The organism is Alkalibacterium kapii (genome assembly GCF_007988865.1).
In the GTDB taxonomy this organism is placed as follows: Bacteria; Bacillota; Bacilli; order Lactobacillales; family Carnobacteriaceae_A; genus Alkalibacterium; species Alkalibacterium kapii.
Genome location: NZ_BJUY01000014.1, coordinates 1 through 46386 on the forward strand (window position 1 = coordinate 1; position 46386 = coordinate 46386).

Sequence of the window (46386 nt, forward strand, 5' to 3'; positions counted from 1 at the left end):
ATATTGGGCTATAGCCAAGCGGTAAGGCAGCGGGTTTTGATCCCGTCATTCCTAGGTTCGAATCCTAGTAGCCCAGTTATTTATGAACTCAGTGCAGTTGCATTGAGTTTTCTTTTTATTTTAGTTCAGAAGAAAGAGTGAGTGTTGTGACTGAAAAACACGGAAAATTCTTCATTATAATGGGGATTTTGATTTTTCTCCTTTCAATTTATATCGTTTTTAAAGATCCAATTATTGGAGGCGTTGGAATTCTTATCGGCTTATGGAATATACTGATGGGCTATAGAACGCATAAGGGGAAATCGTTTTTTGAGTCAAAAGACGAATGAATCCTGTCAATACCAAGTGCCACCTTATAAACGGAATGGACTTTTCTGAAATGATGAGGACAAAAAGTTAAACTGAATAACCAAAAAACCGATCTTATTTTTATTGCAAATAAGATCGGTTTTTTAACAGTTTGTACTTAAGAGTAATAAAAAAACGCAAGAATTTCCCAGTAAACAATTGTCGATTTACTAGGAAATACTGCGCTTTTTTTATATGCTAGTTATTGTTATTCTCTTCTGATGTTTCATTAGCATCGTCGGGCTTTTTATTGTTGTTATTATTATCGTTATTTTCGTTATTCGAACTTTGCTCATTATCTTCGGAATTTTCGTCCTTATTAGTTTCTGAATCTGAAGAAGAAGGGGAATCTTCTTTTGAGTTATTTTCTTTTTCATCAGTATTCTGATCATTATTTGAGTTAGGTTCATTTTCATTGGAATCCTGATTTTCTCCTGATTCATTTTCGCTGTTATCTTCTGACTCTTCGCCTGAATCGTCTTTTGGTTTGTCTTCAGTATCCTCATCATTTTCTGGCCCTGAAATTTCAACGGTCACTGAGGTTTCAGGCCCTGTTGTATTATAGGCCGATACAGACAATGTAATTGCCACATTTCCTCTTGGTGGTTCTGACATCCGGTACTCAGTATTATTTAGTGTAGTGACCGAGTTGTTGATAGACAGATTATACGAGACGTTTTCATCGTCATTTTCTAAAGTATATTCATCCCAAGACACTATCAGCTCGTCGTTATTTTTATCGTATTCAGCACTAAGACCTGTTGGAGTATTAAGCTCTCTTCCATAATTAAGGGACTTTTCAGTAGGGATATTTCCTTCGACAAATAATTCTGTAATCAACTGACTTTCAGGTGTGTTCGGACCAGGTAACTTGGCAGGGTCTGTGCCTTTTTCAACTGTAACGGTTTTTACAGAAGCAGGTTTTTGCCAGTCTTTGTTTTCTTTATTCCTTGAAACGTACTGCATAATCTCTTGGTAGATACGCCGTGGAATTAGACGGGACTGGTCCTCAAATGAAAGGTAGCCATCTTTTTTACTATCAAAACCTGTCCAGACAGCTAAAGAGTAGTTAGTTGTATAACCTGTATACCAGGAATCTGGAACGGCTCCAGATGGGTACCCCAATTCGTTAAGCTCGTCAGTGGTAAAGTTAGTCGTTCCAGTCTTTCCAGCTTGGGGAATATTTCCCAGGCCTACATAGTTGGAGTAGTTATCAGCCACGTCTTTCAGCATGTCTGTAATCATATAAGCGGTATAATCAGACATTGCCTGATTTGTTTCAGGAGTCAAGTCGATTTCCTGTCCGTCTTGTGTAATGACTTTCGACACCGCATAGGGCTCAGTATACTGACCACCATTGGCAAAAGCAGCGTAAGAAGAGGCCATTTGGAGCGTGCTCATTTCACCATTATAAGCGTTCTGTGGAACCAGTACTCCTTCATTTGACATTTGATCGATAGGAATGCCCAGATTCGTCATGAACGCTTCGATCTGATTCATTTCGAGATCTTCATTAAATAATTTTGCGGTCGGTACATTTCGAGAATCGACCAGCGATTCGCGCATGCTTATTTGACCTTTGTATTGTCTGTCATAGTTGCGCGGTGAAAAATCAGTTCCGGGAATAGTGTACTCTTCATCAACGATTTGATGATACGTTGAGTATTTTAAATATTCAATTGCCGGACCGTATGTCGACAAGGGTTTTATTGTTGAACCTGTTTGTTTGATCTGAGTTGCCCGGTTTTGACCTAAGAGAATTTGTGTGTTCCGGCCACCACCTAATGCAGCTATTTTACCTGTATCTGCTTCTACAAGAGAGAGGCCAGCTTCGACACCATCTTTGATGTAATCGACGTATTCATCTGAATTCAAAACATCAAAAACATGTTTTTGTGCGTCCATATCAATATTAGTATGAATGGTTAATCCAGCTGTATTAGGATTTAAATTAGTTTTTTCTCCGACTTCGTCCAAGACCCTCATTAGATAAGCATCAATGACTAAAGCATTGCTATCAGATTCCGTCTGTTCAACGAGACCTTCGTCTATAGGCGTATCATAAGCTTTTTGAGCCTCTTCATCTGTGATATGACCTTCTTCAAGCATTACGCTGATAACTGTATCGCGTCTTTCTTTTGCCAATTCAGGATTAGCGTATGGACTATATCGGTTAGGTGCCTTAGCCATACCTGCAAAGAGGGCGGCCTCATGTATTTCAAGTTCGCTGACCGGTTTATCATAATATTCTTCAGCTGCTGTTGCGACTCCATAGACATTTCCAGCCATATGGATTTTATTTAAATACAAGGTCATGATTTGTTCTTTGGATTTTTCTCTTTCGAGTTGCAGAGCGAGCCAGGCTTCCTGAGCTTTTCTCTCCAACGTCTGATCGGCTCGTTCTGTAGAGAAAACAGATAATTTTACTAATTGCTGGGTTATAGTACTTCCGCCGCCGACGATCTGTCCTTGATTCGTGACATAGCCCAAAGCTGCGCGCGCAATACCAATGGGGTCGATTCCTATATGGTCATGAAAGCGCTGATCTTCAATGGCCGTCATAGCATCGATCATCACTTCAGGGTATTCGTTCGCTTCTGCATATTCACGGTTCTCTCCGCCAAGCGTATAGAAAATGTCACCATCTCGGTCAACTAATTCAGTTGAGAATGTTCCCACTAAATCTTCTTCTGTTAGTTCGGGCGCATTGGAAGCATAGTAGGTGAATAGCGCTCCGCCAGCAATAATGACTAGTAAAAAGACAGTAATGAGAGCAAGTATGATACGTTTCAACCACGTCTTAGGTTTTGTTGCATTATTTTTTTTTGATGATTTTTTATAATCTTTTCTAGATATACCTTTTTTTTCTGACATAATAAGCTCCTTTAATATTAAATGCAAGATTTGATATAGTAAAAAATGATGAGTCATTTCTTTAGAGAATGACTTTACACTATTATATGAAGATAGTCAACAAGCGTAAGAGTATTATGATCGTTACTGCTTTTATTTGGTGAGCATACGGTCAAGGACGTCCAGGTAGGGCAGGCGCGGAGAAAAGCCGTAATGAATTTCAGCCCCTTCACTTATGATGTTCTCCAAAGGGATCGATTTCCGACTGTCGTTTTCAAACTGCTGACGCCACCATTTATAAATAGTTGAAAAATCCATTAGAAAGACACGGTTGAGTGTGCTGAATCTTATAATAACGAAACATATCCCCCCATGTTCATAACATTTTTGCATATGTTCCAGCTGGTGTTCATGAAAGTTTTTTAAAGGAAAGGAGGTTTTGTTCCGCGTTTCCTTGGCCTCAAAATCGATATAACGCCCTTTATATATGCCGTTATAATCTGTTGTCGATGCGCGGCGGTAGTATGCTTCAGTGATTTTTGCGGCACTTCTTCTTGGATAGTCAACGTTGACGACTTGAATAGGAATCGGTTTTTTATGAATGACTGCCTGATTGCTCTGTAGATAATACTCATTGGTCACATTTAAATCCTCTTCCAGTGTCATCCCCCTTTTGCTGAAGGATACCTTCTTTTTCTTTAGTTGATTTCTGTTATGCTTTTTGTCATTATTAGTACGATAAGGTTTTCCGTTTGGATACCGAATAGTCATTGTGTTCACAGCCTTAAAATGATATATACCCAGTTTACCAAACAAAGACACAAGAATGTAGAAAGGAGATCGATTTTATCAAAAACTTATATGTTAGCGGCTATCGTTCTTATGAGTTATCCATTTTCAAAGCCGACGATCCTAAAGTGGATTATATTAAAAAATTTTTCAAAAGAAAACTCATTGAATACATCGAACAAGGGTTGGAATGGGTCATCATTTCAGGGAATTTAGGAACAGAATTATGGGCGGGAGACGCTGCTCTGAAATTAAAAATGGATTATCCAGAGTTGAAGCTTGCCGTCTTACTTCCTTATACAAACTTTTCAAGTAAGTGGAACGAAATCAATCAAGGGTACTATAATTCAATCATCGAGCGTGCCGATTACGTGAATTATACGTCAAATGAAGATTATGCTAATCCGGGACAACTAAAGAATAATCAGACGTTTATTATCCGAAATACAGATGGATGTTTGCTTTTTTATGACTCAGAGCATGAAGGCAAGTCACTTTACTTTTATGAACAAGCCTTGAAATACCAAGAAAGACATGAGTATCGAATAGAAACAATATCATTTGATGAATTGCAGTGGTTTGTAAATGATTTAGTGGAAGAAGAACATTTTGAAGAGGAACAGTATTAAAGTTATATGATAGTATACAGAGTCATATGATAATGATACACCTCGAAATGAACAGCCATTAGAGACTGGAAAGTTGACAGTATTTACTTTTATAATAATAAATAAGAAATATGGTTAGTAACGTTTATCTATCCTGGATTATATCAAAAATAAAAAATTAAAGGAATCCTCGAAAAATGACAAGTTTAATAGGCAATATTGTAAGAATAGAAGAAATAAAACAAGTTTAGTAGACCAAATCTTCACTTTTAGTCTTATATTTGCTATAATACTTACAGTAGTAGATTCAGATGATGCAATTGATTTCAACTATTTCTTTATAATATTATTGAGAGTATAAGATGGGGTGTAAGTATGGACAGAGAATTGACCCAAAAAGAGATTCTGGAAAAAGATTTTAAAACTAAAATGCGTGGGTATGATCCAGCAGAAGTGGACGAATTTCTTGATGTTGTCATCAGAGATTATGATAATTTTCAAAAAGAAATCGAACAACTGAAAATTGAGAATGACCGGCTTCTTGATAAAGTTGATGAGCAGGCTAAACAGATGAGCACTCAGAGTTCAGGTTCTGGCCAGACGAGTTCAGCAGTATCAAATTTTGATATACTCAAACGTCTATCTAATTTGGAGCGACATGTTTTCGGATCTAAATTAGATAATGAATAAGAAAAAATATAAGCGGAAAACTTAACAAGCTTACTTTCACATAAATAATAGGCTTGAGTCCTGACTGGATTGTTTCTTTTGAAGGATGAATACTCTATTTCTGTAAAGGTAATTGCGGTTTGTTACGCTTATAATAGTACATCACGGATGATCGCGCAGTTTTTAAACTGTGAGGAAAGTCCATGCTCACACAAGCTGCGATGCTTGTAGTGTTCGTGCGCAGCGAAAAAATAAGCTGCGGCTCCCAGGAATGGGATGACGGCAGGAAAAAGAGCTAAGGGGAGAACCTATGCTTGAGTACCCTTGAAAGTGCCACAGTGACGAAGCAGACCTGGAAACGTGTCTGGTGGAACGCGGTAAACCCCTCGAGTGAGCAACCCAAACTTTGGTCGGGGCACTTTTCTCCTGGAAATGAACAGAGAGAAGAGGCAGAGCATTTATGCTCGTGCAGACAGATGATCATCTCGGATGAGGCTTACCGCCTTGTCTAGACAGAACATGGCTTACAGTGATGTACATAGTGGCGAAATCCTCTCTTTAAAGGGAGGATTTCTTTACGTAAACATAAAGATAAGACATACTAGAAAGTAGAAATTAAGAGAGGTGGCAGATAGATGACGTATAAATTGCTCGCTACAGCCGCAAGTGGATTAGAGGCCCTTGTTGGAGATGAACTAAAAAAGTTAGGCTATACCGTTCAAGTAGAAAACGGACGTGCACGATTTGAAGGTGGTAAAGAAGATATTGCCAAAGCCAATTTATGGCTCCGGACAGCTGATCGCGTGAAAATCATTGTAGGGGAGTTTGAAGCTAATACATTCGATGATCTGTTTGAACAGACGAAGGCACTGCCCTGGGATGATTATTTGTCTATGGATGCGGCATTTCCTGTCAGTGGAAAATCGATCAAGTCGACGCTCTACAGTGTTCCAGACGTGCAGCGTATCGTGAATAAAGCGATCGCTGAAAAAATCAAAGATGTTTATCATAGAAGAGGGATGCTGCCGGAAACGGGTGCAAAATTCCCGATCGAAGTAGCGATCAGAAAAGACAAAGTCCTGCTTACAATCGACACAACAGGCCCGAGTTTATTTAAGCGCGGTTACCGTATCGATAAAGGCGGCGCTCCTATCAAAGAGAATATGGCCGCAGCCTTGATCATGCTGACGACCTGGCGTAAAGACCGCCCATTCGTCGACCCAACGTGTGGTTCAGGCACCATCCCGATCGAAGCAGCACTCATCGGACATAATATCGCTCCGGGATTCAATCGGTCATTCTTATGTGAAGACTGGGAATGGATGTCTAAAGACTTATGGCAGAAGGTGCGCCGTGAAGCAGATGAACAGGCAGATTATGATGTAGAACTGGATATTCTTGGTACAGATATCGATGGTCGCATGATCGAGATCGCTAAAGAAAATGCTTTGGAGGTAGGTCTTTCGCACAGCATCCAGTTCAAGCAGATGCAGGTCTCCGATTTTACCACCGACAAGAAGTTCGGAATCATCGTTTCCAATCCACCATATGGTGAGCGGTTGGGGGATCCTGAAGAAGCGTATCAAATTTACCGTGACATGGGTAAAGCCTTCAAACCCCTTGAGACATGGAGTAAATACATTATAACGAGTGACTTGGACTTTGAAGAACATTACGGGAAAAAAGCAACCAAGAAACGTAAACTCTATAATGGTTACCTGCGTACAGATTACTTCCAATACTGGGGAAAACGTAAATAGAACTGCTATAAGCACAATGAGACTGATTATTCTTAGTCGCTTTGTGCTTTTTTACTTATAAAGCTCTGAGACCGATCGCTTGAAACTTGTGGAAATAATTGAATCAGAAGCATATTGAGTAAAGTGTGCTCACTTAGAAGATGAAAAGTAGCTACTATTTGACCTTTATAACAACTTAAATCTCACATTTTCAAAAAACTTATTGTAAAAGCGATATAGGAACAAGTTATTCGATGAAACGCACAAAAACGTGTCACTATCACCTGCAACACAAACAGTAAAGCTAGTATCTTTACGAAAATAAAGAGCTATCTAGTTTATCTCTTATAAAATATTTATCGAGAAGCAGAAGTTCATTAATTTGAAGTTGGTCGGCGATTATTATACGATATGAGTAAATAAACAGGAGGCCAACGAATGATTACAAAAGAAGATCGACCGTTTTTAAAGCGAAGTGATGAATTAGCTGAAGAAGGCCTGAATAAAGGTGATGCGCCTTTTGGATCGGTTCTTGTATCTTCAGATGGAAAAATCTTATTCGAAAATCATAATCATATAGGCGGAGGCGATGCGACACGTCACCCAGAATTTGCCATCGCTCGCTGGGCAGCTGAAAATCTTTCACCCGAAGAACGAGCTGAGGCCGTTGTCTATACGTCTGGTGAACATTGTTCCATGTGCTCATCTGCTCATGGATTGGTAGGCCTTGGACGAAACGTATACGTGAGTTCAACTGAACAATTGAAAGCCTGGAAGAAAGAATGGGGCGTCGACAAAGGACGACTAAAAGGCTTAGCTATCGAAGAGGTTATAAAAGATACGCAAGTTGATGGACCAGATGAAGAATTGTCAGAAAAAGTGAAACAGTTGCAAGCGAGATACTATAACCTTGGATAAGATGAAAATAAAAAAGGCAGTGCGTCAGATCTTAGACGCACTGCTTTTTTTTCTGTATAAAGAATGACTTGCTTAAATTTCTTCTTGAAGAACAAGATTTTTATCATTCATCATTGACTCATCAAACTGTTTGATGGTCTTAGATGAAATAACACCTGCGACGATGCTGTCGTTGACATTTAACATTGTTCTAGCCATATCTATAATTGGCTCAACAGAAATAACGAGACCGACGATTGAAATAGGTAAACCCAGAGATCCTAAAACAATCAGTGCCGCAAAGGTTGCACCGCCCCCAACACCGGCAACACCAAAGGAACTAATTGCGACAACTGCCATAATAGTCAGGATATAGGTAGGATCTGTAATGTCTATACCCACAGTCGGTGCAATAATAGCAACCAGTGTAGCGGGATAGATACCGGCACACCCGTTTTGTCCAATCGATAAACCAAAAGTACCTGCAAAGTTTGCCGAAGCATAATCAACACCCAGGACCTTTGTCTGTGTTTCAATATTCAATGGCAATGTTCCTGCACTTGATCGTGAAGTAAAAGCGAAAGTGAGGACTGGCCATACTTTTTTCACATAAGTGATCGGATTCACCTTGAAGCCAGCTAATATCGCCAAATGAATGAGAAACATCACCGCAATGGCTGTATAGGACGCTGCTACAAAAAGGCCTAAATTGATTAATGCCTGGAAATTACTGGTAGCTATTGCTTTCGTCATCAAAGCAAAGATACCATAAGGAGACAAGCGCAGCACTAACGTGACGATGCGCATGACGATAGCATACAAACTGTCAATTATTTTTTTGAAAAATTCTGCTTGTTCAGGATCTTTTCTTTTGATGCCCAAATAAGCTGTACCTACGAACGCTGAAAAGACTACGACCGCGATCGTACTCGTACTTCTCGAATTAGATAAATCTGCAAAAACGTTACGGGGAACGAAACTTGTGATCTGTTCAGGAATAGTCAAATCGTCAACGGCTGTCTGACTTTCCCTTAATTGTTCAATACGTGCATTTTCCTGGTCGCCTTGAACGAATTCAGCACCATCTAAGTTGAAAGCCATCACACTCAATACACCGATCAATGCTGCAACGGCAGTGGTGGCAATCAAAGTGACAAGGACGGATGAACTGATTTTACCAAGGTCTTTACTTCCCTGAATTTTCGTGAAGGCACCGATAATCGAAACAAAGATCAAAGGCATGATCAGCATCTGTAAGAAGCCGACATAACCATTGCCTACAATGTTTATCCATTCCATTGCACCATTTGTAATCGTGTTTTCTGCTCCGAAGATGAGCTGTAGAGCTCCGCCGAACAGAATACCTGCGCCTAGACCGATAAATACGCGTGTTGAAAACTTGACATGTTTTTGTTGAAGTTTCCATAATCCGAACAGTATCAGAACAAAAACGATCAGCACACTAATTATTCCAAAGATTGTCATAAAATATCTCTCCTTTAATTTCTTTTCTATAGAAAAGGTATGTCATAGGGTTAAAGGCCCCAGATATCGTTTTTTCCGAAACTCTATCCGTTTTATTCTTTTGAAGTCAAACGAGACCATCCTATAATAACTTGTGCACAACCGAAATGCAAATGATGTGAGTGGGTTTTTGCAATTATTTTTACTTCAATATAGTATATCGGTCAAAAAAAGCTTTTTTGACTCGTATGCAAAACGAAATGACAGTTTATTTATTAAAAAGAAGATAATTATGTTATGATAAAAAAGTTGATAACTCATTACATATTAAGGAGAGAGTAAAAGATGGATTGGATTGATCGTATTGTAGAAATGGGAATCTCACTGGGTCTGGCAGTCGTCACTTTGCTTGTAGGACTAGCAGTGATAAAGGTATTAGTCAATTTTATCAGTAAGCAGATAACGAAGTCAAAATTGGATGAAAGTTTGAAGCCCTTCATTGTCTCTGTCATCAATATCGGATTGAAGCTTGTTTTAGTCGTGAGTGTTGTGGGGATACTGGGCGTACCAACTGCTTCTTTCGTTGCTATTTTAGGTTCTTTTGGATTAGCTTTGGGACTAGCCTTTCAAGGTTCGCTATCGAATTTAGCTGGAGGCGTATTACTTTTGACTATGCGTCCTTTCAAAGTAGGAGATTATATTGATGGTGCTGGATATAGTGGAACTGTAAAAGCTATCCAGATACTTTACACAGAATTAGTTACGCCAGATAATAAAATGATATATGTGCCCAATGGCAATTTATCCAATTCAGGGATCGTTAATTATTCTGTACATGAAACGCGCCGGGCCGATTTCGTCTTTGGTGTGGGGTATGAGGCCGATAATCAGCACGTACTGAAGACACTTCAAGCTATCGTGTCAGAACACCCGGATGTGCTGCTTGACCCTGAGCCCTTTATTCGGCTATCAGGACATGGGGACAGCGCAGTGGAGTACACCGTTAGGGTCTGGACTAAGGCAGAAGACTACTGGGTTGTTCATTTTGATATAATGGAAACAGTCAAAACCAAGTTTGACGAAGAGAATATTTCTATCCCTTACCCGCAGATGGATGTTCATACGTTAGATAGCTAATTGAAGACAGAGAAATCTGTTTAGGGGTCGCCCTTAATTTTATCGAATCAAATTGAGTCAGTGAAAGGGTGAAGACAGTCGAAGCAGCTGTTTTCACCTTTTTTAGTTTTGTTGACTCGCAGATCAGTTGTACAGACAAAAGGATAGATGTGTAATTTCACAGAAGAAAACTGAGTACAAAATATACAAATGATCAGATAAAGGTGTGTGAGTGGCAAACAAAATATAAAAAGTATAGGGACTGTTATCGATCAATGATATAATGTAACGGAGCGAAAAAGGGAAATGGAGGACGATTATGTATAATGTAGGATTTGATACAGAAAAATATTTGAAGGAACAATCCGCACACATTCTTGAACGTGTAGAAAACAGCGAGAAATTATACCTGGAGTTCGGTGGGAAACTGATCGGCGACAAACATGCTAAACGGGTTCTTCCGGGATTTGACGAAGATGCCAAGATGAAATTGTTAGCTACATTGAAAGACAAAGCTGAAATCATTATCTGTGTCTATGCAGGAGATATTGAGCGGAATAAAATAAGGGGAGATTATGGAATAACTTATGATCGGGATGTCTTGCGTCTAATCGATGAATATAGAGCGTATGGCATTCCTGTAAACAGTGTTCTTATCACGCGTTATCAGGAACAGCCAAATGTTAAAATATTTATGTCTAAGCTTGAACGCAGCGGGATCGTTGTCCATACCCACCGAGAAATTTATGGATATCCGACCAATGTAGAAGCAATCGTAGGTGAAGAGGGATTTGCAAAAAATCCGTACATTGAAACAACTAAACCACTGGTAGTTATTACAGCGCCTGGAGCAGGCAGCGGGAAACTGGCAACGTGTCTGAATCAGCTCTATCATGAATATGCTCAGGGGAATAAAGCCAGTTATGCAAAATTCGAGACATTTCCAGTCTGGAATATGCCAATAAAGCATCCGGTGAACATTGCTTACGAAGCGGCCACAGTGGATCTTAATGACGTCAATATGATGGACAACTATCACTACGAGGCATACCGGGAAGTTGCAGTGAATTATAACCGGGATGTAGAAATGTTTCCTGTCATCAAAAGAATCATAGAAAAAATCACTGGGAAACCATCTGTTTATAAATCCCCAACAGATATGGGAGTCAACCGTTTGAAATCTGGAATCACAGATGAAGCGGTCGTTATAAAAGCTGCTAATGAAGAGATTATCAGACGAGCCTTTGCTGTAGAAAATGATTACAAAAAAGGTTTGGCTGATAAAGACACACTTCGCCGTATCCAGTTGATCCTGGAAGAGTCAGATTTAAAAAAAGAGCACCGTGCTCCTGTTAAAATAGCGCGTGACTATGCCGGAAAAGTACAGAAAAGACTAAACGATACCAACCTTCAAGCGGTTATAGCGATCGAATTAAACAGTGGTGAAATCATTACGGGACGCACAACAGCACTTATGGATGCCTCGGCTGCTGCCGTAGTCAATGGTCTAAAAGTACTGGCTAACATTTCCGACGAGATTGATTTGCTGGCACCTATGATACTGGAAACGATCCAGCGTTTGAAAACAGAGGAATTGAACAGTAAAGTACCGACCTTGTCTGCTAACGAACTCCTTATTGCTCTCGCCATCAGTGCTGTAACGAACCCGACGGCACAGCTTGCCTACAATCAATTAGACAAACTAAAAGATACCCAAGCTCATTCGACGGTGATCATGAATCATGAAAACCAGCAGACGTTAAAAATGCTTGGAATGGAAGTGACAAACGACCCGGTCTATCCGAATGAAAAGTTGTATTATAATTAAGAGTAAGGACAGTAAGATGGAAGAAAATTTGAATAAAAAGGTGATGTTATGAAAAAAACACGAATTGGAATAGTAGGTTATGGTAATTTAGGTAAAGGCGTAGAAGCAGGACTCAAACATTCACCAGACTTGGAGTTGACAGGAATATTTACCAGACGTCAGCCGGATCAGCTGGAAACCTTGTCGCCTGCGTATTCTATAGATAAGCTCATAGATTTTAAAAATAGTATCGATGTTCTGATTCTTTGTGGAGGGTCTCAAAAAGATATTCCATTGCAGGCGCCGGAACTCGCTCAAACATTTAATACCGTAGACACATACGACAACCATAATGAGATACCTGTACACTTTGAAAGGCTTGACAAGGTTGCTAAAGAAAACAAAACGGTAGCCGTGCTTTCAACCGGCTGGGATCCAGGCTTATTCTCTTTGAATCGATTGATTGCAGAAGCTATTATGCCAAAAGGAGAGACGTACACGTTTTGGGGTCCTGGGCTGAGTCAGGGACATAGCGATGCTGTCAGACGTGTAAAAGGGGTTAAAAACGCAGCCCAGTATACCGTGCCCAAAAAAGAACGGGTCGATAAAGTAAAAGACAAGCAGCCTATTCATTATAATAAAAAAGAGGCGCATAAGCGCGTCGTTTATCTTGTTTTAGAAGAAGGTGCTGATGAAAGTAAAGTCAAAGAAGCGATTATCTCGATGCCTGATTATTTTCAAGGTTATGAAACAAAAATCACGATACTCGATCAGGATACCCTCGACAAGGACCATCAGGGAATGCCTCATGGTGGGACAGTAATCAGGCAAGGAAAGACGACAGATGAAAATACTGCAATCTATCAGTTTGGTCTCGACCTGGATTCCAACCCAGAATTTACAGCAGCAGTTACGATAGCTTATGCTCGTGCGGCAGCCCGATTAGCGAAAGAAAGACAATATGGTGCCAAGACTGTTTTTGATATTGCTCCTGGCTATCTTTCACCTGAAAGTCCTGAAGACTTAAGAAGAAAGTTACTCTAAAAAAAGGTAGAAAGTTGAGTTGAAAGACTCACTTTCTACCTTTTCTTTGTTTAGCTAAAGCTTGCTTAGCCATATTGTCTGCTCCTTTATTTTCTTTTTCAGGTATCCGTTTCACTTCATAAAAGGACAGTGAATTTAGCGAAACGATAATTGACTGGAAAACAGCCTTATATTTTTCATTTTTTATATAGTTTTTCTCTATCGAATCGGCGACAAGCTGACTATCTGTATGAAAAATCACCCATTCTTCTTTGCGGTCATTACTGATCGGCCAGTCAACGGCAAATTTGAAAGCCTGAAGTTCGGCCAAATGGTTGTCTTCAGTGAATGGCAGTGGAAAGCTTAATTGCTTGTATACATCTCTACCGACGATGATTAGTCCTGTCCCGGTCAACTGCTCTTTAGGAGAAACAGCCGCATCGCTGTAAATTTTCAGCATGTAAAACCCTCCATTGATTTTAAATAGAAAAAGCCAGCTTCAAAAGAAAACTGGCTCGGTGTTTATTTAATTGTTATCATTAACGGTTTCAACGACACTTACATTCGTAGCTTGAGGTCCACGAGAGCCTTCCACAATATCAAATTCTACAGTCTGGCCTTCATTCAAAGCTTTGTATCCTTCCATGTTTAATCCGGTAAAATGAACGAATACATCATCTTCTTCATTATACTCAATAAAGCCATAACCTTTCTGATTATTAAACCATTTTACAGTCCCTATAGTCATCGTTTTCCCCCTAATGATTCCTTTAATATAAGTACTTATAATTACCAGTATAAAGTATAACGCTTACAGAGTCAACGATGGCATTACTCAAAAGTTTAAGTGAAAAAGCACCAGTAGATATGCTAGAATGGGGAAGAGTCTATCGTTAAGGAGAATTGAGCTATGAAAGAATGGAAAATCGAAAAGTTAAAGCATTCATATGGTATAAAGACCTTGTTTGAGGACGTATCTTTTTCAATTCAAGAAAAAGAAAGAATTGGATTGATCGGAGTGAATGGCACGGGTAAAACAACCTTTTTAAAAATCATTGCAGGTTTAGAGAAGCCAGACCAGGGAGAAATTACACGTCCCGGTGACTACAGTATCAATTATTTAAGCCAGAAGAATGAGCTTGATGCTGAGAAAACGATTTTTGACGTCGTATTCGACCGAGATACTCCCATGATCAAAGCAGCGAAATACTATGAGGAAATACTGAAAAAGTTAAGTGATAATCCCACTGATTCAAAAATACAGGAGTCTTTTACTGAGGCAGAAAAAAAAATGAACCAGGAAGATGCTTGGAACATTAACGCCCGAGCCAATTCTATACTAAATAAATTGGGGCTCAAAGATAGCGGGAAACGCATTGGAGAGTTATCAGGCGGACAGAAAAAAAGAGCAGCCTTAGCTCAAGTGCTTATTCAAGAGCCGGACCTGCTTATTCTTGATGAACCGACAAACCATCTTGATTTTCAGATGATTGAATGGCTGGAGGGATATCTTTCAGGATACCGTGGATCGCTTTTATTGGTTACCCACGATCGCTACTTCCTGGACAGGGTCGTTAATAAAATCGTGGAACTGAATAATGGAGAACTGGAAAATTATCCTGGTAATTATCAACAGTATATAGAGTTGAAGGCTGAGAAAGAAATGGATGAGCAACGTATCGCTCATAAACAGAAGCAATTATATAAGCAGGAACTTGCCTGGATGCGTGAAGGGGTAAGAGCGCGTGGGACGAAACAAGAAGCGCGCAAACAACGCTTTAAAACACTTGAGGGTCAAGTGAAATCCCAGGAGAAGGAGTCAGAACTTGAACTTCAACTTTCAGGAACCCGATTAGGGAAAAAAGTTCTTGAATTAAAAGAAGCTTCAAAACAAATTGAAACGACTCTTATTTTAGATAATTTCAATTTACTTATTCAGCAAACTGACAGAATTGGTATCACTGGTACCAACGGCTCGGGAAAAACAACTTTTTTAAATATACTAGCAGGTGAAGAAGAACTTTATGCAGGTATCATCTCAATAGGTGAAACGGTTAAAATAGGCTATTACAAGCAGATCAATGAAGCGCTTGATGAAGATAAGCGAGTGATCACATATTTAAGAGAAATCGCAGAAGAAGTCAAACTATCGGATGGTTCGTCGATCAGTGTATCACAGCTTCTCGAACGTTTTCTTTTTAAACGTTCAATGCACGGCTCTCCGATAAATAAACTGTCAGGTGGAGAAAAAAGACGCTTGTACCTTTTGAAAATACTGATGCAGCAGCCGAATGTTCTCTTGCTCGATGAGCCAACAAATGATCTCGACGTACAGACTCTGACGATTCTAGAAGAATTTATTGATCAATTTGGTGGAGCAGTTATTGCAGTATCACATGATCGATATTTTATCGATAAGATTTCAAATAAATTACTCGTTTTCAAAGGTAATGGTGAGATCGAAGAAACCTTTGACTCTTTAACTGAATATCTTGAAAAACATAATCAGAGTAAAAGAGAAAAAAATAGTGAAACAAAAAAGAAGACGGTTAAGCAAACTGAAAAGAAACCCGTCAAAGAAAAAACCACTTTAACTTACATGGAAAAGAAAGAATGGGAAACGATTGAAGCAGAAATAGAAACCCTTGAAGTGGAAATCGAAGAAACGCAAAAAATGATGGAAGACGTTGTTTCTGATCATATGAAATTAAAGGAATTGACAGATAAACAATCTGAATTGACTCGAAAATTAGAAGAAAAATACAGCAGATGGGAATACCTGGCACAATATGTTTAGAGGAGTGATTAAGGGTGGAAAAAGAATACTTGGATTTAGCAGAACGTATCCTGAATGAGGGTACAGAAAGAAATGATCGAACAGGGACTGGTACAAAATCTATATTCGGTCATCAGATGCGCTTTGATCTTCAAAAAGGGTTTCCTTTACTTACGACGAAGCGTGTTTATTTCAAATTAATCAAAAGTGAACTTTTGTGGTTCTTGAAAGGAGATACAAATATTCGCTTTTTACTGGAAAATAATAACCATATCTGGGACGAATGGGCTTTTCAAAAATATGTAGAGAGCAAGGATTATACTGGCCCGGATATGACAGATTTTGGTCTGCGCTCGCAGTCTGACTCTGATTTCAATGACGTATACAAGAATGAGATGGCTTTGTTTAGAGAGCGTATACTGACTGATGGTGATTTTTCTGCTAAATATGGGTCACTGGGGAATGTGTATGGTGCTCAGTGGCGATCCTGGCAGAAAAAAGATGGTGGAGTGATCGACCAAATTAAAAATGTAATTGAATCGATTAAAGAAAACCCTATGTCCAGACGTCACATTGTTTCAGCCTGGAATCCTGAAGAAGTTCCGTCAATGGCTCTGCCGCCTTGTCATACATTGTTTCAGTTTTATGTTGATGATAATAAGCTGAGTTGCCAGCTCTACCAGCGAAGTGGAGATGTGTTCCTAGGTGTTCCCTTTAATATTGCCAGTTATGCCCTTTTAACACATCTTATTGCCCAGGAGACCAATTTGGAAGTGGGAGAGTTTATTCATACATTGGGTGATGCCCACCTTTATTTAAATCACATGGAACAAATCACCAAGCAGCTATCTAGAGAACCGAGAGAATTGCCCAAATTATTGTTGACAAAAGATAAAAGTATTTTTGATTTTGAGATGGATGATATCAAGGTAGTGGATTACCATCCACATAAAGGAATCAAAGCACCAATTGCCGTGTAACTAGCATAAAGTTGCATCAAGAGACTAATTAGTTTCTTGATGCAACAAAACCAAAGGAGTGTTGATATGATAACATTTGTCTGGGCAGAAGATGAGAATGGACTGATTGGCAGTAAAGGCAATCTTCCCTGGCATCTGCCAGCTGATATGCAGTTTTTTAAAAAGGTGACGTTAACTGGTGACGTCGTAATGGGTAGAAAAACTTTGGAAAGCATACCAAACCCACCTTTAAAAAACAGAAAAAATATTGTGCTAACTTCTAAACATGATCTTGATTTCAAAGAAGGCGTGATTTGCCATTCCAAAAAAGAGATTATGGAAGAAGTGAAACATTCAAAAAAACCTCTTCATGTTATTGGAGGCGTATCATTGTTTAAGCTTTTCATAGATGACGTAGACATGCTTTACCGGACTGTCATCCATGACTCGTTTGAAGGAGAAACCTATATGCCGGAAATCGATTACTCGGAATTTGAACTGATTGAAGAGGAAGAAGGCACGGTTGACGTAAAGAACAAGTATCCGCATACCTTTCAAATTTTTAAAAGAAAATAGTAAACAGAGCATCATTCGCAAGCGAATGATGCTCTGTTTGGTTTTAAATCAAGTGTAGAGGTATATAGAGAAAAACATAAATATCGTGCCCGTCAAAACAAATAAATGCCAGACGACATGCATATATTTCACATGTTTTAATCTATAAAATAGAGCGCCCACCGTAAATGCCAGTCCACCTGCCACAAGCCAGACAAAACCATTTGGTCCGAGTCCTCTGTATAGATAATTGATAAAGAACAGAGAAATCCACCCCATTGCAATATAGAGCCAAAGGGAAAGTCCCTGAAATTTTTCGAACCAGACCGTTTTATACAAAACGCCGAACACAGCGATCGACCATATGAGTGTTGTCAGGAAAGCACCTAACTTACCACCTATCGTAATTAGAGTATACGGAGTGTACGTACCGGCAATGAGTAGAAAAATGCTGCTGTGATCAATGATACGCAATATATTTCTGGCCCGTGTAAAAGTGAAGCTGTGATATAAAGTGCTCGATAGATAAAGCAATATGAGGGAGACACCATAAATCGTATAAGAAGTGACCTCCAAAGCGCCACCCATCTCAAGGCCTTTTTGAATCAGAAAAACTAGACCGATGATACTTAGAATTACACCTATACCATGTGTCACGGCATTAAGTACTTCATTAGTTATAAGATAGGCTTTTGTATGTGAAGATGTATTTGATCTATTTGACATGAGCTTCCTCCTTAAAACGGTTACTTTCTGTACGAATATACAAAATTTTGTTATACTACTATAGAAAGAAAAGTCGTTTTCCCGATTTCAATCTATTATAACATAGAAAAAATCGGACACACAAAAAATACGTTACGTATTTTAAATTCTTAAGAAGGAGGGAGTGCCATTTGACGGATAGACGAGGGAGTCGGTCAGTGAAAAAAACAAGTCCGGGGTGGAAATGGGCCTTTATTTTATTACTTGGTATCAATATTGGCATCATCATCTGGCTTACTGTTCGTCTTGATCTTTTTACAGAATCTGAAACGATAGATATTAGCGAGACAGAGACGCTCGTCGATTCAAATGACAGGATAGATTTTGACCTGGTTACTGATAAATCAGAAGTCAGTAAAGTCACAAATATCTTTCTTGATAAAGAACTAGATGACCGATTTTCTGGTTATACTCTTGAAATCGAAGATTTAATAGAACTAAAAGGACCTTTAAATATTCTAGGTTTTGAAGTAGATTTTGGTCTGTTTATGGAACCGCTTGTTATGGATAACGGAAACTTGCAGTTGCGTATACAGCGGATCCAGCTCGGATCTTTTGATCTTCCTCAGGATATAGCTATGAATATATTGGATCGACAATTAGAATTGCCTGAATGGATTAGAATCAATAGTGAAGAAGGCTATATTCTCGTTGCATTTGACCAATTTTCTCTAGAAAATAATGTGCAGTTTGAGATGAAAAAAATCGATCTTCCAGAAAATGATATCAGGATCAATATTATTTTGCCTGAAGAAGCTATAAAATGATATAATAATTGAGTAGTGTATTTTATTATAGAAAGGATTTTTTTAGTGGAGAAGGCTTTATTTGCAGGTGGTTGTTTCTGGTGTATGGTTCAGCCTTTTGAAACGATGAAAGGGATAGAAAAAGTTGTTTCAGGATATACCGGTGGTCATGTCAAAGATCCTACGTATGAGCAAGTAAAATCTCAAAAGACCGGTCATACAGAAGCCGTGCTTATTTATTATGATGAGAGGATACTTTCTTATGACGATCTTTTAACGATTTATTGGCAGCAGACTGATCCAACTGACGCTATGGGGCAATTCATGGATCGCGGTGACAGTTATCGTCCGGTCATTTTTTATTATGATGAACACCAAAAACAAAAGGCAAGTGCATCAAAAGCTCGTTTGCAGGAATCAAATGATTATGCTGAACCTATCGTTACTAAGATAGAAAAAGCAGGTATTTTTACCCTGCGGAAGAAGAGCATCAGCAATTCTATCGGAAAAATCCTGAAGCTTATGCTGAAGAAAACGAACAAAGGCGTCGATGGGCAGAATCACATTCTTAGGAGGTCAGGCCATGAGACGGTCTTTTTATCACTACGTAAAAACTTTGAGAGACCCATATAAGAAAGACAATATTACTCTCTTTGCCAACGCAGTAGATAACGATGGTACATTTCCTAAACATTCAACCCACTATAATGAATTGTCGGATTATCTGGAGATGAATGGTGACTATGTCATTTCGATGGAAGTGTTTGATGAAGTATTTCAAATGTATAAAGATAACAACAAATAAAACTTTAAAGGAGAATGTCAAATGAGTGTACATTTAGAAGCAAAAAAAGGTGAAATCGCAAAAACAGTTCTGATGCCCGGAGATCCTCTTCGTGCAAAGTATATAGCAGAGACGTTTTTAGAAGATGTTAAACAATACAATACAGTAAGAAATGCTTTTGGTTATACAGGAACGTATAAAGGGCAGGAGATATCTGTTCAAGGAACAGGGATGGGTATCCCTTCTTTAATGATTTATGGTGAAGAACTTATTCAAGAATATGGGGTGGAAAACCTTATTCGTGTAGGATCTGCCGGCGCTCTGAAAAAAGAAGTGAAAATTCGTGATGTTGTTCTTGCTCAAGGAGCAACGACCGATTCAAGTATCCACCGTCATATTTTTAATAATCAGGTCGATTTTGCGCCGATTGCTGACTTTAATCTGCTTAGACATTCATATGATATTGGTAAAGAAAAAGGCATGGCAATTCGTGTCGGAAACGTTCTAAGTGCAGATCGTTTCTACAATGAAGAATTAGATAAGCAGAAACTTGCTGATTATGGTATCATGGCGGTTGAAATGGAAGCAGCTGGATTATACTCCCTTGCAGCTAAGCATAATAAGAGAGCTCTAGCCCTGCTTACGATCAGTGATCACATTTTGACAGGTGAAGAAACAACGTCTGAAGAAAGACAGACAACGTTCAACGACATGATGATCATTGCCCTAGAAGCTGCTTTAAGAATGGAAGAGAACAAGTAAATATAAGAGAAGAGGTTTTTCATGCAGCATGAACCAGAGAATAAAAAAACGAAAAAAATCAGTTTGAACATGTATATAATTTCCTTGCTGATTGTACTCTTCGTATCCGTGATCGGAACATTTCTGGTAATGACTGTTGCTGGAAATGATAATGATGAGTCCGAGCCGATAGCTGAACGTTCCAATATAAAATCAGAAGAAGAATCTTTAGATTTAGACCAATTTGAACCATTAAATGAAGTCTATTCGATCCTCATGACAGAATATCTTGAGGAAGTGGGGTCTGATACCTTGATTCAAGGCGCCTTATCAGGGATGGCTGAATCGGTAGGAGATCCTTATACAACCTATCTCAATGAGGTGGAGTCTACTTCAATAAACGAAGACATCGAAGGGTCATTTGAAGGAATCGGAGCTGAAGTCATGAAAGAGGGGGAATATGTCCGCATTATTTCCCCGATTTCGGGCTCACCAGCTGAGAAAGCAGGGTTACTGCCGAACGATCTCATAGATCAAGTTGACGGAGAATCTGTCGCCGATTTATCGATCAATGAAGCAGTAGCCTTGATACGTGGACCAGAAGGGTCAGAGGTAGAGCTGTCGATCGTCAGAGGAGATAATACGTTTACAGTAAATCTTACCAGAGACTCGATTCCGGTAGAGTCAGTGATTTATGAACAGGATGATAAAAATCCATCCATCGGTTATATCCACATCACAAACTTTAACCGGCCAACCTATCAGGAACTCATCGATGCGATCGAAACACTGGAAGAAGATGGTGCTGAGGAATTTATTTTTGATGTTAGAGGAAACCCCGGTGGACTGCTTGATTCTGCACTCCAACTTTCAAATGTTTTTGTAGCTAATGGTGAGCCGCTGATGCAGTCACAAGGACGCGGGGAAGACCCTTATGTCTATAATGCTTCAGATGAACTCGGTGATTTTAAATTCGATAAACCAAGCGTTCTTTTGATCAATGGTGGGAGTGCGAGTGCTTCTGAAATCCTGGCTGGAGCGATGAGTCAATCTGCAGACATCCCGCTGGTTGGTACAACAACTTTCGGTAAAGGAACGATTCAGAATGTTCTGGATATTTCAGGTGACGGTGAAATCAAATTCACCGCCGGGAAATGGCTGACTGCGAATGGCACATGGATCAATGAAGAAGGAATCTCTCCTGATATTGAAGTGGAAATGCCTGATTATATCAATCTGCTCCTTGTTAATCAGGAAGAAACATATGAAACAGGGGATGTCTCAGAAGAGGTCTATAACCTTGAACAGATACTTGATGTTCTGGATTATGATGTCGGCTCAGTTGATTTCACCTATGATAATGAGACAGAAACCGCTGTAGAAACGTTCCAGTCTGATAATGATCTTGAAAAAGACGGTGTAGTGACTGGTGCAACAGCACGGACGCTTGTTGAGAAATTGCGCGAGCTGATTGACGACAATGATAGACAATACAATGCAGCTGTTGAGTATTTGTTGGAAAATTAAGAATGAAGAGAAAGAAAATTTGGGCATTTTAGCCTAATTATTTTCTTTCTCTATCTTTTTAAAAGCATAGATGAGAAAGAAGGTCACTAAAAATGAAAGATTCTTCTTATAAAAATAATAGTGAAACGATTAAAGATAAAAAACAGGATAAACCTTTATATCAGGAATTGTTAAGTACATTCGTTTATATCATCATTATTACTGGTGTTTTTCTACTTATCAGACTTTATATAGTGGCCCCTGTCAGTGTCGAAGGGTCATCGATGGAACCGACTTTACAGGATGGCGATCATTTACTTTTAAATAAAATTGGGGACATTGATCGGTTTGACGTAATTGTTTTCCCGGCGCCTGAAGAAAATGGGAAGCAATTTATCAAACGAGTGATCGGTCTTCCTGGAGATGAAATCACATTTCAGGATCAGACCCTTTTTATAAACGGTGAAACGATCGAAGAAGACTATATTGATCTTTCTAATGTCAGTGACGCTGATCTGCAGTCACTTAATAGTGATTTCAGTCTGGACTCATTAGAGGATGTCGAACAGGTACCGGAAGATTCTTATTTTGTTTTAGGAGATAATCGGGTAAATTCCAAAGACAGCCGTTCTTTTGGCTTTATTGATAAAGATAACGTGACAGGCAAGACCAGCTTGCGCATATGGCCTCTGGACCGGATTGGCTTTATTGACAGTCCCGAATAACTGAATTTGAAAATTTGTAGTGAAAGGAGTGGTCAAAAACATGATACAATGGTATCCAGGGCATATGGCGAAAGCAAAAAGACAATTTCTGGAAAAGCTTAAAATGGTAGATGTTGTCTATGAGCTGATTGACGCAAGAATACCCTATTCAAGTAAAAATCCAGATATCATCGATATGATTGGAGACAAACCGCACGTAGTCATCCTGATGAAAGGTGATTTGGCCGATCCCAGTCAAACTAATGCCTGGCTTAAGCATTACAAAAGCAAAGGTATCCCAGCCATCTCGATCAATGCCAAAAAAGGACAAGGGTTGAAGGAGATCCTGAAACTTACCAAGACTGTCTTGAAATCTTTTTTCGAAAAACGAGAGGAAAAAGGAATGAAGCCACGGGCCATTAGAGCAGTGTGCGTAGGGATTCCAAACGTTGGAAAATCAACACTGATCAATCGCTTCGCTCGAAAAAATATTGCTCAGACAGGAAACAAGCCGGGAGTCACTAAAGCTCAGCAGTGGATCAAATATGGTAAAGAACTCGAGCTTTTAGACACGCCTGGTATTTTATGGCCGAAATTTGAAGATCAAAGCGTTGGGAAAAAATTAGCTGTAACAGGAGCGATCAAAGACACCCTCCTACACCTGGATGATATTGCACTATATGCCATGAACTATTTGAGAGAACACTACGCGGGAGCAATAACAGCACGCTATAAGCTGAAGGAAGACTTGGAACAGGAGCTGGAACTGCCTGATCTACTTCTGGAAATCACCAAAATCAGAGGTTTTCGTGATGATTATGAACGTGGGGCAGAAATGATTATCCATGAATTAAGAAACGGCCAGTTAGGAAGGATCACACTTGAACGACCAGATGAAGTCTACAGAGAAGAAACAAACAATCAAAGAGATTAAAGAACAATTGAAAAGCCAGATACCTTTATCTGACAATGAACTGAATATATTAAAACAGGATAAGCGAAAAGGCGTTCAGACAGCACTTAAACAATATGAAAAAAGATTACTCAAAGAGAAATTGCTGAAAGAAAAGTATCGCGATATGCAGACTTATGAACAAGCATGCAGAGCTGAAGGTAATGTTTATATCGCTGGGATCGATGAAGTGGGTAGAGGACCATTAGCTGGCCCCGTTGTTTCTGCTGCAGTCATCCTTCCAGAAGAACCTGATCTTTTGGGGATCAATGATTCCAAGAAATTGAGCGAAAAAGAGCGGGAAAGCTGGTTTCTTCGAATCAAGAATGTGGCTTTAGCTATAAATTATTCCGTGGTTTCTCCTGAAACGATCGATCAATTAAATATATATGAAGCAACGCGTGTTTCGATGAAAGAGGCTGTCGAAGGGTTGAATAGAGAACCTGACTGTTTATTAGTTGATGCTATGCATATCGACAGTAGCATTCCACAAGTGAAAATTATTAAAGGTGATGCTAAAAGTATATCGATCGCGGCAGCTTCAATTGTCGCAAAAGTGATACGCGATAATATAATGAAGAAACTGGCCAGAGACTATCCGGAGTATGGTTTTGAAGAAAATGCTGGATATGGGACAAAAAAACATCTTGAAAGCCTGAAAATATATGGTGTGACGCCAATTCATCGAAAATCATATCGACCAGTCAAAGAACGTTTATAAAAAAACTTTGACAAAAAAAGTGAGTTTTTATTTCTTTTAACAATAAAAGAGATAGGAACTCAATTTTTTTATTTTAGGAGAGAATAAGATGCAGACTAATCGAATGGAAAATTATTTATATGCTATGGCCCACTGTCCATTTTTAAGTCATAAGGAAAAATGGAAAATACTGATCACTGATCATCCAAAGTACAGTGAATTTACTTTGATGCAGGAACAGACAACATGTCACGTGCATCAAAAAAAGATTGCCTTTTGGAAGTATTTGAAAGCATTTGACCTGGACAGAATCAAAAAGGAGCATGAAAAAGCAAAGGTTAACGCTTTCTGTCTAGGTGACGAAGGGTACCCGTATGCCCTGGGAAAAAGCTATGAGCCTCCTATGGTTTTGTTTTATAAAGGCGACATCTCGCTGCTTTACAAAGGCACTCTTGGAATCGTTGGTGCACGTGAATGTACACCTTATGGCCACCGTTTTCTTTCGGAGCATATCCCGGCGATTATTGATCAGGGGTTAGTCACTGTGAGTGGGTTGGCCAAAGGGATCGATACCCAGGTGCACAAACAAACGATTGAAAATGGAGGGAAAACGATAGCAGTCATAGGGAATGGGATCAATTATACGTATCCGCGAGAAAACAGAAAACTTCAGGAAATAATAAGCCAGGATCATTTAATCCTCTCCGAATATCCACTGGATGCCACACCTAAAAGACATTACTTTCCCCTGAGGAATCGTATTATTTCCGGACTTTCAAGAGGAGTGCTCGTTGTGGAAGCTAAAGAACGCAGTGGAAGTCTGATCACGGCCCGACTGGCTTTGGAAGAAGGGCGGGATGTCTTTTCAGTCCCGGGATCCATATTCAGTTCAACTTCGAAAGGCTGCTTGGATTTGATCAAATCAGGGGCCATACTTTGTCAGTCTGCAGAAGATATTTTAACGGAATGGAATATGAATCTGTGAAATAAATAATTAAATAGTGTTTTAAAAGTTGACAAAGTGAATTCATATGCCCTATGATAGATTACGATTCTTAACGATAGCAAAAACAAGACACGTTTAAAGCAAACAAATACAAAAAATAAGGTACATGAGGAAGGAGCCTGCAATTTGGCTTATAAATATTTAGTCATTGTGGAATCGCCCGCTAAAGCAAAAACAATTGAAAAATATCTTGGAAGGAATTATAAAGTGGTAGCCAGTTTAGGCCATATCAGAGATTTGCCGAAGAGTCGTATGGGTGTGGATTTTGAAAATGATTATCAACCTGATTATATTACGATACGTGGTAAAGGGCCTGTTATCAAGGATTTAAAGAAACATGCAAAGAAAGCTGAAAAAGTCTTTCTCGCAGCCGACCCGGATAGAGAAGGGGAAGCCATTGCCTGGCATTTAAGTCATATATTGAAACTGGACAATGATGAAAAAAATAGAGTCGTTTTTAATGAAATCACTAAAGATGCTGTTAAAAATGCCCTTAAAAATCCAAGAAATCTGGATGAAGACCTGATCGACTCTCAGCAGGCCAGACGGATTTTAGACCGTATCGTTGGCTATCAGATCAGCCCGCTGCTTTGGAAAAAGGTGAAACGCGGCTTAAGTGCCGGACGTGTACAGTCTGTCGCCTTGAAAATGATCTGTGACAGAGAAGAAGAAATCAAAAATTTTAAACCTGAAGAATACTGGTCTATCGAAGCTACATTCAAAAAAGCAAAAAATGTTTTTGATGCCAATTTTTATGGCCTGGATAAAAAGAAGACGAAATTACCTGATAATAAAGCTGTAGAGAATGTGCTGGAAAAACTGGATGAAAAAGGCGATTTTGATGTTACTAAAGTGGTTAAGAAAGAACGCAAACGTAATCCATATGCACCTTTTACAACCAGTAGTTTGCAGCAGGAAGCAGCTGGGAAGTTGAACTTCAGGACCCGGAAAACAATGATGATCGCCCAGCAGCTCTATGAAGGTATTTCTCTTGGTAAAGGCGGAACAACTGGATTGATCACTTACATGCGTACAGATTCCACCCGGCTGTCTGATACGGCAAAGCAGGAAGCGCATGAAGTGATTGTGAGTGAATTTGGTTCTGAGTATGCCGCAAAAAATCCTAAAAAACAAAAAAACAGTCAATCTGCCCAAGATGCGCATGAAGCTATCAGAGCAACGAGTGCCATGCGTAAACCTGCTGACATCAAGCAATACCTTTCCAAAGATCAATATAAACTTTATTCATTGATTTGGTCCCGTTTTGTGGCCAGCCAGATGAAACCTGCTATTTATGACACTGTGCGTGTGGATATTGAACAAAATGGTGTAAGGTTCAGAGCAAATGGATCTCAAATAAAATTCAAAGGTTACCAGCTTGCCTATGCTGAAACCAAGAAAGACAAAGATAATATTCTACCGGACCTAGCTGAAGGCGATAAAATAAAACTTAAAACGATTGAACCGAACCAGCACTTCACTCAACCGCCTGCCCGCTTTAGCGAAGCCACCTTGATTAAAACGCTTGAAGAAAACGGTGTAGGTCGCCCATCGACATATGCGCCGACTTTAGAAACCATCCAGCGTCGCTATTACGTTACTCTAGCCAATAAGCGGTTTGAACCAACAGAACTGGGGACTATTGTGAACACCATCATTGGAGAATTTTTCCCGAATATCGTTGACGTCAACTTTACAGCCGATATGGAAAAAGACTTGGATGCTGTTGAAGAAGGCACAAAGCAATGGGTCGAGGTGATCGATCAGTTTTATAAACCGTTTAAAGAGGAAGTTACAACGGCCGAGAAAGAACTTGAAGAAGTGGAAATTGAAGATGAGCCGGCTGGATTTGATTGTGAAAAATGTGGATCACCCATGGTCATCAAGATGGGACGCTACGGTAAGTTTTATGCTTGTTCCAATTTCCCTGACTGCCGAAATACGAAGCCGATTGTTAAGAAAATCGGTGTGACGTGTCCGGTATGTGAAAAAGGCGAAGTCGTTGAGCGTAAATCCAAGAAAAAACGTATTTTCTACGGATGTGAAAACTATCCTGACTGCGAATTCACTTCATGGGATAAACCGATTGGTAGAGATTGTCCAAAATGTGAGCATTATTTAGTTCAAAAGAAAACGAAAAAGCAAAGTCAAGTCATCTGTTCAAATTGTGACTACAAAGAAGAACCTCAAAAGTAAAATCAAATATTAAAGGATTGAGACTGGGATAGCGATGACTTTCCTGGTCTCTTTTTCGTTTCTGCTAATTTGTTTTTATATATAGCCGAGATGAATGCTCATCGCTATTTTACTGAAACATAGATTGATAATAAATCATGTGGCAACGACAGCAGCTGTAAAGAATTGCCGAAGTCACGAGGCTGCTAGTGTATAAGTGTGCAGTTTTTAACTTGAGATGTTGAACTCGCGAGGTGACTGGTGTGTGAGTCTACAGTTTCTGTGACGAAATGTCGCACTCAGGAGGTTGCTAACAGATGAGTGTGCACTTTTCGTCTCAAGATGTTTAACTTGCGAGATGTCCGGTGTGTGAGTCTACAGTTTCTGTGAGGAAATGTCGAACTCAAGAGGTGGTCAACAGATGAGTGTACACTTTCTAACTCAAGATGTCGAACTCACGGGGTGACCGGTGTATGAGTCTGCAGATTCTGTGAGGAAATGTCGAACTCAAGAGGTGGTCAACAGATGAGTGTGCACTTTCTAACTCAAGATGTCGAACTCACGGGGTGACCGGTGTATGAGTCTGCAGATTCAACAAAGAAATGTCGAACTGACGAATTGACAGAGTATGAGTGCGCACTTTAAGCCGATTCTTATTGCTTCACTTGGCGTATCCGTTATAGTTACAACCTTTGACTGATTGATCTGACTTTTAAGATAAGCATATCTAAGTTGGTTCTGATTCTACAGGTTTCGATTTACTTACCAGTTAGTGTTTAGCTTAATAAAAAAGATGATTTTAAAATTCATATTTTCATCCAATTTTCTTTATATGCTTGAGTGACTGACATATGGTAAAATAGAAAGAGTGAGGAGAGATGTGCATGGAGAATAAATGGATCGGTCTTTTTTCAGATTATCTATTGAATGAGCGTCACTATTCAAATTACACAAATCAGGCTTATACTGACGACGTAATCGCCTTTGAGACGTTTTTAAAAGAGACTGGTGAACCTGACATTCTGGAAGTAGAATTAGCTGATGCCAGAATTTACCTGAGTTACTTGACGGATAAAAAGTATTCCCGTGCATCAATTTCTAGAAAGATTTCCAGCATCAGAGCATTTTATCAATTTTTGCTTAACAACGAGCACGTTAAAGACAATCCTTTTTCTTATTTGAACCTGAAAAAAAGAGGCTCACGTTTGCCTAACTTTTTTTATGAAGAAGAGATGAACCGGCTGTTTGAAGCGTCAGAAGGCGAAACTCCCCTTGAACTACGCAACCAGGCTCTTTTGGAAATTCTTTACGGTACCGGGATCAGAGTAAGTGAGTGTCAGGGGATCCGGTTGGAGGATATTGATTTTGAACTGGGAATGCTGTTTGTAAAAGGAAAAGGACGGAAAGAGCGCTATGTTCCTTTTGGTCACTATGCCAATCAGGCCATTAAGACCTATATTGAAAACGGTAGACGGATTTTAATGTCCAAGTACAAACAGAATCACGACTTTTTATTCATCAATCATCATGGAGAACAAATTACACAAAGTGGCATCCAGTATGTACTGAACCAGCTGATCAAAAAAAGTTCTCTATCCCACAATATCAGTCCGCATATGCTTCGACATACCTTTGCGACTCATTTGCTTAATAATGGTGCCGATATTCGAACAGTACAAGAATTACTGGGACATAAAAGTTTATCTTCTACCCAGATTTATACTCATGTAACAACGGAACATTTACAGAAAGATTACAATTCTTATCATCCCAGAGCGTAAAATGATTATTTAAAAACGGAGGAATATCAAATGACAGAATTTCATGCAACAACAATTTTAGCTATCCAGCATAATGGCGAGTGTGCCATGGCGGGGGATGGTCAAGTTACGATGGGCGAAAAAGTCATTATGAAGGGCTCAGCCCGTAAAGTCAGAAAAATATATAATAATGAAGTGTTAGTCGGTTTTGCGGGAAGTGTGGCCGACGCTTTTACCTTAGAAGAAAAATTTGAAGGCTACCTTAATCAGTACAATGGACACTTGATGCGTGCAGCTGTGGAACTCGCTACGGAATGGCGGACAGACAAAATGATGAAGAATCTGGAAGCTCTCCTTATCGTAATGAACAAAGAACAGATGCTTTTAGTTTCAGGGAACGGCGAAGTCATTCAACCAGATGATGGCATACTGGGTATCGGTTCAGGTGGAAACTTTGCTCTGTCTGCTGCTCGAGCTTTGAAAAAACATGGAGAAAAATTATCTGCAGAAAAAATAGCCAAAGACAGTCTGACTATCGCAGCAGATATTTGTGTGTATACGAATCATAATATAATAACGGAGACACTGTAAGGAGACGGATGAGATGAAAACAAGAAATGATTTAACACCAAGAGAAATCGTTACAAAACTTGATAAATATATCGTTGGTCAAACGGATGCAAAAAAAGCGGTAGCGGTTGCTTTACGTAATCGCTATCGTCGACTGAAGCTTGATGAGGACATGCAAAAAGACATCACACCTAAAAATATTTTAATGATCGGTGCAACAGGTATCGGTAAAACCGAAATAGCCAGACGCTTAGCCAACATTGTAGATGCGCCGTTTATCAAAGTAGAAGCAACAAAGTTTACAGAGGTCGGCTACATTGGTCGAGATGTGGAATCAATGGTTAGAGATTTGACTGAATCTGCTATTCAGCTGGTGCGAGAAGAGTACCGTCAAAATGTACACGGACAAGCTGAAAGAAGAGCAATCGAACGAGTAGCGAAAGCTCTTGCACCAGGAATTAAAAAGAAGAAAGCAAGCAACGATTCCAACCCGCTTGCCGGAATGTTTAAAGGCATGGGAATAGATCCCAATCAATTTAATCAAAATGCTGCAGAGGAAGAAGAAACAGTCACCGAAGAGATCGCTACAAAACGTGATGCACTGATCGACCAGATCAACCGCGGCATTCTTGACTCTCGCGAAGTTGAAATCAAAGTTGAAGAAAAGAAAAAGACAACGAGTAGTCCTATGAGTCAACCATTAGAACAAATGGGTATCGATCTGTCTGAAACGTTCGGCCAGCTGACTCCTTCCAAAAAAGTAAAGCGTAAAGTTTCAGTGAAAGAAGCTGTGAAAATCTTTACCGAAGAAGAAGCAGACAAACTGATCAATACTGAAGATATTTACTCAGACGCGATCCACTTGACAGAAAATTCAGGCATCATCTTCATTGATGAAATTGATAAAATAACCTCTAAAGGACAGAACAACAGCGGTCAAGTTTCCAGAGAAGGCGTTCAAAGAGATATTTTGCCGATCGTTGAAGGATCCAGTGTCCGTACAAAATATGGAACAGTGCATACCGATCATATTCTGTTTGTAGGCTCTGGAGCTTTCCATATGTCTAAACCGAGTGATCTGATACCAGAACTACAGGGACGTTTTCCTATTCGTGTGGAACTGAATGATTTAACTAAAGAAGATTTTGTTAAAATACTGACGGAACCCGAAAATGCTTTGGTCAAGCAGTACCGCGCCCTGCTTGAAACGGAAAATATCGACGTTATATTCACGATGGAAGCCATTGAAAAAATCGCTGAAATAGCTTACGAAGTCAATGAGTCAACTGACAATATCGGTGCGCGTCGCTTGCATACGATCCTTGAACGTCTGCTTGAAGAGCTGCTGTTCGAATCACCAGACATGTCGATGGGCGAAGTAAAAATAACTGAGAAATACGTGGAAGATAAAATCGGGCATATCGTAGAGAACAAGGATCTAAGCCGCTATATCCTGTAATAAAACGGTTGGGGTGCAGAGATGACAAACAAAAAAATAAACAGGATGACGCGAGAAGAGTTGCTTTTGAAAGTTAAAAAGCAAGAATTGCTGATAGAGGAATTGCTTGCCGAAAAAGAAGCAGAAGTGAAATTAGATTATCCCTTGAAAGGGAACCTTGGTCACTGGTATTGGAATATACAGAGCAATGATGTCGTTTTTAATCCTATGAAAGTTGAAGCTATTGGTTATACGATGGAAGAATTACCTGAAAAAATACCTTTCTCTTTCTTTACAAATAAACTGCATCCAGACGATTACGATGCCGTTATGAAAAATATGAGCCAACACCTTAAAGGGATTACGCCGGTTTACGAAGTCGAATACCGTATTCAGGCAAAAGACGGAACCTGGAAATGGTTTTATGATCGTGGCAAGGTGACTAAACGAGCTGAAGACGGAACACCACTCTTTTCTGCCGGTATCGTTTTTGATGTGTCAAAACAGAAAAGTAAGATGGAAAACCTGGAAGAATTGACCTCATCTCTGATTACTCTTGTCGATAAGGATGAACTGACTGGGATAAGAAATCGGCGAGCGATTATTAGAGAGTTGAAAACCCATCTGATCGATTCGGCTGTTAAAGAAAAACAGTTAGCCGTAAGTATGATGGATATCGATGACTTTAAACAACTTAATGATACAAAAGGGCATGTGTTTGGCGATTATGTCCTGAAAGAAATCGCTATGACACTTGAACATACTTTAGGTAAAGACGGAATCGCTGGGCGGTATGGAGGTGAAGAGTTTTTGATCCTTTTGCCTGACACATCAAAAGATATGGCGGAGACAATTTTTAATGAATGTCGAGTAGCCATTGAAACCAACGAATTCCTGAAACTCGAATCAGTGACGATCAGTGGCGGCTACACTTTTTATTCACAAGGAGATTATGAGGATGTTATTAAAGAAGCAGATAAAAAATTGTACCAGGCAAAGTCTGCTGGTAAGAATAAAATAACCAGTTGAAAAAAGACCTTTTCCATGATCCGTTTTTAAACGGAGCTGGAAAAGGTCTTTCTTAGTTATTTACGTTTCTTGTTCAAACCAAAGGGTACTTTATTTTCTTCCCCTTTGCGTATTCTGTCGATATTCTCCCGGTGTCTGACCACAACAAGAATCATGGCTAACCAGACGATCACAGTAAACATCCAGTCGCCTAAAAGTGGAGCAGCAACAGCGGCAAGGATGAAAGTCAAAACACTTGCAAGACTCACCATACTTGACGTATATAAAACTACTCCAAAGAGCAGGATAAAGACAAAGACAAAGAGCGGCTGGGCTCCTAAAGCCACCCCTGCAGTCGTGGCTACAGCTTTTCCACCTTTGAACTTGGCGAAAATAGGATAAACATGTCCAATAATCGCAAACAGCCCGATAATCATGGGATGGATCGTTAACCCGAACCAGATGGGAAGCAGGGCCGCAATAGATCCTTTAGCAATATCCATGATTAAAACAGTCGTACCCGCCCATTTACCTAACACACGATAAGTGTTTGTCGTACCCGAATTACCGCTTCCGTGTTCTCTAATATCCGTTTGGAAAAAAGCTTTACCTATCCATACGCCCGAAGGAATCGATCCTAGAAGATACGCAGCTGCCATGAGTAAGATTTCGAGCAAATGAATGTCCTCCTTAAAGTTTCATTAAACCTTTTTTTATTTTACCATGATAAAACAGCAACGACAATAAGGTTTGTTATTTCAGTTATTTGGAACAAATCCTAAAATATGTTCTATGTCAGTATTTATAAGATTGGTCCAGGTAGAATTGATTGATTTTATCCACCTTCAGCGCATTCAAATTGGGATGAGCACTATATTTATCGAACATCGCAAACTTTGACGCCTTCAAAAACTGTATGAGAACAAATGTTTTTTACACATCCTTATTGAATTATGGTAAGATTAATACTGCTTGCATGAAATAATAGAGAAATTATTTAAACTATCAAAATCAAACATTTGAAATTGCCGTATTTTTAGAATTAAGGGAGAATCTGTGATTATGGTTAAAAATAAATATGATGATAATTCTATACAAGTCTTGGAGGGGCTGGATGCAGTCAGAAAACGTCCCGGTATGTATATTGGATCAACAGATTCCAGGGGCCTTCACCATTTAGTCTATGAAATCGTTGATAACGCCGTTGATGAGGTGCTGGCAGGATACGGATCAAAAATAGATGTCATTATTCATAAAGATAACAGCATCACTGTTAAAGACAATGGACGCGGCATGCCAATAGGGATACATAAATCCGGCGTACCTACGATCCAGGTCATTTTCACTGTGCTGCATGCCGGTGGGAAATTTGGACAAAGCGGCGGGTATAAAACATCAGGAGGACTGCACGGTGTAGGTGCATCTGTCGTTAATGCTTTATCTGAAGAATTAACCGTTACAGTGACCCGAGACGGCTATGAGTACACGCAAGTCTTTAAAAACGGCGGGAAACCAGCGGGCAAGTTGACTAAGAAAAAAGGCCCGAAGAAAGTAACAGGAACGAGAGTACATTTTAAACCGGATCCGTCAATATTTTCTACTACTGATTACTCCTTTACCTTACTCAGTGAGCGCTTAAGAGAATCAGCTTTCTTGCTTAAAGACGTCATCATTACTGTAAAAGACGAACGGAAAGAAGATGCTGAAGAAGTATTTCACTATGAAGAAGGCATTAAAGAATTTGTCAAATACATTAACGAAGAAAAAGATACATTGACACCAATCGCTTATTTTGAAGGGGAATACAAAGGCATCGAAGTTGAATGTGCCTTTCAGTATAATGACGGCTACTCAGAAAATCTACTGAGTTTTGTCAATAATGTTCGCACGAAAGATGGTGGAACGCACGAGATCGGAACAAAAACTGCAATCACAAAAACATTCAATGATTACGCAAAACGTGTCAACCTGCTTAAAGAACGGGATAAAAATCTGGAAGGCTCTGACGTTAGAGAAGGTATTGCGATTATCCTTTCTGTTCGAATACCTGAAGATCTTCTTCAATTCGAAGGTCAAACAAAGAGTAAATTAGGAACGAACGAAGCGCGGGCTGCGTGTGATACGATTATCTCCGAACAATTCAATTTCTGGCTGGCAGAAAACGGCGAAATGAGTCAGCAGATCGTCAGAAAAGCCATTAAAGCAAGAGAAGCACGTGAAGCAGCACGAAAAGCAAAAGATGAATCCAGGAATGGCAAGAAAAAGAAACGTAAAGAAACACTCTTATCGGGTAAGTTGACACCAGCCCAAAGTAAAAATGCAAAAAAGAATGAATTATACCTTGTCGAGGGCGATTCTGCCGGTGGTTCTGCTAAACAGGGGCGAGACCGAAAATTCCAGGCAATTCTGCCCTTGCGAGGAAAAGTGATCAACACAGAAAAAGCAAATATACAGGACATTCTGAAAAATGAAGAGATCAGCACGATGATCTACACGATCGGTGCAGGTGTCGGTCCTGAATTTGAAATCAAAGATTGTAACTACGATAAAGTGGTGATCATGACTGATGCGGATACAGATGGTGCCCATATACAAGTCCTGCTGCTGACTTTCTTTTACCGCTATATGAAACCTTTGATCGAAGAAGGAAAAGTCTATCTGGCTCTTCCACCTCTATATAAAGTGTCTAAAGGCAAGGGCAAGAAAGAAGTCGTCGAATATGCCTGGACAGACGAGGAGCTGGATAAATTGCTTGAAACTTTTGGCAAAGGCTATACCATTCAGCGTTACAAAGGTTTAGGTGAAATGAATGCGGATCAGCTTTGGGATACAACGATGAATCCAGAATCGCGAACGCTTATAAGGGTCACGATTGACGATGTGGCGCAAGCAGAACGTCGTGTCTCGGTCCTTATGGGTAATAAAGTCGATCCAAGAAGGAAATGGATCGAAGAGAATGTAGAGTTCTCTCTTGAAGATGATGGCAGTATTTTAGAAACGAATGAGCTTCTTGATAAGATGGAAGATACTGTAGAGTTGTGAGAAAGGTTTGACTTATTGATATGGCAAAAGAACGTGAAGAAATTCAAGAATTAACACTAGAAGAAGTCATGGGTGACCGGTTTGGCAGGTACTCGAAGTATATTATTCAAGAACGGGCGCTTCCCGATATCAGGGATGGTTTAAAACCCGTTCAGCGTCGTATTTTATACGCAATGTATTCCGATAGCAATACCCATGATAAAGGTTTCAGAAAATCAGCTAAAACTGTAGGGAACGTTATCGGGAACTACCACCCTCATGGTGACAGCAGTGTGTATGAAGCGATGGTACGAATGAGTCAGGACTGGAAAATGAAAACGCCCCTTGTCACTATGCATGGAAACAATGGGAGTATGGACGGAGACCCACCTGCAGCCATGCGTTATACCGAAGCCCGTTTATCAAAAATAGCGAATGAATTGCTTAAAGACATTGATAAAGAAACTGTCGAATTTGTATTGAATTTTGATGATACGACCAATGAACCCACAGTTCTTCCGGCGCGTTTTCCTAATCTGCTTGTAAATGGGGCAACAGGGATATCGGCAGGTTATGCAACAGACATCCCTTCCCACAACCTTGGAGAGGTCATCGATGCTTGTATTTATCTGATACAGCATCCAAATGCCTCTCTCTCAAAACTGATGGACTTTATCAAAGGGCCTGACTTTCCTACGGGTGGCATTATACAGGGAATCAAAGGACTCAAGTCTGCTTATGAAACGGGTAAGGGAAAAATCGCTGTCCGCTCGAAAACGGAAATCGAGAAAATAAGGGGCGGTAAAGAGCAAATCGTCATCACAGAGATTCCTTATGAAGTAAACAAAGCAACGATGGTCAGAAAAATAGATGAGATACGCATCAATAAAAAAATCGACGGCATTGCCGATGTCCGGGATGAAAGTGACCGATCAGGCTTGCGCATTGTTGTTGAATTGAAAAAAGAAACACCGGCTCAAGGGATTTTGACGTATTTATTTAAAAATACAGATCTGCAGGTGTCTTATAATCTTAATATGATCGCAATCAGTGACAGGCGGCCACAACAAGTAGGTTTGAAAAAAATATTGACCGCCTATATTTCTCACAAAAAAGATATTATAACTAAACGCACACGGTTCCTTTTAAATAAAGATAAAAAACGGGAACATATCGTAGAAGGGCTCATCAAGGCTATTTCTATATTGGATGACGTGATCAGGACTATCCGAGGAAGCAAGAATAAAAGTGATGCGAAAAATAATATAATCGATGCTTATGATTTTACACCCATGCAGGCTGAAGCTATCGTTAATTTGCAGCTTTATCGTTTAACTAATACAGATATTACACAACTGGAAAAAGAGGCAAATGAACTAGCTGGACGTATAAGTGACTATAATAATATTTTAACTGATGAAAAAGCTCTGGAATCAGTCATGAAAAAAGAATTGCGAGATGTAAAGAAAGAGAATGCTATAGAACGACAAACTGTGATCGAAGAAAAAATAGAGGAACTCAAAGTTGAAAAAGAAGTTCTTGTCACAGAAGAAGACGTTGTCGTATCTGTAACAAAACAGGGTTACTTGAAACGAACCAGCTTGCGTTCTTATGGTGCATCAAAACCTGAAGAAATTGCACTGAGAGACGGAGATCACTCTATTTTCACAGAAAAAATCTCGACATTGGATCATATCGTTCTGTTTACATCAAAAGGAAATGTTATAAACAGGCCGGTCCATGAATTACCGGAGATCAGGTGGAAAGATTTAGGAGAGCATATTTCACAGACTATAAGTGTTGATCCTGATGAGAAGATTATTGGTGTATATGGTCTGAAAGAATTTTCAGAACAGCGTAAATTCGTTTTCATTACAAAAAACGGCTACATCAAACAAACTCCAGTGTCTGAGTTTGCGCCTAAGCGGACTTACCGTTCGCGTTCTGCGACAGCTGTTAAGCTGAAAACTGATACAGATGAGCTGTTATCGGTCTATGCCATCGAGGATGAAATGCTATATGATGTCTTCCTCGTGACGCAGCTCGGCTTTGGTCTACGCTATGCTTTAGCAGAGGTTTCAACGGTGGGAGCGACGGCTAGTGGTGTAAAATCAATCAACTTGAAGAAAGAAGACCAGGTGGCAGGAGGTATTGTCTTTGATCCTTCAAAAGGCGCAAAGAGTGTGCTCATGGTAACGCACCGAGGATCAGTAAAACGAATGAATGTCAGTGACTTTGATGTGATTTCCAGAGCCAAACGCGGCTTGCTTGTTTTAAGAGAGTTGAAAAACAAACCGCATCACATGTCATTAATAATAGATGTAAAAGCGCTCGATGAGTCATGGACGATCGTTACGGATAAAGGAAAAGAATTCATTCTTAAAGCGAACGATTATTCACTGAGTGACCGGTACAGCAATGGCTCATTTATTCTTGATGAAGATGAGGATGGGGTGCCAGTGGATGCTTATAAAGAAAATCTTATAAGGATAGGAGAAGATAAGAAAAAGTAAGCTAACAAAAAAGTTATAAAAAAGAGAAGAAAGACACCAGGAGCGAAATGTCTTTCTTCTCTGTTTCAGTTTTAGATGAAGGGGTTAAGCTGTCGGCATTATATTATAAATGGAATCAAGAACCAGCCAGTTTTTTTAGCTTTTTCAGATCATCATCGTCACCAAGGGCAATGAGTGTCTGACCTGGCGTCAATAAATGATCTTTCGTTGGGTTGAAAATGATTTTGTCATCGTCCTTGTCTTTTATAGCAATGATGATAAGATCAGTCTGTTCAGGGATATTTGCTTCCATCAAAGTTTTATGACTGATTTCTGATGAGGGTTTTATGACCGCTTCATTTAAGTTTAAATCGATTTGACCAGAGTGAGTGATCGTATCTAAAAAGGCAATGACAGAAGGCTTTAACAACATGGAAGCCATACGGTGTCCGCCGATTTCATTAGGTGAAACTGTTTTGTCCGCACCGGCGCGGATCAGTTTTTCATGAGAGTTATGTGTGATCGCTCGTGCGACAATATGAAGGTCCGGCTTTAATTGACGTGCTGTAAGTACGGTGTATAGATTGTTGGCATCATTATTCAGTGCGGCGATCAAACCTCTTGCCCGATCGATGCCTGCTTTTAAAAGAACTTCATCCTGAGTGGCATCTCCTTGAAAGGCGATGATGTCATCATATTCCTGAATGGCTTCCAGTTTATCTTCTTCAAATTCGATCACAACAAATTGAACATCTTCTGTTTCAAGTGATTGTATGATATGCTGTCCCGTTTCTCCAGCGCCACAGACGATAATGTGATCGTTTAATTCATCGAGCTGTTCTTTCATTTTTTGTTCCCTCCAGACTTTTTGTAATGTGCCCCCGAAGAAAAAGCTGATCAGCTGTGAGCCTGTGTAACCTAATGTACCGAGACTGAAAAATATCAGAATAATGGTAAAAAGCTGAGCAGGTGCGTCAAGGGGGGTCACTTCCTGAAAACCAACTGTAGATATGGTGATGACAGTCATATACAAAGAATCCATCAAACTGATGTCAAGTAATAAATAATAACCTCCTGTACCGACGATAATAATTGCGATAAGTAAATATAAAATATATAAGGTACGCTTGTTTTGCTGCATCTATCCAACTCCTGACATGAAACGTATTAGCCTATTTTTATTTTACCATTTTATTAATGATTAGTGAAAAAGATAGGCATTTTGTTTCATACTTTGAAAAGAAAGGGAAGAGGAGTTAAAAAAAGGGTGAGACCACGCTCGGTCTCACCCTTTTAAATAATATTATCCTTTGTAAGCATTCCGATAGACCTGTGCAAGTTCTTTTACCAGAGGTAGTTTAGGATTGGCAGTTGTACATTGATCTTCAAATGCACGCTCAGCTAAATCATCAACAATATCTTCAAATTCTTTCTTATCTACACCGTTTTCTCTAATACTCATTTGAATATTCATTTCTTTTGCCAGGTCGTAAATGGCTTTAATTAAGCTTTCAACACCTTGCTCGGTTGTTTCAGCAGGCAATTGTAACGCTTTGGCAATCTCTGCATAGCGTTTATCCGCAATGAAATGTTCGTATTTAGGAAACGCCACAAATTTTGTTGGTTTCTTAGCATTGTATCTTATAACATGTGGTAACAGAATAGCGTTGGAACGGCCATGAGCGATGTGGAACTGGGCACCCAATTTGTGAGCCAGACTATGATTTATTCCCAAGAAAGCATTAGCGAATGCCATACCGGCCATTGTCGAAGCATTATGCATTTTTTCTCTTGCTGTTTCATCTGCGCCGTTTTTATAAGCAGTAGGCAGATATTCAAAGACCAGTTGAATCGCCTTGATTGCCAGTCCATCTGTATAGTCGTTAGCCATGTTTGAAACGTAGGCTTCTATCGCATGTGTCAAAACGTCCATGCCTGTATCTGCTGTAACAGCTGGCGGGACAGTCATTACAAATTGAGGATCGATGATCGCAACGTCTGGAGTCAGTTCATAGTCTGCTAACGGATACTTCGTTGATGTTTCATTGTCAGTAATAACAGAGAATGATGTGACTTCAGATCCAGTTCCTGAAGTTGTCGGTATAGCAACGAATTGCGACTTGCCGCCAAGTTTAGGGAATTTGTATACACGTTTTCTAATATCAAGAAACTTCTGTTTGATACCATTGAAGTCTGTTTCAGGCTGTTCATAGAATAACCACATGCCCTTAGCAGCATCCATTGGCGAGCCGCCGCCCAAAGCAATAATTACGTCCGGTTGAAATTCTGCCATTGCCTGAGCACCTTTCATTACTGTTTCTTTGGAAGGATCAGGTTCAACATCAGAGAAGATTTTACAGTGTACATAGTCCGGGCGATTTCTCAGGTGGTAGAGGACACGGTCTACATATCCTAATTCTACCATCATTGGGTCCGTCACAATAAATGCTTTTTTGATGTCTGGCATTTTAGCAAGGTACTGGACAGAGTTACGCTCAAAATAAATTTTCGGTGGAACTTTGAACCACTGCATATTGTTGGCGCGTTTTGCACGTTTTTTAACGTTGATAAGATGCATAGTACTGACGTTTGATGACACTGAATTACCTCCGTATGAACCACAGCCTAATGTAAGAGAAGGGATATAAGCGTTGTAAATGTCACCAATTGCTCCTTGACTGGAGGGTGCATTAACGATCAATCGTCCAGCTTTCATATGACGGTCGAACTCCTGAATGACTTCATCATTATGAGAGTGGATAACAGCAGAGTGTCCCAGGCCACCAAAGGCCAGCATTTCTTCTGCCCGTTTGATTCCTTCATCAGAGCTGTTAACTTTATAAGACGCCAGAACTGGACTGAGTTTTTCTCTGGACAATGGATACTTTTTACCGACGCCAGCGTACTCGGCGATCAGGATCTTGGTATCTTTGGGTACTTTGACACCAGCCATATCGGCGATCTGATAAGCAGAACGTCCAACGATTTCAGCATTCAACTGTCCTTCTTCAGATACCATCAATTTTTCTACTTTCAAACGCTCTTCGTTAGTTAAGTAATGACACCCGTTATCAGTCATTTCTTTTTTAACGTCATTATAAATTTCTTTGTCTACGATCACTGCCTGCTCAGACGCACAGATCATGCCGTTATCAAAGGTTTTTGAAAGAATCAAATCTGTCGTCGCACGTTTAACATGTGCAGTTTTCTCAATATAACAAGGGACATTACCTGCGCCTACGCCTAGAGCTGGTTTACCAGAACTGTAAGCTGATTTAACCATGCCTGGACCACCGGTAGCTAAAATCGTTGCAACATTGTCGTGCTTCATCAATGCCTGAGTCGCTTCTAGAGAAGGCTTTTCGATCCACTGAATACAATGCTCTGGTGCACCGGCTTTGACAGCTGCCTCATATATTGCCTTAGCAGCAGCAGCACTGGATTTTTGTGCTGAAGGATGGAAGGCAAAGATGATCGGGTTTCCTGTTTTAATTGAAATGATCGATTTGAATATTGTGGTCGATGTAGGGTTGGTAACAGGAGTCACGCCTGCTACAACACCGATGGGTTCAGCTATTTCTACTGTCCCTTCATGAACATTCTCATTGATCACGCCGATTGTTTTATTCGCTTTTATACTGTGATAGACGTATTCAGAAGCAAAGAGGTTCTTAATGATCTTGTCTTCATAGATACCTCGTCCTGTTTCTTCCACAGCCATTTTCGCCAGGGTCATATGATTATCCAAACCTGCCAGCGCCATTTGTTTGACGATTTCATCAATCTTGTTTTGATCAAGTTCACGTATTTCATCCAATGCCTTGTGAGCTTTCGTGACTAATTGATCGATCGTATCCTGCACTTTTGCTTCTTTCTTGTTTTTATCTAAGACCTTTACCATAATTTTCTCCTCCTATTATTAGTGAAGTAATGAGCAATTTAACTTAAAAATTTAATCTTTTTCATGGTTCACGGGGAATTTTGAAAAAGACATTCAACAATGTGATAAGAGGATAGCTCTTATCCATTGCTTGCTACAGTTATAGAATAACATAGTGAAATCGTTCACATAAACTTAAATTATGTCTAATTTGTGACACTTTTAACAAACTTTCAAAAAGAAACTTTTTTAGTGAAACTGTCAAAGAATGTTCACTCTTTAACTTGTTAAAAGTGAGTGAATGTGATAATATGAACTTGTCGAAAAGTGTTAAAAATAAATGAAGCGCAAAGGAGAATATATTATGGAAAAACAACGTGCAGAAGAGCTTTCTTTAGATTCCATCTGGTCTGATTTCTCAGGTAAATTATGGAAAGAAGAAATCAACGTCAGAAACTTTATTCAAACCAATTACGTTCCTTATGATGGAGACGAAGCCTTTTTAGAAGGGCCAACGAAAGAAACAGAGGCCTTATGGTCACAAGTCATGGATCTTAATAAAAAAGAACGCGAAGCAGGCGGCGTTTTAGATATGGATACAGATGTCGTTTCAACGATCACATCTCATGGACCAGGATATCTTTCTAAAGATATCGAGAAAGTGGTTGGTTTCCAGACAGACAAACCTTTCAAGCGTTCTCTGCAGCCGTTTGGTGGCATAAGAATGAGTGAACAGTCAGCTGAGTCTTACGGATTTGAAATCGATCCATTCTTATCTCATGTATTCAGAGATTGGAGAAAAACGCACAATCAGGGGGTTTTTGATGCATATACACCAGAAATGCGTCAGGCTCGCCGTACAGGTATCATCACTGGACTTCCTGATGCATATGGTCGTGGACGAATCATTGGGGACTACCGTCGTGTAGCGTTGTATGGTGTGGATCGTCTTATCGAAGAAAAACTTTCCGATAAAGCAGATTCAGAAACTGCCATGATGAACGATTATACAATCAGAAAGCGTGAAGAATTAAGCGATCAGCTGAAAGCTCTTCATGAACTTAAAGAGCTTGGTAATATTTACGGCTTTGATCTTTCACGTCCAGCAAAAAACGCTACAGAAGCCTTCCAATGGTTATATCTTGGCTACCTTGCTGCTGTTAAAGAACAAAATGGCGCTGCGATGTCTCTTGGCCGTACATCCACATTCCTGGATATTTTTATTGAAAGAGACCTCAAAAACGGCACGATGACAGAGAAAGAAGCACAGGAATTAGTGGATCACTTTGTCATGAAACTGCGTTTAGTTAAATTTGCCCGTACACCAGAATACAATGAATTATTCTCTGGTGATCCGACATGGGTCACTGAAGTTATCGGTGGTGTTGGCTTGGACGGCCGTCATATGGTCACTAAAAACAGCTTCCGTTTCTTGAATACTTTAACAAACCTGGGGCCTGCTCCTGAGCCAAACTTGACTGTTCTATGGTCGACAAAACTTCCACAGACATTCAAAAATTACTGTTCACGTGTATCTATCGAAAGTAGTGCCATTCAGTACGAAAACGATGATATCATGCGCGAAGAGTGGGGCGACGATTACGGCATAGCTTGTTGTGTTTCAGCAATGCCGATCGGTAAGCAAATGCAGTTCTTTGGTGCACGTGCGAACTTGGCGAAAGCTTTACTTTATGCTATCAACGGTGGTGTGGATGAAAAGACTAAGGCACAGGTGGGGCCTCGTTTCCGTCCGATCACATCCGAATATTTAGACTATGATGAAGTAATGGAAAAATATGATGATATCCTTGACTGGTTAGCTAAAATGTATATCAATACTTTGAACATCATCCATTACATGCATGATAAATACAGCTATGAAAGTGTAGAAATGGCATTGCATGATTCAGATGTTGCCAGAACTATGGCCACAGGTATTGCCGGATTCTCTGTTGCGGTCGATTCCTTGTCAGCAATCAAACATGCTAAAGTGAAAGTGATCCGTGATGAAGATGGTCTGGCCGTTGATTACGAAATCGAAGGCGACTATCCTAAATACGGTAATGATGATGACAAAGTAGACAGCATTGCTGTAGAACTGCTCAAAACATTTATGAAAAAAGTGAGAAATCACCCAACTTACCGTGATGCTACACATACAACATCGATCTTGACCATCACATCAAACGTTGTTTATGGTAAGAAGACAGGTAATACACCGGACGGACGTCGTGCCGGCGTACCATTTGCACCCGGAGCCAACCCGCTTCACGGAAGAGATACTAATGGAGCCTTGGCAAGTTTGAACTCTGTTGCCAAACTTCCGTACAAAGAATCATTGGATGGTATTTCCAATACCTTCTCAATCGTACCGAAAGCTCTAGGTAAAGAAGACAGTGTCCAGCAAAACAACCTGTCCACAATGCTTGATGGGTATGTCAAAACAGGCGGACACCACTTGAACGTCAATGCTCTGAACCGTGAAACACTTGTGGATGCTATGGAACATCCAGAAGAATATCCGCAGCTTACGATTCGTGTTTCCGGTTATGCCGTCAACTTCATTAAATTGACGAAAGAACAGCAAATGGATGTACTGAGCCGTACATTCCACGACTCTATGTAAAAAGATTTAAATTTAACAGGGGGAAATATAATGACAGAACAAACACTAGGTTATGTCCATTCGACAGAGAGCTTCGGCTCTGTCGATGGTCCGGGAATCCGCTTCGTCGTTTTTATGCAGGGGTGTCGCATGCGTTGTGAATTCTGTCATAACCCTGACACTTGGAATATGGGTGGCGGGACACCTTTTACTCCGCAGGAACTTCTTGATAAGGCCTTGAGATACAGAAATTACTGGGGAGAAGAAGGAGGCATCACGGTCAGTGGTGGGGAACCGCTTATTCAGATCGACTTTCTGATTGAATTTTTCAAATTGGCTAAAGCTAAAGGTGTGAACGTTTCACTCGATACGTGTGGGCAACCTTTTACGTATGATGAACCTTTTTTCAGTCGCTTCGAAGAACTGATCAGTTATACTGATTTAGTTCTGATGGATATAAAACATATCGATAATGAATTCCATAAAAAATATACAATGCACGGTAATACAAGTATATTGGAGATGGCCAAATACCTCTCGAAAGAGAATATCCCGATGTGGCTGAGACATGTGCTTGTTCCGGAACGTTCCGACTATGATGAAGATTTAGAGCGTTTGAGCGCATTTATCGATCAACTTGACAGTGTTGTAAAGGTGGAAGTACTGCCTTATCATCGTCTTGGGGTCTACAAGTACGAAGAGCTGGGTATCCCTTATAAATTAAAAGATATCGATCCACCAACAGCAGAACGCGTTGAGAATGCCAATCGGATTTTGAAAACATATAAATACCAAGTATAGTAAATAGTGCTAAAAACTATGTCGACTACACTAGAAATGAGTGATTGCCTCATTCGTTTTTCGGTCGATATAGTTTTTTCATTTATTGAAATTTAATCCATTTTACTATATTCTAATAGAAGAGAATGCAATTAAAAGGAGAATGACAGTGAATAAAATATTGATTTTTGGACATCGAAGTCCAGACACAGATGCTATCACCTCTGCAATAACCTTTTCATATTTACAAAATGAATTAGGAAAAGACACAGAAGCTGTGGCTTTGGGTAAGCCCACGGATGAAACACAGTTTGCTTTAAATTATTTTGATACCAAAACACCTAGAGTCATCACAACTGCTGCACAGGAAACACAGGAAGTTATGCTGGTGGATCATAATGAAAGTCAGCAAAGTGTCCCTGATATCAATAAAGTAAAAGTTTTAGCCGTTGTTGACCATCACCGGATTGCTAATTTCCAGACAGATAATCCTTTATTTTACCGGGCTGAACCTGTAGGCTGTACAAATACGATTATCTTCAAGTTATATAAGGAAAATAATGTGGAGATCCCTAAGCATATTGCAGGTCTGATGCTTTCCGCTATCATTTCTGATACACTTCTTCTAAAATCGCCAACCTGTACTGAAGAAGACGTAAAAGCTGCAGAAGAATTAGCAGAAATTGCCGGTGTCGAAATGGAAACTTACGGTAAAGAACTGCTTAAAGCCGGAACAGACACCTCCAATAAAAATGCCAGTATGATTCTCAATGATGATGCGAAAAACTTTCCAATGGGTGATCTGACTGTCCGCATTGGCCAGGTCAATGTGGTAGAGGTAAATGATATCCTTGACCGCAAGCAGGAATTACTTGATGAAATGGCTAAAGAAAGCGATGAGAATGCTATTGATTTATTTATTTTGCTTGTGACAGATGTCTTGAATAGTGATTCTATTGCCATTATTTACGGAGAAGAACAAGCACATGTTTCCAAGGCCTTCAATAAAGAGATCAAAGCGTCTACTATAGAACTTGATGGAGTCGTATCACGGAAAAAACAAGTGGTTCCTCCATTGTCAGCCCAGTTCAATTAATTAAAACGATCAAAAAGCGGACGAACCTTCTCGGGTTCATCCGTTTTTTTCTTT

General features: G+C 39.8%; 38 protein-coding genes, 1 tRNA gene, 1 other RNA gene and 1 pseudogene. 32 read left to right on the plus strand and 9 right to left on the minus strand.

The window, feature by feature from the left end; all coding sequences use genetic code 11:
* Positions 1-4: 4 nt before the first annotated feature.
* A tRNA-Gln gene (locus AKA01nite_RS05905) sits at positions 5-76 on the plus strand.
* Between the two features lie 70 nt (positions 77-146).
* A complete protein-coding gene (locus AKA01nite_RS05910; protein ID WP_146924399.1) occupies positions 147-329 on the plus strand; it encodes a hypothetical protein in 183 nt (60 codons plus the stop codon).
* A gap of 217 nt (positions 330-546) precedes the next feature.
* On the opposite strand, the gene AKA01nite_RS05915 is transcribed toward AKA01nite_RS05910, so the two are convergent.
* Positions 547-3222 (minus strand): transglycosylase domain-containing protein, encoded by a 2676-nt coding sequence (locus AKA01nite_RS05915; protein ID WP_146924400.1) that lies wholly within the window; start codon positions 3220-3222, stop codon positions 547-549.
* 132 nt (positions 3223-3354) lie between these two features.
* Complete coding sequence (gene recU / locus AKA01nite_RS05920; protein WP_146924401.1) at positions 3355-3972, minus strand: Holliday junction resolvase RecU; 618 nt, start codon at positions 3970-3972, stop codon at positions 3355-3357.
* Positions 3973-4049: 77 nt separating this feature from the next.
* Here recU and AKA01nite_RS05925 point away from each other — a divergent pair, with 77 nt between their 5' ends.
* The 5 genes from AKA01nite_RS05925 to AKA01nite_RS05945 all read left to right on the plus strand — a co-directional run bounded on the left by AKA01nite_RS05925 (position 4050) and on the right by AKA01nite_RS05945 (position 7924).
* On the plus strand, positions 4050-4619 hold the full coding sequence (locus AKA01nite_RS05925) for an SLOG family protein (protein WP_281282441.1): 570 nt from the start codon (positions 4050-4052) through the stop codon (positions 4617-4619).
* 354 nt (positions 4620-4973) lie between these two features.
* The gene (gene gpsB / locus AKA01nite_RS05930; protein ID WP_146924403.1) at positions 4974-5288 is read left to right on the plus strand and encodes a cell division regulator GpsB; all 315 of its coding nucleotides are present in this window, start codon (positions 4974-4976) and stop codon (positions 5286-5288) included.
* Positions 5289-5427: 139 nt separating this feature from the next.
* Positions 5428-5799, plus strand: an RNA gene (rnpB, locus tag AKA01nite_RS05935) — RNase P RNA component class B.
* Between the two features lie 103 nt (positions 5800-5902).
* Positions 5903-7027 (plus strand): THUMP domain-containing class I SAM-dependent RNA methyltransferase, encoded by a 1125-nt coding sequence (locus tag AKA01nite_RS05940; RefSeq protein ID WP_146924404.1) that lies wholly within the window; start codon positions 5903-5905, stop codon positions 7025-7027.
* Positions 7028-7444: 417 nt separating this feature from the next.
* Positions 7445-7924 carry a nucleoside deaminase gene (locus tag AKA01nite_RS05945; RefSeq protein ID WP_146924405.1) on the plus strand — a complete coding sequence of 160 codons (480 nt, stop codon included), beginning with the start codon at positions 7445-7447 and terminating at the stop codon, positions 7922-7924.
* A gap of 72 nt (positions 7925-7996) precedes the next feature.
* On the opposite strand, the gene AKA01nite_RS05950 is transcribed toward AKA01nite_RS05945, so the two are convergent.
* The gene (locus AKA01nite_RS05950) at positions 7997-9388 is read right to left on the minus strand and encodes an L-cystine transporter (protein WP_146924406.1); all 1392 of its coding nucleotides are present in this window, start codon (positions 9386-9388) and stop codon (positions 7997-7999) included.
* Positions 9389-9712: 324 nt separating this feature from the next.
* Between AKA01nite_RS05950 and AKA01nite_RS05955 the strand changes: the two genes are divergently transcribed.
* The 3 genes from AKA01nite_RS05955 (at position 9713) to AKA01nite_RS05965 (ending at position 13334) form a co-directional block, all read left to right on the plus strand.
* Complete coding sequence (locus AKA01nite_RS05955) at positions 9713-10504, plus strand: mechanosensitive ion channel family protein (RefSeq protein WP_146924407.1); 792 nt, start codon at positions 9713-9715, stop codon at positions 10502-10504.
* A 298-nt stretch (positions 10505-10802) separates the two neighbouring features.
* Complete coding sequence (locus AKA01nite_RS05960) at positions 10803-12311, plus strand: DUF1846 domain-containing protein (RefSeq protein WP_146924408.1); 1509 nt, start codon at positions 10803-10805, stop codon at positions 12309-12311.
* Positions 12312-12359: 48 nt separating this feature from the next.
* Positions 12360-13334 (plus strand): diaminopimelate dehydrogenase, encoded by a 975-nt coding sequence (locus AKA01nite_RS05965; RefSeq protein ID WP_146924409.1) that lies wholly within the window; start codon positions 12360-12362, stop codon positions 13332-13334.
* Between the two features lie 28 nt (positions 13335-13362).
* On the opposite strand, the gene AKA01nite_RS05970 is transcribed toward AKA01nite_RS05965, so the two are convergent.
* The gene (locus AKA01nite_RS05970; RefSeq protein ID WP_146924410.1) at positions 13363-13773 is read right to left on the minus strand and encodes an RNase H family protein; all 411 of its coding nucleotides are present in this window, start codon (positions 13771-13773) and stop codon (positions 13363-13365) included.
* 66 nt (positions 13774-13839) lie between these two features.
* Positions 13840-14061 (minus strand): cold-shock protein, encoded by a 222-nt coding sequence (locus AKA01nite_RS05975; protein ID WP_146924411.1) that lies wholly within the window; start codon positions 14059-14061, stop codon positions 13840-13842.
* A gap of 162 nt (positions 14062-14223) precedes the next feature.
* On the opposite strand from AKA01nite_RS05975, the gene abc-f reads away from it, so the two are divergent.
* The 3 genes from abc-f to AKA01nite_RS05990 all read left to right on the plus strand — a co-directional run bounded on the left by abc-f (position 14224) and on the right by AKA01nite_RS05990 (position 17624).
* Positions 14224-16110: a ribosomal protection-like ABC-F family protein gene (gene abc-f, locus AKA01nite_RS05980; protein WP_146924412.1), complete on the plus strand. Its 1887-nt coding sequence runs from the start codon at positions 14224-14226 to the stop codon at positions 16108-16110.
* A gap of 14 nt (positions 16111-16124) precedes the next feature.
* Entirely contained in the window at positions 16125-17069 is a 945-nt protein-coding gene (locus AKA01nite_RS05985) for a thymidylate synthase (protein ID WP_146924413.1), read from the plus strand.
* Between the two features lie 66 nt (positions 17070-17135).
* Positions 17136-17624, plus strand: a complete 489-nt coding sequence (locus AKA01nite_RS05990) for a dihydrofolate reductase (RefSeq protein ID WP_146924414.1) — start codon at positions 17136-17138, stop codon at positions 17622-17624.
* A gap of 48 nt (positions 17625-17672) precedes the next feature.
* Here the strand turns inward: AKA01nite_RS05990 and trhA are convergent, their stop codons facing one another.
* A complete protein-coding gene (gene trhA / locus AKA01nite_RS05995; protein ID WP_146924415.1) occupies positions 17673-18329 on the minus strand; it encodes a PAQR family membrane homeostasis protein TrhA in 657 nt (218 codons plus the stop codon).
* A 170-nt stretch (positions 18330-18499) separates the two neighbouring features.
* Between trhA and AKA01nite_RS06000 the strand changes: the two genes are divergently transcribed.
* From AKA01nite_RS06000 to AKA01nite_RS06065, 14 genes and pseudogenes are all read left to right on the plus strand, one after another.
* Positions 18500-19135, plus strand: a complete 636-nt coding sequence (locus tag AKA01nite_RS06000) for a YpmS family protein (protein WP_146924416.1) — start codon at positions 18500-18502, stop codon at positions 19133-19135.
* Positions 19136-19219: 84 nt separating this feature from the next.
* A pseudogene (msrA, locus tag AKA01nite_RS06005) lies at positions 19220-19686 on the plus strand (peptide-methionine (S)-S-oxide reductase MsrA).
* A gap of 11 nt (positions 19687-19697) precedes the next feature.
* Positions 19698-19919 (plus strand): YozE family protein, encoded by a 222-nt coding sequence (locus AKA01nite_RS06010; protein WP_146924417.1) that lies wholly within the window; start codon positions 19698-19700, stop codon positions 19917-19919.
* Between the two features lie 21 nt (positions 19920-19940).
* Positions 19941-20660, plus strand: a complete 720-nt coding sequence (deoD, locus tag AKA01nite_RS06015) for a purine-nucleoside phosphorylase (protein ID WP_146924418.1) — start codon at positions 19941-19943, stop codon at positions 20658-20660.
* Positions 20661-20681: 21 nt separating this feature from the next.
* Positions 20682-22166: a S41 family peptidase gene (locus AKA01nite_RS06020; RefSeq protein ID WP_146924419.1), complete on the plus strand. Its 1485-nt coding sequence runs from the start codon at positions 20682-20684 to the stop codon at positions 22164-22166.
* 92 nt (positions 22167-22258) lie between these two features.
* The gene (gene lepB / locus AKA01nite_RS06025; protein WP_146924420.1) at positions 22259-22870 is read left to right on the plus strand and encodes a signal peptidase I; all 612 of its coding nucleotides are present in this window, start codon (positions 22259-22261) and stop codon (positions 22868-22870) included.
* Positions 22871-22910: 40 nt separating this feature from the next.
* Complete coding sequence (ylqF, locus tag AKA01nite_RS06030; protein ID WP_146924421.1) at positions 22911-23783, plus strand: ribosome biogenesis GTPase YlqF; 873 nt, start codon at positions 22911-22913, stop codon at positions 23781-23783.
* On the plus strand, positions 23743-24522 hold the full coding sequence (rnhB, locus tag AKA01nite_RS06035; protein WP_146924436.1) for a ribonuclease HII: 780 nt from the start codon (positions 23743-23745) through the stop codon (positions 24520-24522). The genes ylqF and rnhB overlap by 41 nt, the downstream gene beginning before the upstream one ends.
* An 88-nt stretch (positions 24523-24610) precedes the next feature.
* Entirely contained in the window at positions 24611-25486 is an 876-nt protein-coding gene (dprA, locus tag AKA01nite_RS06040; RefSeq protein WP_146924422.1) for a DNA-processing protein DprA, read from the plus strand.
* Between the two features lie 147 nt (positions 25487-25633).
* Complete coding sequence (topA, locus tag AKA01nite_RS06045; RefSeq protein WP_146924423.1) at positions 25634-27703, plus strand: type I DNA topoisomerase; 2070 nt, start codon at positions 25634-25636, stop codon at positions 27701-27703.
* Positions 27704-28566: 863 nt separating this feature from the next.
* Positions 28567-29463, plus strand: a complete 897-nt coding sequence (xerC, locus tag AKA01nite_RS06050) for a tyrosine recombinase XerC (protein WP_146924424.1) — start codon at positions 28567-28569, stop codon at positions 29461-29463.
* 30 nt (positions 29464-29493) lie between these two features.
* Complete coding sequence (gene hslV / locus AKA01nite_RS06055; protein WP_146924425.1) at positions 29494-30033, plus strand: ATP-dependent protease subunit HslV; 540 nt, start codon at positions 29494-29496, stop codon at positions 30031-30033.
* Positions 30034-30046: 13 nt separating this feature from the next.
* Entirely contained in the window at positions 30047-31471 is a 1425-nt protein-coding gene (gene hslU, locus AKA01nite_RS06060; protein WP_146924426.1) for an ATP-dependent protease ATPase subunit HslU, read from the plus strand.
* Between the two features lie 21 nt (positions 31472-31492).
* A complete protein-coding gene (locus AKA01nite_RS06065) occupies positions 31493-32479 on the plus strand; it encodes a GGDEF domain-containing protein (protein ID WP_146924427.1) in 987 nt (328 codons plus the stop codon).
* A 56-nt stretch (positions 32480-32535) separates the two neighbouring features.
* On the opposite strand, the gene plsY is transcribed toward AKA01nite_RS06065, so the two are convergent.
* Entirely contained in the window at positions 32536-33135 is a 600-nt protein-coding gene (plsY, locus tag AKA01nite_RS06070) for a glycerol-3-phosphate 1-O-acyltransferase PlsY (RefSeq protein ID WP_146924428.1), read from the minus strand.
* 385 nt (positions 33136-33520) lie between these two features.
* Between plsY and parE the strand changes: the two genes are divergently transcribed.
* Positions 33521-35500 carry a DNA topoisomerase IV subunit B gene (parE, locus tag AKA01nite_RS06075; protein WP_146924429.1) on the plus strand — a complete coding sequence of 660 codons (1980 nt, stop codon included), beginning with the start codon at positions 33521-33523 and terminating at the stop codon, positions 35498-35500.
* A 20-nt stretch (positions 35501-35520) separates the two neighbouring features.
* Positions 35521-37992, plus strand: coding sequence for a DNA topoisomerase IV subunit A (gene parC, locus AKA01nite_RS06080; protein ID WP_146924430.1), 2472 nt, complete (start codon positions 35521-35523; stop codon positions 37990-37992).
* Between the two features lie 115 nt (positions 37993-38107).
* Here the strand turns inward: parC and AKA01nite_RS06085 are convergent, their stop codons facing one another.
* Positions 38108-39112, minus strand: a complete 1005-nt coding sequence (locus AKA01nite_RS06085) for a potassium channel family protein (protein WP_146924431.1) — start codon at positions 39110-39112, stop codon at positions 38108-38110.
* A gap of 162 nt (positions 39113-39274) precedes the next feature.
* Positions 39275-41872, minus strand: coding sequence for a bifunctional acetaldehyde-CoA/alcohol dehydrogenase (gene adhE / locus AKA01nite_RS06090; protein ID WP_146924432.1), 2598 nt, complete (start codon positions 41870-41872; stop codon positions 39275-39277).
* Between the two features lie 343 nt (positions 41873-42215).
* On the opposite strand from adhE, the gene pflB reads away from it, so the two are divergent.
* From pflB to AKA01nite_RS06105, 3 genes are all read left to right on the plus strand, one after another.
* A complete protein-coding gene (gene pflB, locus AKA01nite_RS06095; RefSeq protein WP_146924433.1) occupies positions 42216-44477 on the plus strand; it encodes a formate C-acetyltransferase in 2262 nt (753 codons plus the stop codon).
* A 30-nt stretch (positions 44478-44507) separates the two neighbouring features.
* On the plus strand, positions 44508-45257 hold the full coding sequence (gene pflA, locus AKA01nite_RS06100; RefSeq protein WP_146924434.1) for a pyruvate formate-lyase-activating protein: 750 nt from the start codon (positions 44508-44510) through the stop codon (positions 45255-45257).
* Between the two features lie 148 nt (positions 45258-45405).
* The gene (locus tag AKA01nite_RS06105) at positions 45406-46332 is read left to right on the plus strand and encodes a manganese-dependent inorganic pyrophosphatase (RefSeq protein ID WP_146924435.1); all 927 of its coding nucleotides are present in this window, start codon (positions 45406-45408) and stop codon (positions 46330-46332) included.
* Positions 46333-46386 lie beyond the last annotated feature (54 nt).

Excerpts from the sequence above, each read along its gene's own strand:
- abc-f (WP_146924412.1), top strand. The coding sequence starts at position 14,224 with ATGAAAGAATGGAAAATCGAAAAGTTAAAGCATTCATATGGTATAAAG.
- lepB (WP_146924420.1), top strand. The coding sequence starts at position 22,259 with ATGAAAGATTCTTCTTATAAAAATAATAGTGAAACGATTAAAGATAAA.
- AKA01nite_RS05955 (WP_146924407.1), top strand. The coding sequence starts at position 9,713 with ATGGATTGGATTGATCGTATTGTAGAAATGGGAATCTCACTGGGTCTG.
- AKA01nite_RS06085 (WP_146924431.1), bottom strand. The coding sequence starts at position 39,112 with ATGCAGCAAAACAAGCGTACCTTATATATTTTATATTTACTTATCGCA.
- ylqF (WP_146924421.1), top strand. The coding sequence starts at position 22,911 with ATGATACAATGGTATCCAGGGCATATGGCGAAAGCAAAAAGACAATTT.
- AKA01nite_RS05915 (WP_146924400.1), bottom strand. The coding sequence starts at position 3,222 with ATGTCAGAAAAAAAAGGTATATCTAGAAAAGATTATAAAAAATCATCA.
- AKA01nite_RS05960 (WP_146924408.1), top strand. The coding sequence starts at position 10,803 with ATGTATAATGTAGGATTTGATACAGAAAAATATTTGAAGGAACAATCC.
- trhA (WP_146924415.1), bottom strand. The coding sequence starts at position 18,329 with ATGTCAAATAGATCAAATACATCTTCACATACAAAAGCCTATCTTATA.
- pflB (WP_146924433.1), top strand. The coding sequence starts at position 42,216 with ATGGAAAAACAACGTGCAGAAGAGCTTTCTTTAGATTCCATCTGGTCT.
- parC (WP_146924430.1), top strand. The coding sequence starts at position 35,521 with ATGGCAAAAGAACGTGAAGAAATTCAAGAATTAACACTAGAAGAAGTC.
- AKA01nite_RS05945 (WP_146924405.1), top strand. The coding sequence starts at position 7,445 with ATGATTACAAAAGAAGATCGACCGTTTTTAAAGCGAAGTGATGAATTA.
- gpsB (WP_146924403.1), top strand. The coding sequence starts at position 4,974 with ATGGACAGAGAATTGACCCAAAAAGAGATTCTGGAAAAAGATTTTAAA.
- AKA01nite_RS06010 (WP_146924417.1), top strand. The coding sequence starts at position 19,698 with ATGAGACGGTCTTTTTATCACTACGTAAAAACTTTGAGAGACCCATAT.
- AKA01nite_RS05940 (WP_146924404.1), top strand. The coding sequence starts at position 5,903 with ATGACGTATAAATTGCTCGCTACAGCCGCAAGTGGATTAGAGGCCCTT.
- AKA01nite_RS05990 (WP_146924414.1), top strand. The coding sequence starts at position 17,136 with ATGATAACATTTGTCTGGGCAGAAGATGAGAATGGACTGATTGGCAGT.
- deoD (WP_146924418.1), top strand. The coding sequence starts at position 19,941 with ATGAGTGTACATTTAGAAGCAAAAAAAGGTGAAATCGCAAAAACAGTT.
- AKA01nite_RS05950 (WP_146924406.1), bottom strand. The coding sequence starts at position 9,388 with ATGACAATCTTTGGAATAATTAGTGTGCTGATCGTTTTTGTTCTGATA.
- AKA01nite_RS06020 (WP_146924419.1), top strand. The coding sequence starts at position 20,682 with ATGCAGCATGAACCAGAGAATAAAAAAACGAAAAAAATCAGTTTGAAC.
- rnhB (WP_146924436.1), top strand. The coding sequence starts at position 23,743 with ATGAAGTCTACAGAGAAGAAACAAACAATCAAAGAGATTAAAGAACAA.
- parE (WP_146924429.1), top strand. The coding sequence starts at position 33,521 with ATGGTTAAAAATAAATATGATGATAATTCTATACAAGTCTTGGAGGGG.
- xerC (WP_146924424.1), top strand. The coding sequence starts at position 28,567 with ATGGAGAATAAATGGATCGGTCTTTTTTCAGATTATCTATTGAATGAG.
- AKA01nite_RS05970 (WP_146924410.1), bottom strand. The coding sequence starts at position 13,773 with ATGCTGAAAATTTACAGCGATGCGGCTGTTTCTCCTAAAGAGCAGTTG.
- hslV (WP_146924425.1), top strand. The coding sequence starts at position 29,494 with ATGACAGAATTTCATGCAACAACAATTTTAGCTATCCAGCATAATGGC.
- dprA (WP_146924422.1), top strand. The coding sequence starts at position 24,611 with ATGCAGACTAATCGAATGGAAAATTATTTATATGCTATGGCCCACTGT.
- adhE (WP_146924432.1), bottom strand. The coding sequence starts at position 41,872 with ATGGTAAAGGTCTTAGATAAAAACAAGAAAGAAGCAAAAGTGCAGGAT.
- AKA01nite_RS05965 (WP_146924409.1), top strand. The coding sequence starts at position 12,360 with ATGAAAAAAACACGAATTGGAATAGTAGGTTATGGTAATTTAGGTAAA.
- pflA (WP_146924434.1), top strand. The coding sequence starts at position 44,508 with ATGACAGAACAAACACTAGGTTATGTCCATTCGACAGAGAGCTTCGGC.
- recU (WP_146924401.1), bottom strand. The coding sequence starts at position 3,972 with ATGACTATTCGGTATCCAAACGGAAAACCTTATCGTACTAATAATGAC.
- hslU (WP_146924426.1), top strand. The coding sequence starts at position 30,047 with ATGAAAACAAGAAATGATTTAACACCAAGAGAAATCGTTACAAAACTT.
- AKA01nite_RS06065 (WP_146924427.1), top strand. The coding sequence starts at position 31,493 with ATGACAAACAAAAAAATAAACAGGATGACGCGAGAAGAGTTGCTTTTG.
- AKA01nite_RS05975 (WP_146924411.1), bottom strand. The coding sequence starts at position 14,061 with ATGACTATAGGGACTGTAAAATGGTTTAATAATCAGAAAGGTTATGGC.